The sequence below is a fragment of the Actinomadura livida genome (assembly GCF_014648675.1).
GTDB classification, from domain to species: domain Bacteria; phylum Actinomycetota; class Actinomycetes; order Streptosporangiales; family Streptosporangiaceae; genus Spirillospora; species Spirillospora livida.
In genome coordinates this window covers 36,963-90,696 of sequence record NZ_BMRO01000022.1, presented here as the reverse complement: position 1 = coordinate 90,696, position 53,734 = coordinate 36,963, and the positions used below count along the sequence as shown (strand labels likewise).

The window sequence follows — 53,734 nt, the reverse complement described above, 5'->3', positions numbered from 1 at the left end:
TCCCCTCGTCGTCCCCGGGTCTTTTACCTTTCCCCGGGGTGCCGGGAGGCCCCTGCCGGCAGGGGCTGTGGGCCAGTCGACCGGTGATCGGGAAGACATCGGGTCCTTACGCTGTTGGTGGTGTCTTGGAAGGTCTTTGAGCAGGCAAGACGGTGTTTTGTCCGCGATTTGCGTTCCTTGAGAACGTTGATACCTTCTATCCGAATCACGCAGCGCACCCCATGCGTTGCCACCGGCCGCCCATGTCGCGGCCGAGGATCGCGGAGCGGATCCCGCACGCGATGCGCGCCAGACGATGCGCGCCCCCTCACCGAGATCAGTCGCTGAGATAAATCCGAACAGTCAGCACCGCGCCCGCGGTGCGAGGCCGAGTCCGTCCGGTCGAATCCGACCGGCACGGAGCCGGGGACCCAGGTTCCAGGGGTGAATCGGCGCGTCCGACGAGTCGCGCCGTAGGGCTACTTCCATGCCCGAATCCGTCAGCTAACCCGGTAGGCGTCATGGAAGACAAGGAGATTCCCTGCATGACCGGTCGTTTCAATCGACTTTCCATGGACCACATCACCGCCGAGGACAAGGCGGTCGGCGCCGCCGTAGGCGCGGTGCTCGCGGGGGCCGTCGGGCTCGCGCTCATCAACCCCCTCGCCGGCGACGCGTCGGCGGAGACCACGGCCCAGGCGGCCGCCAAGAACGGCTCCGTCGCGGCGAGCGTCTCCAACCAGTCGAACCAGTCGAACCAGTCGAGCGGCTCCACCGCCCTCTCGGCCGCCGAGGCGCGCAAGATGGGGTACAAGGTCCCGCCGCGCGACGTGGACCCGTCCGAGGTCATCAAGCTGGCCGAGAAGCAGGTCGGCATCTCGGAGGGCCGGGGCGGCCAGACCAAGTACCACGACTGGTTCGTGTCGACCCCGCACGCCAAGGCCACCGCCAAGCGTGACGGCGGGTTCTCGGTCAAGGCCTACAACGGCGCGCAGTGGTGCAACATGTTCGTGTCGTGGCTCGGCGCCCAGACCGGTGTGAAGAACATGGGCTGGGACGCCTACACGGTCCAGCACGCCTCCTGGTTCAAGAAGACCGGGCGCTGGGGCCAGAAGGCCAAGCCGGGCTCCGTCGTGTTCTTCGACTGGGACCGCGGTTCCAGCATCGGTGCCATCGACCACGTCGGGATCGTCGTCAAGGACAACGGCAACGGCACCGTCAGCACCGTCGAGGGCAACACCAACAACAAGGTGGAGAAGAAGGTCCGCAGCAAGTCCCTGATCGTGGGTTACGGATACCCCGACTACAAGGCCTGATCCACCGCACGGCCACGTCCGTGCTCCACGCGGTTGCGCGTCGATCGGAAGGCGCCCGGCAGTCCTGCCGGGCGCCTTCTGGCGTTCCCGGGCCGGGTGCCCCATCCCTCCGCGGAAGTCGGGTAATGCCAACCATTGACAGCCTTTGATCGCTCTTGGACCTCAGCGCGGCGTTCCTGGAAAGGAATCCGTGCACGCGCGTCCGACCGGCGCCTGGAAGGGAGCGTCCACGAGCGGGAAGGCCGGGGTCGGGCGCCTTCGCCGGAGGTCCGGGGGCTCCCGGAGCCGAAGCCGCGGGGGGATGTCAGTGCGCCCGGATCTGAGTGTGGTCGTGATCGCCTACAACGACGCGCGGAGGCTGCCGCGCGCGGTCGCGTCGGCGCTGGGGCAGTCGCTGGGCGGTGTCGAGACGGTCATCGTCGACGACGCGAGCACCGACGGCACGGCGGAGGTCGCCGACCGGATCGCCGCCGCGCACCCCGGTCGCGTCCGGGCGGTGCACCTGCCGTCCAACTCCGGCGGCTGCGGCCGGCCGCGCAACGCGGGCGTCGAGGCGTCCACCGGCCGGTACGTGATGTTCCTCGACAGCGACGACCTGCTGGACCGGCACGCCTGCCTGAACCTGCTCGGCGCCGCCGAGGACACCGGCGCCGACCTGGTGTCCGGGCGGTGCGACCGGATCTTCCTGGACCTGCCGGAGGGGGCGCGGGAACGCGTCCGGCCCTGGTATCCGTGGCTTTACCGGCGCAGAGCCGTGTTCGGGTCGCTGGAGGAGAACCCCCGCCTCCTCTACGACACCCTGTCGACCAACAAGGCGTACCGCAGGTCCTTCCTGGAGGAGCACGGTCTCCGGTTCGTCGAGGACCTGCACTACGAGGACCTGCTGTTCACCGCCGAGGCCTACCTGGCGGCGCGCGGGACGGCGCTGATCCCGCACCGCGTCTACAACTGGCTGGTCAGTGAGCGGACGCCGGCGCCCTCCATCTCCAACAGGCGCGCGGACCTGGCGAACTTCGCCGACCGCCTGGAGATCCACCGGCGCATCGACATGCTGTTCGCGCTGCGCGGCGCCCACGAGCTGGGACGGGCCAAGGACGTCAAGTTCATCAACCACGACCTGGTGCTCTACATGCGGGAGATGCGCGGCCGCGACCTCGGCTACCAGGAGCGCTTCCTGGAGCTCGCGGCCGCCTACCTGGCGGAGCTCGATCCCCGCGTGTTCGAGGAGGCCAACACGCTGCCCGCCATCGCCGCGTACCTGGTGCGCGAGGGGGACCACGCCGGGGCGCTAGCGGCCGCGGAGTACGCCCCCGGGAAGCGGCCCGAGCTGCGCGCGCGGCTCGTGGAGCGGGACGGGCGCGTCTTCTGGGGCGCGGGCCGGCCCCGCGGCGCCCTCGGCCGCCGCGTCCTGGACGTCACGGACTTCGGCTTCCATCTGCGCCCCCTGAAGGATCTTCGGCCGGCCAACACGGTGACCGAGCTGGAGATGCGGGGAGGCCGCGTCCGCATGGCCGGGCACGTGCTGAACCCGCTGGGCCGGATCGGCCCGGCCGGACTGTCCGGCACGCTGGAGTTCTGCGACCGGCGGCGGAGATCCCGGAGGGCGCGGATCCGGGCGAGGCTGCGGCACGAGGGCGACCGGATCGGCTGGGAGGCCGAGTTCGACCCCGTCGCGGCGATCCGGCCGACCGGGCTCATCGACCCGGTCTGGGACGTCCGGCTCCGCCTCAAGGTGGACGGCGAGGACGTGGTCACCCGGCTGGGCGAAGGCCGAGGGTCGCCCAAGCTGGACGGGGTCGTGGTGCCCGTCCGGCCCCGGCTGACGCGGCTCGCCGGGGGCCGGCTCCGCTCGTACGTCACGGGCGGCGGACACCTGGCGTTCGCGCTGGAGGCGGAGAGCCCGTGGGTGCGGCTGGCCGCCGCGGCCGCGCGCCGCGTCCCGGTGGTCCGGGCCGGCCGGCGGGCCTGGCGGCGTCTGCGGCGGCTGGACAGGAGCGCCCGCCGGACGCTGACCTCGCGCAAGACCAAGGTCGCGGTGTTCAACCGGGTGCTGAGCCGGCTGCCGGTCCGGACGGGCATGGCGGTGTTCGAGAGCCAACTCGGCAAGCAGTACTCGGACAACCCGAAGTACGTCTACCGGGAGCTGCGCCGCTCGGGCCTCCCGGTCAGGGCCGTGTGGTCGTACGCGTCGTCCCCCGATGGATTCCCGCGCGACGCCGAGCTCGTCAAGCGCGGGTCCTGGGCCTACTACCTGGCGCTCGCGCGGGCCGAGTTCTGGATCGACAACCAGGGCTATCCGGACGGTCTCCGCAAGCGGCCGGAGACCACCTACATCCAGACCTGGCACGGGTCGGCGTTCAAGCTGATGGGCCTCGACCAGCCACGGCTCAAGGGCGGTGCCGCCGCGGAGCGGGAGCGGCTGCGGCGGATGGTCGATCGCTACGACTGCTTCCTCGTCCGGTCCGGGCACGACGAGGAGACGTTGTGCGGGGGCCTCGGCGTCCGCGCGGAGCTCCTGCCGGTCGGCTACCCGCGCAACGATCCCCTGGTCAACGGCGTGGAGGAAGATTCCGAGCTGGCCGCCGAGGTCGCCGCCCTCCGGGACTCGCTCGGGCTGGCCGACGCCCGCCGCGCCGTCCTGTACGCGCCGACGTTCATGACGGGCCCGAAGGGCCGCCCGGTCCGGCTGCTGAAGCCGCCCCTCGACCCCGAGGTGTTCGCGCGGGAACTGGGGGACGAGTTCGTCCTGCTCGTCCGCCCCCACTACCTGTGCCAGGCCAGCCTCCCGCCCGGCTCGCACACGGTGATGCGGGACGTGGGAAGCGTGCCCGACGTCACCCCGCTGCTGCTGCTCGCCGACGCGCTGATCACCGACCACTCCTCGATCATGTTCGACTTCGCGCTCCTGGACCGCCCGATCGTGCTGCACCTGCCGGACGGCCGGGACCGCGTCACCGGCTACTTCGACCTGGAGCGGCACGCCCCGGGGCCGATCACCCGCACCGGGGCCGAGCTCGTCGCGGCGCTCGCCGGGCTGGACCGGGCGGCGGCCGTCCACGCCGCCCGGCGCCGCGCCTTCGCGGCGCGCTTCGGCGAGCACGACCGGGGCACCGCCGCCCGGGCGGTCGTGGACCGCTACTTCCGGGCCGCAGAACCGCAACGCCACAGGGGGAAGAGGAATGGCCGCACCGCGTGACGTCTTCATCGTGTGCAACAACGTCGACGAGATGGGCGGCCTGCAGCGCTGGGCGCACCACATGGCGCGGCTGCTGGCCGGGCGCGGCGACCGCGTCACCCTCGTCGCGATCACGAGCGGGCCGGAGCGCCACCACCACGGCAGGGACGGCTCGTACGCCGTCGAGGTGCTGCACAGGGAGTGGCGGTCGCCCGCGATGGCGTGGCGCCCCCGGCGGCGCCGCGAGCGCCTGAACCTGCTCGCGCACGGCCGGGATCTGCGGCGGACGGCGGCGCAGCGGCGAGGCGCCGCCCGGCTGTCGGAGCTGTTCGCCGCCGCGCGGCCGGGATCGGTCGTCATCGCGGCGCAGGTGTGGGCGATGGAGTGGGTGCGGCGAGCCGACACGGCGGGGCTGCGCGTGGTGGGCATGAGCCACGAGTCGTTCTGGGCCACCCGCAAGTCGTCCCGGTACCGGCGGGTCAAGGAGAACTACGCCGGTGTGGACCGCTTCCTGGTGCTCACCGAGGAGGACGCCGACGCCTGGGCCAGGGACGGGATGACGAACGTGGACTACATCCCGAACGCGCTGCACATCGTCCCTAGCGTCCACCCCACGCTCGACCTCCCGGTCGTGGCCTGCGTGGGCCGCCTCTCATACGAGAAGGGCGTGGACCTGATGCTGGAGGTGTGGGAGCGGCTCGCCCCCCGCCACCCGCGCTGGCGGCTGCACATCTATGGCGGCGGGCCGGACGAGGAGGCCCTGCGCGAGCGGGTGCGGACGGCCGGGCTGTCGGGCTCGGTGGAGTTCCGCGGCGTGGTCGACGACGTGGAGGAGGCCCTCGTGGAGGCGTCGGTCTTCGCGCTGCCGTCGCGGGCCGAAGGTTTCCCGATGTCGGTGCTGGAGGCCATGGCGTACGGGCTGCCGACGGTCGCCTTCGACTGCGCGCCGGGCGTCCGGGCCCTGCTCGGGGACGAGCGGGGCGGCGTGCTCGTCAACGCGGGCGACACCGCCGCGTTCGCGCGGGAGCTGGAGCGCCTCATCGAGGACCCGGCGCTGCGCCGCGCACTCGGTGCGGAGGCCCGCGCGTCGGGCGCTCGCTTCGATCCGAGTGCGGTCCTCGCCAGATGGGACCGGCTCTTCGATCTCCTCCACCGCGATCTGCCGTCCGTCCCAGTGGAGCGGGCCGTGGGCAGGCGGCCCGTGCGGGCGCCGTCGCACGCCTCCGGACCGGTGGCGGAGCGCGCGGCCGCGCCCGCGCTGGGGGGCGATTCTTTCTAACAACTGTTTGGTAGAGTGCGCGGCGTGACAGAGAACGACTCCCCGGCGGACCGGGCGTTCCGCGCCGAGGTCCGCGACTGGCTCGAGGCCAACCTGTCGGGAGAGTTCGCCCACGCCCGCGGGCTCGGCGGCCCCGGCCGCGAGCACGAGGCGTTCGAGGAGCGGCTCGCCTGGGAGCGGCACATGGCCGCCGCCGGCTGGACGTGCGTGGGCTGGCCCGAGGAGTACGGCGGGCGCGGCGCCACCGTCGAGCAGCAGGTCATCTTCCACGAGGAGTACGCGCTCGCGGACGGCCCCGCCCGGGTCAACCACATCGGCGAGAACCTCCTCGGCCCCACGATCATCGCGTTCGGCACCGACGAGCAGCGCGCCCGCTTCCTCCCGCCGATCGTCGCGGTCGAGGAGCTCTGGTGCCAGGGGTACTCCGAGCCGGGCGCCGGCTCCGACCTCGCCAACGTGCAGACCCGCGCGGAACTGCGCGGCGGCCACTGGGCGGTCGACGGCCAGAAGGTCTGGACGTCGCTGGCCCTCGAATCGGACTGGTGCTTCGTCGTCTGCCGCACCGAGCCCGGGTCGGCCCGGCACCGCGGGCTGTCCTACCTGCTCGTCCCGATGAAGCAGGACGGCGTCGACATCCGCCCGATCGTCCAGCTCACCGGGACCTCCGAGTTCAACGAGGTCTTCTTCGACGGCGCCCGCACCGACGCCGGGAACATCGTGGGCGCGCCCGGCGACGGCTGGAAGATCGCGATGGCGACGCTCGGGTTCGAGCGGGGCGTCGCGACGCTCGGCCAGCAGGTCGGGTTCCGCCGCGAGTTCGAGGGCGTCGCCGAACTCGCCCGCCGCACCGGCGCCATCGACGACCCGCTGCTGCGCGACCGGCTGACCAGGTCGTACATGGGCCTGGAGATCATGCGCCTGAACGCGGTGCGGACGATGGCGGGCATCGCCGCCGGGGCGCCCGGGCCCGAGTCGTCCATCTCCAAGCTCGTCTGGAGCACCTGGCACCGGGAACTGGGGGAGCTGGCGATGGACGTCCTCGGCGCCGCCGGCCTCGTCGCCGACGGCGCGCCCTACGACCTGAACGACTGGCAGCGGCTGTTCCTGTTCTCCCGCTCCGACACGATCTACGCCGGGTCGAACGAGATCCAGCGCAACATCATCGCCGAGCGCGTCCTCGGCCTGCCCCGTGAACCGGCCGCGAGCAGAGAGGCACGCCGATGACGCCCCCCTACGTACCCGGGCACGGCCTCCTCGACGGCCGCGCCGTCGTGATCACCGCGGCGGCGGGCGCCGGGATCGGCGGCGCGACCGCGCGCCGCTGCCTGGAGGAGGGCGCCCGCGTCCTGATCTCCGACGCGCACGAGCGGCGGCTCGCCGCGTCCGCGCAGGAGCTGGAGAAGGAGTTCGGCGCGGGCCGGGTCGCGGCCCTGCCCTGCGACGTGACGTCGGAGGAGCAGGTCCAGGCCCTCTACGACCTCGCCGTGGAGCGCTTCGGCCGCATCGACGTCGCGGTCAACAACGCCGGCCTCGGCGGGACGGCCGAGCTGGTCGACATGGCCGACGAGCAGTGGAGCCGCGTCCTCGACATCACGCTCAACGGCACCATGCGCTGCACCCGCGCCGCCCTGCGGATCATGCGGGACCAGGGCTCCGGCGTCGTCGTCAACAACGCGTCGGTGATCGGCTGGCGGGCGCAGAAGGGGCAGTCCCACTACGCCGCCGCCAAGGCCGGGGTCATGGCCCTCACCCGCTGCTCCGCGCTGGAGGCCGCCGAGTTCGGCGTCCGGGTCAACGCCGTCTCCCCGTCGCTCGCCATGCACCCGCACCTGGTGAAGGTGACCTCGGAGGAACTGCTGGACGAACTGACCCGCCGCGAGGCCTTCGGCCGCTACGCGGAACCATGGGAGGTGGCCAACGTTATCGTCTTCCTGGCCAGCGACTACTCCTCGTACATGACGGGCGAGGTCGTCTCCGTCTCATCCCAGCACGCATAGGAACACGCATGAGTCCACGACGGCGCGACGCCGAGGGCACCGCCGCCGCCCGCGCGGAACGGCGGGCCGAGCTGCTCGCCACCGCCGCCGAGGTGTTCGCCTCCCAGGGCTACTCCGCCACCACCGTCCGGAAGGTGGCCGACGCCGCGGGCATCCTCGGCGGCAGCCTCTACTACCACTTCGACTCCAAGGAGGCGATGGCCGACGAGATCCTGTCGACCTTCCTGGACGAGATGTGGGCCGCCTACGAGCGCGTCCTGGCGGCGGGGCTCAGCGCACGCGACACCCTGGAGGGCATCGTCGCCGAGTCGTTCCGCTCGATAGACCGGCACCGGCCCGCCGTCGTCATCTACCAGAACGAGTCCAAGCACCTCGCGACGAGCGAGCGGTTCCAGTACCTGAACGAGTCGCGCCGCCGGTTCCAGGAGATGTGGCTCTCCCTGCTGGAGCAGGGCGTGCGGGAGGGCGCGTTCCGCGCCGACCTCGACCCGGGCCTCGTCTACCGGTTCATCCGCGACACAGTCTGGGTCGCCGCCAACTGGTACCAGCCGGGCGGGCGGCTGTCCGCCGACGACATCGCCAAGCAGTACCTCGCCATGTTCCTCGAAGGCATCCAGGCGAGCCCACCCACGAGCCAGGAACCACGCACGAGCTAGCCCCACGAAGGAGACCCCCCCATGGCCGAGGCATACATCGTCGACGCGGTCCGCGCTCCGGTCGGGCGGCGCGGCGGCGGCCTGTCCGGCGCGCACCCCGCCGACCTCGGCGCGCACGTGCTGTCCGCGCTGATGGACCGCACGAAGGCCGACCCCGCCGCGGTCGAGGACGTCGTGTTCGGCTGCGTCGACACCGTCGGACCCCAGGCCGGCGACATCGCCCGCACCTGCTGGCTCGCCGCCGGACTGCCCGAGGAGGTCCCCGGCGTCACCGTCGACCGGCAGTGCGGCTCGTCGCAGCAGGCCGTCCACTTCGCCGCGCAGGCCGTCCTCTCCGGGACGTCCGACCTGGTCGTCGCGGGCGGCGTGCAGAACATGTCGCAGATCCCCATCGCGTACGCGATGACCGCCGCCGAGCCGCTCGGCTTCACCCAGGGCCCCTTCGCCGGGTCCAAGGGCTGGGCCAGCCGCTACGGCGACCGCGAGGTCTCGCAGTTCAACGGCGCCGAGATGATCGCCCGCGACTGGGACCTCTCCCGCGAGGAGATGGAGCGGTTCGCCTACGAGTCGCACCAGCGCGCCATCCGCGCCATCGACGAAGGACGGTTCGAGCGCGAGATCGTCCCCTACGAGGGCGTCACCACCGACGAGGGACCGCGCCGCGACACCACCCTGGAGAAGATGGCCGGCCTGAAGACCCTCGTGGACGGCGGACGGCTCACCGCCGCCGTCTCCTCCCAGATCTCCGACGGCGCCGCCGCGCTGCTCATCGCCTCCGAACAGGCCGTCAAGGACCACGGGCTCACCCCCCGCGCCCGCATCCACCACATCTCCGCCCGCGGCGAGGACCCGATCCGGATGCTGTCCGCCCCGATCCCCGCCACCGCGCACGCCCTCAAGAAGACCGGCATGACGATCGGCGACATCGACGCCGTCGAGATCAACGAGGCGTTCGCGCCGGTCGTCCTCGCCTGGCTGAAGGAGACCGGCGCCGACCCGGCCACGACCAACCCCAACGGCGGCGCCATCGCCCTCGGCCACCCCCTCGGCGCCACCGGCGCCCGCCTCATGACGACCCTCCTCCACGAACTGGAGCGCACCGGCGGCCGCTACGGCCTCCAGACCATGTGCGAAGGCGGCGGCCAGGCCAACGTCACCGTCATCGAACGCCTCTGACCCCCGACAGACCCGGAGTCCGCCCGTGGACGTGTTCGAACCGGCCCGGCTAGGGCCGCTCACCTTGCGCAACCGCGTGATCAAGGCTGCGACCTTCGAGGGGATGACGCCCGACGCGGTGGTCAGCGACGACCTGATCGAGTACCACCGGCGGCCCGCGGCCGGGGGAGTGGGCATGACGACCGTCGCGTACTGCGCGGTCGCCCCCGAGGGGCGCACGGAGGGCGGGCAGATCTGGATGCGGCCCGAGGCAGTGCCGGGCCTGCGGCGGCTCACCGACGCCGTCCACGCCGAGGGCGCCGCCGCGTCGGCGCAGATCGGGCACGCCGGACCCGTCGCGGACGCCAGCTCGACCCGGCTCCCCGCGATCTCCGCCGGGCGGTTCTTCAACCCGCTCGGCATGCGGTTCACCAAGGTGGCCACGGCCGAGGACGTCGACCGCATCACCCGGGCGCACGCCGAGGCCGCCCGCCTGGCGATCGAGGCCGGCTTCGACGCGGTCGAGATCCACTTCGGGCACAACTACCTCGCCAGCTCGTTCCTCAGCCCCCGGCTCAACAGGCGCAAGGACGCCTACGGCGGGCCGATCGAGAATCGCGCGAAGGTCCCGCTCGGCATCGCCCGCGCCGTCCGGGACGAGGTCGGCGACCGCATCGCGATCACCGCGAAGCTCAACATGCGCGACGGCGTCCGCGGCGGCCTGGAGATCGACGACAGCCTGTACGTGGCGCGCCGCCTCCAGGAGGACGGCACCGTCGACGCGCTGACGCTGACCGCGGGCAGCTCGCTGCTCAACCCGATGTACCTGTTCCGCGGCGAGATGCCCATCCCCGAGTTCGCCGCCAGCTACAAGCTGCCGATGCGGATCGGCATGCGGATGTTCGGCAAGAGGTTCCTGCGCGTCTACCCCTACCAGGACACCTACCTGCTCGAACACGCGCGCAGGTTCCGCGCCGAACTGGACCTGCCGCTCGTCCTGCTCGGGGGGATCACCGACCGCGCGACCATGGACAAGGCCATGGCCGAGGGGTTCCAGTTCGTCGCCATGGCCCGCGCGCTCCTCCGCGAACCCGACCTGGTGAACCGCATCGCGGCGGACCCCTCCACTCCGTCCCTGTGCATCCACTGCAACCGCTGCGTCCCCACGATTTACAAGGGCACCCACTGCCCCGTCATCCCGGCCTGACGGCCAGATCAGGCCGGGAATTCGGCATTGAAGGCGGCATAACAGGACGCGGCCGACGATGATCGTCGCTTTCTCCTTTCCCGGGCCGCGGTTACCCTCCCCCTGTGCACCAGATCGCAGAATCCGGGCAATTTTCGGGGGCGGGGACGGTGATCATGGCAAATGCCGACATTGTCGGCGGATCGGGGCCGCGGCTAGCCTCGGGAGCATGCCCGGACCCGTGCAGTCGATCGAGCGGGCCGCCGCGATCCTGCGCCTGCTCGCCGCCGGTTCGGGCCGGCTCGGCGCCGGGGAGGTCGCCAGGTCGCTCGGGCTCGCCCGCGGCACCGCGCACGGTCTCCTGCGCACCCTGGAGCGCGTCGGCTTCGTCGAGCAGGACGGCGGCTCCGGCAAGTACCGGCTCGGCGCCGCGCTGCTGCACCTCGGCGCCGGGTACCTGGACGTCAACGAGCTGCGGTCGCGCGCCATCAACTGGGCCGACGCCCTCGCGTCCCGCAGCGGCGAGGCCGTCCGCATCGGGACCTTCCTCGACGGCAAGGTCCTCGTCGTCCACCACGTGTTCCGCCCCGACGACACGCCCCAGGCCATGGACGTCGGCTCACTGCTCCCGCTGCACGCCACCGCGCTCGGCAAGGCGCTCATCGCCCACGACGCCAACGCGGCGGCGTCCGTCCGCGACACCGTCCTGGAGCCGTACTGCCGCGGCACGATCACCGACCCGAAGGAGCTCGCACGGGTCGCGGCCCGCGTCCGGGAGAACGGGTGGGCCGCCGAGGCCGGGGAGCTGTCGGTCGGCGAGGCCGGCGTCGCGGCGCCGATCCGCGGGCACGGGGGCCTGGTCGTCGGCGCGATCGGGATCTCCGGCCCGGTCGAGCGGATCTGCGACACCCGCCGCGTCCCGGAGCCGAGGCTCGTGGCGTTCGTGTGCGACGCCGCCCGGGCGGTCTCCCGGGACCTCGGCGGCGCGCGCCGCTGACGCCCGGCCGGCGGCCCCCGGCGCCGCCCGCCGCGGGGGAGGAGGCCGGCCGTGGCCGAGCGCTTCGTGATGTCGATCGACCAGGGCACGACCTCGACCCGGTGCATCCTGTTCGACCACGGCGGCCGGCTGGTGGCGGTCGCGCAGCGCGAGCACCGGCAGCACTTCCCGCGGCCCGGCTGGGTCGAGCACGACCCCATGGAGATCTGGCGCAACCTGGAGCGCGTCGCGCCCGAGGCGCTCGCGCAGGCCGGGGCGTCCGCGGACCAGATCGCGGCCGTCGGGATCGCCAACCAGCGCGAGACGACCGTCCTGTGGGACCGGATGACCGGCGACCCGATCGGCCGCGCCATCGTCTGGCAGGACATGCGGACCGGCGCGCTGGTGGACGAGCTGGCCCGCGCCCCCGGCGCCGCGGCGGTCACCGAGCGCAGCGGGCTGCCGCTGGCCACCTACTTCTCGGCGCCGCGCGTCCGCTGGATGCTCGACCACACGCCCGGTCTGCGGGAGCGGGCGGAGCGCGGCGAGGTGCTGTTCGGCACGATGGAGAGCTGGCTGATCTGGAACCTCAGCGGCGGCGCCGACGGCGGCGTCCACGTCACCGACGTGACCAACGCCAGCCGCACGCTGCTGATGAACCTGCGCACGCTGTCCTGGGACGACGGGCTGCTCGACTTCTTCGGCGTCCCGAAGGCGATGCTCCCGGAGATCAGGTCGTCCACCGAGACCTACGGCACGGCCCGCCGCGTGTTCCCCGGCGTCCGCGTCGGCGCGGCCCTGGGCGACCAGCAGGCCGCGCTGTTCGGGCAGACGTGCTTCTCCCCGGGCGAGACCAAGTGCACCTACGGGACGGGCGCGTTCCTGCTGATGAACACCGGGACCGCGCCGGTGCGGTCGGACAACGGGCTGCTCACCACCGTCGGTTACAAGATCGGCGACGAGCCCGCCGTGTACGCCCTGGAGGGCTCGATCGCCATCACCGGCGCGCTGGTGCAGTGGTTCCGGGACGGGCTCGGGCTGATCACCACCGCGCCGGAGATCGAGACGCTCGCCCGGTCGGTCGACGACAACGGCGGCTGCTACATCGTCCCCGCGTTCTCGGGGCTGTTCGCCCCGCACTGGCGCAGCGAGGCCCGCGGCATCATCGTCGGCCTGACCTCCTACATCACCAAGGGGCACCTGGCGCGGGCCGTGCTGGAGGCGACCGGCTGGCAGACGCGCGAGGTCGTGGACGCCATGAACGCCGACTCCGGGCTGGCGCTGAAGGAGCTGAAGGCCGACGGCGGCATGACGTCCGACAACCTCGTCATGCAGATGGTCGCCGACGTGCTGAACGTGCCGGTCGCCCGCCCGATGGTCGTCGAGACGGTGTCGCTCGGCGCCGCCTACGCCGCCGGGCTCGCCGTCGGCTACTGGGCCGGGCTAGAAGGGCTGCGCCGCAACTGGCACCGCGCGGCCCGGTGGGTCCCGGCCATGGAGCCGGGCCGCCGCGACGCCGAGTACGAGAACTGGAAGCGCGCCGTGGAGCGCACCTTCGGCTGGATCCGCGCCGGCGAGGACCCCGCCGCCCTGCCGTGATCGGACCCCGCCGGGCAGGAACGCCGGGGGCGCTAGATCCTGTTCCGGTCGATGAGCTGCTTGACGATCACGTTGCGCTGGATCTCGTTGGTCCCCTCACCCACGATCATGAGCGGGGCGTCGCGGAAGTAGCGCTCGATGTCGAACTCGGTGGAGTAGCCGGCGGCGCCGTGGATGCGGACCGCGTTCAGCGCGATCTGCATGGCCGCCTCGGACGCGTAGAGCTTGGCCATGCCCGCCTCCATGTCGCAGCGCACGCCCGTGTCGAGGCGCGCGGCGGCGTCGAGGGTGAGCAGCCGCGCGGCGCGCAGCTGGGTGGCCATGTCGGCGAGGTAGTTGCCGATGGACTGGTGCTGCCAGATCGGCTTGCCGAACGCCTCGCGCTCCTGGGCGTAGCGCAGGGAGTCATCCAGGGCGGCGCGTCCGACGCCCAGCGCGCGTGCGGCCACCTGGATCCGGCCCACCTCCAGGCCGCGCATCATCTGCGCGAACCCGCGCCCCTCCTCGCCGCCGAGCACCGCGCCGAGCGGCGCCTCGTAGCCGTCGAACGACAGCTCGCAGCTCTCCACGCCCTTGTAGCCGAGCTTGGGCAGGTCGCGGGAGACGGCCAGCCCGGGGCCCTTCTCGGCCAGCAGGATGCTGATGCCGCGGTGCCGCGGCGACGCGTCCGGGTCGGTCTTGCACATCAGCGCGATCAGGCCCGACATCCGCGCGTTGGTGATCCACATCTTGGCGCCGTCGACGACGTACCGGTCGCCGCGGCGCCGCGCGGTCGTGGTCATCGCCTGCAGGTCCGAGCCGCCGGACGGCTCGGTCAGCGCCATCGTGGCGCGCAGCTCGCCGGTCGCCATCCGGGGCAGGTAGCGGGCCTTCTGCTCCTCGGTGCCGAATACGGCGAGCAGGTGCGAGACGACCGTGTGCCCGCCGAACGCCCCGGCGAGGGTCATCCAGCCGCGTGCCAGCTCCTCGGTGACCAGCGCGTAGCACACCTTGGACACCCCGACGTCGCCGTACGGCTCGGGCACGGCGAGCCCGTACACGCCGAGCTCCTTCATGCGGTCGATGAGGTTGGCGGGGTAGGTTCCCGCGTGCTCCAGCTCCCGGGCGACCGGGCGGACCTCCTTGTCGACGAAGTCCGCGACCACCTCCACGATGGCGCGCTCCTCGTCGCTTAGCGTGAACACTGCTGCCGGTCTCCTCCCGCACGTGCCCGTCCCGGGCATTTCATATATTTGATTTGCGCGCCCGGGATGTCAACATGATGTGACGACACAGGTGCGGGGGAGACGATGACAGTGGCACCCTCCGGCGGGCGGGCCCTCGGCCGGCGCCGCCAGCTGAGCGACGAGGTCGCCGCCTACGTGCGCGAGCTCATCATGTCGGGCCAGGTCGGGCACGGGGAGTTCCTGCGCCTCGAACGGATCGCCGACGACCTCGGGATCAGCGTCACGCCCGTCCGGGAGGCCCTGCTGTCGCTGCGCGGCGAGGGGTTCGTCACGCTGGAGCCGCGGCGGGGCTTCATGCCCGCCCCGCTGACCCGGCAGGACGTCCAGGACCTGTTCGAGGCGCAGGCGTACTTCGCCGGCGAACTCGCCGCCCGCGCCGCCGAGAAGATCACCGAGGCGGAGCTGGAGTCGCTCGCCCGGACGCAGGCGCTGCTGGAGCGGGCGTCCGAGACCAGGGACTCCGACGCCATCGAGGCGGCGAACCACCAGTTCCACCGGGTGGTCAACCTGTGCGCGGACTCGCCCAAGACGGCCTGGCTGCTGCGGCTCGTGGTTCGGTACGCGCCGCGCCGCTTCTACTCCAGCATCCAGGGCTGGCCCCAGGCCTCGGTGGACGACCACCACCTCGTCCTGGCCGCGCTGCGGGCCGGGGACGCCGGTGCCGCACGGCACGCGATGCGCGCCCACATCCGGCACGCGGGCACGCTGCTGGTCGTCCACCTGGAGGGCCAGGGCTTCTGGGAGGACGGGCGCGAATAGGACGGGCGCGAATAGGGGCGGACCCGCTCTTCCGGCCGCCCGCAGCGCCCAATATCGTATAAAAAATTGAATTCGGCCGGGAGGAATGCGCACGTGAGCAGGCTGCAGCAGACGCACGGGCTGTCGGACGAGCAACGGGAGATCATCGCGACCGTCCGCGCGTTCACCGAGAAGGAGATCATCCCGGTCGCCGCCGAGCTGGAGCGCGCCGACGAGTACCCGCAGGCGATCGTGGACGGCATGACGGGCCTCGGCCTGTTCGGCCTCATGATCGACGAGGAGCACGGCGGCCTCGGCGAGTCGCTGCTGACCTACGCGCTGGTGGTCGAGGAACTGGCCCGCGGCTGGATGAGCGTGTCCGGCATCATCAACACCCACTTCATCGTCGCCTGGATGATCGCCCAGCACGGGACCCCGGAGCAGAAGGCGCACTACCTGCCGAAGATGGCGGCCGGGGAGATCCGCGGCGCGTTCTCGATGTCGGAGCCCGGCTGCGGCTCCGACGTCTCGGCCATCACCACCCGCGCCGTCCCGGACGGCGACCACCACGTCATCGACGGCCAGAAGATGTGGCTGACGAACGGCGCGTCCGCCAACCTCGTCGCCACCCTCGTCAAGACCGACCCGGACGCCGGCCACCGCGGCATGACGACCTTCCTCGTGGACAAGACCCCCGGTTTCGGCGAGGTCGCGCCCGGCCTCACCGTCCCGGGCAAGATCGGGAAGCTGGGCTACAAGGGCGTCGACACGACCGAGCTGCTCTTCGACGGCTTCCGGATCCCGTCCGCGCAGATCCTCGGCGGGACGCCCGGCCGCGGTTTCTACCACATGATGGACGGCGTCGAGGTCGGCCGCGTGAACGTCGCCGCGCGGGCCTGCGGCGTCGCGCGGCGCGCCTACGAGCTGGCCGTCGGGTACGCGCGGCAGCGCGAGACGTTCGGCAGGCCGATCGCCGAGCACCAGGCGGTGCTGTTCCGCATCGCGGAGATGGGCACGAAGGTCGAGGCGGCGCACCAGATGACGGTGATGGCGGCGCGCCGCAAGGACGCCGGCGAGCGCAACGACCTGGAGGCGGGCATGGCCAAGTACCTCGCCTGCGAGTACTGCAAGGAGGTCGTGGAGGACGCGTTCCGCATCCACGGCGGCTACGCCTACTCCACCGAGTACGAGATCGAGCGCCTCTACCGCGAGGCGCCGATGCTGCTGATCGGCGAGGGCACCGCCGACATCCAGAAGATGATCATCGGTCGGCGGCTGCTGGAGGACGGGAGCTGACCAGCGCGGCCTGCTGGGCGGCGATCGCCTCCGCTGCCTGCCGCACGATGGAGCCGATCAGCTCACCGCAGGTCGGCAGGTCGTCGATGACGCCGACGACCTGGCCGGACGCCATCACGCCGAGGTCGGGGCGGCCGTCCACCATGGCGGCCTTCAGCAGCATCGGCGTGTTGGCGGCCATGAGGACCTGCGACCACGACAGGTCCTTGCCGTGCTTCATCGCCCTGCCGTCGGCGATCATCTCCCGCCACGACATGCCGGACAGCTTCTTGAACCGGGCGCCGTTGCGCAGCGCCCGGACGAGCCCGCCGATCCGGCCGGAGCCCTCCAGGGTGTCGACCAGCTCGCTGCGCAGCACCCGGTGCGGCATGCCGTCCACCTGGCGGGTCACCACGGTCTCGCCGGTCCGGAGGTACACCTGCTTGACCGCGTCCGGGACCGAGCTGTCGGACGTCAGCAGGAACCGGGTGCCCATCGCGACGCCCGCCGCGCCATAGGCGAGCGCCGCGGCGAGGCCGCGCCCGTCGAAGAAGCCGCCGGCGGCGATCACCGGGATGTCCACCGCGTCCACGACCTGCGGCAGCAGCAGCGTCGTCGCGACCGGGCCGGTGTGCCCGCCGCCCTCGCCGCCCTGCACGAGGACGGCGTCGGCGCCCCAGCCCGCGACCTTCTCCGCGTGCCGCCGCGCGCCGACCGACGGGATCACCACCAGCCCGGCGTCCTTCAGCTTGGCGATCAGCTCCCGCTTCGGCGCGAGCGCGAACGACGCGACCGTGACGCCCTCCTTGATCAGGAGGTCGATGCGGTCGCCCGCGTCGCCGGCGTCGGCGCGCAGGTTGACGCCGAACGGCGCGTCCGTGCGCTCCTTGACCTCCCGGATCGCGCCGGCGAGCTGGTCGAGCGTCATCGTCGCCGACGCCAGGATCCCGAGGCCGCCCGCGTTCGCGACGGCGGTGACCAGCCGCGGCCCGGCCACCCACCCCATCCCCGTCTGGACGACCGGGTGCCGGACGCCGGTCAGCCGCGTCAGCGCCGTGTCGAGCACCTGCTCGCTCATGCCGGGACTTCCCTCTCCCGCAGGCCCTTGGGATCGAGGACCTCGCGCATGACCCGCAGTTCCTCGTCGTCCGGGAGCCGCGTCTCGGGCACCTCGTCCGGGACGACCAGCTCGAAGCCCGTGGCGGCCACCACGTCCTCGACGCGCACGCCCGGGTGCACCGAGCGGAGCCGCATCCGCCGGTCCGGGGTGCCGAAGTCGAGCACCGCGAGGTTGCTGACCACGGCGCGGATCTCGTGGGCGCCCCGGTCCCAGCCGACCCCGCTGACCATGTCGACCTTCTCGGTGAACACGCGGGTGGAGTGCTTCGGCACCCAGTAGCTCGTCGTGTTCAGCAGCGTGTTGCCGGGGCCGCCGCGCACGCCGAGGAGCTGCCGTGCCGGGCGCTCCCAGTCGCCGATGCACGAGATGTTGGTGTTGCCGTGCGCGTCGATCTGGCTCGGGCCCATCACCACGTGGCGCCGCCCGTTCAGGACGAGCCACAGGTGGTCGCGGAACGGCAGCCAGCCCTCCGCCGTCGCCGCCGGCCTGCCGAGCGGGACGGGCTCGGCGCTCAGCGCGGGGCCGCCGTCGGTGGTCAGCAGATCGGGCTCGAACGTCGCCCGCGCCAGCCGCGATCCCAGCATCGGCACGAACCCCGCGACGGCCGCCGCGACGATCTCGCCGTCGCCGCGGAAGAGGTCGGCGCAGGCGGCCGCGCACACCTCGGCGCGCGTGATCGAGGTCAGGGTGCTCATCGGGACTCCTCCTGCCAGGCCCGGACGGCGTCCTGGTAGGCGGCCTCGTCGCCTGACAGGAAGCGGTCCTGGAACGCGGCCCACTTGTCCGGGTCCGCCGCCGATTGCGCGTAGAGCTTCTGGAACGCCTCGTCGCGCCCGAAGTCGGGCGCGCAGTCGGTGAAGTGCGCCCCGTTCGGCGTCTCCACCACGCCCGCCACGTGCGCCCGGCTGATCAGCAGCGACTGCAGCGGACCCTCCTTGGCGAAGTCGGCGGTGTCGACCAGGCGCTCGCACGACACGTACGTCCGGTCGGCGGCCTTGGCGAACAGGTCGTCCATGTAAGGGTCGGGGCCGAGGTACTGGGCGTTGCCTCGGGAGTCGGCGCGGTTCATGTGGACGAGCGCCACGTCCATGGTCAGGGCCGGGACGGCGACGAGTTCCCGGCCGTCCTCGTACGGCGACCGGACCGTCTTCAGCTCCGGGTTGACCCGCATCACGTCCGAGCCGAGCCCGGCGGGGGTCGGCAGGAACGGGAGCCGGTGCGCCGCCGCGTACAGCCCGAACATGAACATGCCCTCGTCGTACTCGGTCAGCTCGATCGAGCCGGTCTGCCGCGCGTTGCGGAAGTGCGGTTCCAGGGGGACCGAGTCCATGGTCACGAAGGCGGTGACCAGGCGCCGCACCTTGCCCGCCGCGCACAGCAGGCCCACGTCCGGCCCCCCGTAGGAGACCACGGTGAGGTCGGTGACGGGGGTGCGGAGGATCGCCCGGACGAGCGCCATCGGCTTGCGCCGCGAGCCCCAGCCGCCGATCCCGAGGGTCATGCCGCTCTCCAGCGACGCGGCGACCTCCTCGGGGGAGAGCACCTTGGAAGTCGTCCCGCCGTTGCTCATTTCGCCCCCCTGGCGACGAAGGCGTCGCGATGCTCGTCCCCGGCGCCGATGAGGTTCAGCTCGAACGTGAAGCCCTGCTCGTAGCGGTAGCTGCGCTTGACGTCGATCGGATCTATCCCGTTCAGCGACTCCTTGGCGCGCCGGATGACGTACCGGTCCTTCGCGGCGATGCCCGCGGCGACCTCCATGGCCTTGCCGCGCAGCTCGCCGGGCGGGACGACCTCCAGGACCGAGCCGTGGCGGTGCAGCTCGGCGGCCGTGACGTTGCGGCACGTGTAGACCATCGCGCGCATCAGGTGCTGCGGGACGAGCCGCGCCAGATGGGTGGCGGCGCCGAGCGCGCCCCGGTCCACCTCCGGAAGGCCGAAGTAGGCGTCCTCGGAGGCGACCACGATGTCGGCGTTGCCCACGAGGCCGACCCCGCCGCCGAGGCAGAAGCCGTGCACGGCGGCCACCACCGGCACCTCGCAGTCGTAGACGGCGGCGAACGCCGCGTAGCAGCCGCGGTTGGCCCCCACCAGGGCGGCGTGGCCCTCGGTGCTCTGCATCTCCTTGATGTCGACGCCCGCGTTGAAGCCCCGGCCCTCGGCGCGGAGCACGACGGCGCCGACCGCGGGGTCGCGGCCGGCCGCGAGCAGCGCGTCGGCCAGCTCGTACCAGCCGGCGACGGTCAGCGCGTTGACCGGCGGCGCGTCCACGACGATCTCGGCGACCCCGTCAAGGGTCGTGGTGGAGACTCCCATGCGCTACCTTTCCACCAAACATTTGTTAGAACAGAAGGTAGCAGAGGCGCACGGAGGAGGCGGGGGATGTCCCTGACGCTCGATCTGGCCGGCAAGACCGCCGTGGTGACCGGTGGCGTGCGCGGGGTCGGGGCCGGCATCTCGCGCGCCTTCCTGGAGGCGGGCGCCGACGTCGTCGCCGTCGCGCGGCGCGAGCCGGAGTCGCTGCCCGAGGCGGGCGGCCGGACGGCGCGGTTCGTCTCGCTCGACGCCCGCGACCCGGACGCCGCGCAGGCGTTCGCCGACGGCCTCGACCGCGTCGACGTGCTGGTCAACAACGCGGGCGGCGCCCCGTTCCTGCCGCTCGCCGAGGGGCCCCTGCGCACCCACCTCAAGATCATCGAACTCAACCTCGGCTCGGCGCTGATCATGTCGAGAGTGCTGCAGCCCCGGATGCTGGAGACGGGCGGCGGCTCGATCGTCAACATCGGCAGCGTGAGCGGCGTGCGCCCCTCGCCCGGTACCTCCGCCTACGGCGCCGCCAAGGCCGGCCTGCACAGCCTCACGCGGTCCCTGGCCGTCGAGTGGGCGCCGCACGTCCGGGTCAACACGCTCGTCCTCGGCATGGTCCGGACCGAGACCGCGCACCTGCACTACGGCGACGAGGAGGGGATCGCGGCGATCGGGCGCACCGTCCCCCTGGGCCGCCTCGGCACCCCTGACGAGGTCGGCGTCGCGTGCGTGTACCTCGCCTCGGACCTGGCCGCCTACGTCACCGGCACGGAGATGCTGATGCACGGCGGGGGAGAGCGGCCCGCCTTCCTGGATGCCGCCACCGTGAACAAGGGCCCGAACGAGAAGGAGTCGCGATGATCTGCAAGGACCGGGTGGTCGCCGTCACCGGAGCCGGGCGCGGGCTCGGCCGCGCGCACGCCCTGGAGTTCGCCCGGCAGGGCGCGCTCGTCGTCGTCAACGACCTGGGCGTCGCGCGGGACGGCACCGGCGACGCCGCGGAGGGGCCCGCGCAGGACGTCGTCCGGGAGATCGAGGCGCTCGGCGGGCGGGCCGTGGCCAGCACCGACGACATCGCCACCGACGCCGGCGCCGCCGCGCTGGTCGAGACGGCGACCGGCGCCTTCGGGCGGCTGGACACGCTCGTCAACAACGCCGGGTTCCTCCGGGACCGCATGCTGATCAACCTCGGCGAGGACGAGTGGGACGCCGTCATGCGCGTCCACCTCAAGGGCCACTTCCTGCCGCTCAAGCACGCCGGCCGGTACTGGCGCGCCGAGAGCAAGGCCGGCCGCCCGGTGGACGCGCGGGTGATCAACACGTCCTCGGGCGCCGGGCTGCTCGGCAGCGTCGGGCAGGGCAACTACTCCGCCGCCAAGGCCGGGATCGTCGGGCTCACGCTCGTCGCGTCCGCCGAACTCGGCCGGTACGGGGTCACGGTCAACGCGATCGCGCCCGCCGCCCGCACCCGGATGACCGAGGAGGTCTTCGCGCAGACGATGGCGGCCCCCGCCGAGGGCGAGTTCGACGCCATGGCACCGGAGAACGTCTCCCCGCTCGTGGTGTGGCTCGGCTCCGCCGGGTCGCGGGACGTGACCGGCCGGGTCTTCGAGGCCGAGGGCGGCAGGATCTGCGTGATGGACGCCTTCCGGCACGGCCCGGCGGCCGACAAGGGCGCGCGGTGGGACCCCGCCGAGGTCGGCGGCGTCGTCAAGGACCTGCTGGCGAAGGCGCCCGCCCCCGAACCCGTCTACGGCGCGGGCTGAGCGCCGGGCGGGGCGGCGGAATGGCGTCCGGGGGAGCGGCGTTCTAACCGGTGCCACCGGAAAACGGATCGCCCTCCGCGGGGCGTTCCGGCTACGGTGCGAGGGTTCGTGGGGTGAGCGGAGCCGACGGCCTGGGACCCTATCCTTGTCGATGCCTATGGGGACGCCTGTGACACCGCCGCTCGCCGATCTGCGCGCGCGCCTGCCGGAGCTGATGCTGCGCGACCAGCACCGGCTGCGCCGCCGGGTCGAGGGCGTGCGGAAGATGCGCGACGCCGGGCGGCAGGCCCGGGTCGCCGCGGAGATCACCGCCGACGTCGAGGCCGCCGAGCGGCGGGTCGAGCGGCGGCGGCTAGCCGTACCCGCGATCACCTACCCCGAGCAGCTGCCGGTCTCGCGGAAGAAGGACGACATCCTCGCCGCGATCCGCGACCACCAGGTCGTGATCGTCGCGGGGGAGACCGGCTCCGGCAAGACCACCCAGATCCCCAAGATCTGCCTGGAGCTGGGCCGGGGCGTGCTCGGCTCGATCGGGCACACGCAGCCGCGCCGGCTGGCCGCCCGCACCGTCGCCGACCGCATCGCCGAGGAGCTCGGCACCGAGCTCGGCGACGCCGTCGGCTACAAGGTGCGCTTCACGGACCGCTCCAGCGACGACACGCTCGTCAAGCTGATGACGGACGGCATCCTCCTCGCCGAGATCCAGACCGACCGGCTGCTCCGGCAGTACGACACGCTCATCATCGACGAGGCGCACGAGCGCAGCCTGAACATCGACTTCCTGCTCGGCTACCTCAAGGAGATCCTGCCGAGGCGCCCCGACCTCAAGGTCGTCATCACCTCGGCGACGATCGACCCGGAGCGGTTCTCCGAGCACTTCGGCGGAGCGCCGATCGTGGAGGTGTCCGGGCGCACGTACCCGGTGGAGGTCCGGTACCGGCCGGTCACCGACCCGGACGACCCGTCCGCCGACCCGGACCGCGACCAGATCCAGGCGATCGTGGACGCCGTGGACGAGCTCGGCCGCGAGGGCCCGGGCGACGTGCTGGTGTTCCTCAGCGGCGAGCGGGAGATCCGCGACACCGCCGACGCGCTGACCAAGCACTTCACCCGCAGGAAGACCGCCACCGACGTCCTGCCCCTGTACGCGCGGCTCTCCGCGGCCGAACAGCACCGGGTGTTCCAGCCGCACGGCGGGCGGCGGGTGGTCCTCGCCACGAACGTCGCCGAGACGTCGCTGACCGTCCCGGGCATCAGGTACGTCGTCGACCCGGGCACCGCCCGCATCTCCCGCTACAGCCACCGCCTGAAGGTGCAGCGGCTCCCGATCGAGCCGGTCTCGCAGGCGTCGGCGAACCAGCGCAAGGGACGCTGCGGGCGCGTGGCCGAGGGCGTGTGCATCCGGCTCTACTCCGAGGAGGACTTCGAGTCCCGGCCGGAGTTCACCGACCCGGAGATCCTGCGCACGAACCTCGCGTCGGTCATCCTGCAGATGACCGCGCTCGGCCTCGGCGACATCGCCGCGTTCCCGTTCGTGGAGCCGCCGGACCGCCGCAACGTCAAGGCCGGCGTCGACCTGCTCCACGAGCTGGGCGCGATCGACCCGGCCGAGAAGGACCCGCGCAAGCGCCTCACCCCGCTCGGCCGCCGCCTCGCCCAGCTGCCCATCGACCCGCGGCTGGCCCGCATGGTGCTGGAGGCCGACCGGAACGGCTGCGTCCGCGAGGTGCTGGTCATCGCGGCGGCGCTGTCGATCCAGGACCCGCGGGAACGCCCCGCCGAGCACCAGCAGGCCGCCGACGAGGGGCACCGCCGGTTCGCCGACCCGACGTCGGACTTCCTCGCGTACCTGAACCTGTGGAACTACCTGCGCGAGCGGCAGAAGGAGCTGTCGGGCAGCGCGTTCCGCCGCATGTGCAAGAACGAGTTCCTGCACTTCCTGCGCATCCGCGAATGGCAGGACCTGCACGGGCAGCTCAAACAGGTCGCCAAGTCCCTCGGCGTCACGGTCAACACGGCCGACGCCCCGCCCGACCGCATCCACATCTCGCTGCTCGCGGGGCTCCTGTCGCACATCGGGCTCGCCGACACCGACAAGAAGGACGCCAGGAAGGACGCCCGCAAGGACGGGCGGCGGCGCGGCCAGGAGTACCTCGGCGCCCGCGGCGCGAAGTTCGCCGTGTTCCCCGGGTCGTCGCTGTTCAAGAAGCCGCCGCGCTGGGTGATGTCGGCGGAGCTGGTGGAGACGTCCCGGCTCTGGGGCCGCGTGAACGCCAGGATCGAGCCGGAGTGGATCGAGCCGCTCGCGCAGCACCTGGTGAAGCGCAACCACAGCGAGCCGCACTGGTCGAAGAAGCAGGCCGCGGTCATGGCGAGCGAGAAGGTCACCCTCTACGGGGTGCCGATCGTCGCCGACCGCCGGGTCAACTACGGGAGCATCGACCCCGCGCTGTCCCGCGAGCTGTTCATCCGGCACGCCCTCGTCGAAGGCGACTGGGAGACCCACCACCGGTTCTTCCACGACAACCGCGCGCTGCTGGACGAGGTCGAGGAGCTGGAGCACCGCGCCCGGCGCCGCGACATCCTCGTCGACGACGAGACCCTGTTCGACTTCTACGACGAGCGCGTCCCCGAGGACGTCGTGTCCGGGCGGCACTTCGACGCCTGGTGGAAGAAGGCCCGCCACTCGGACCCCGACCTGCTCGGCTTCGAGAAGTCGATGCTCGTGAACGAGGCCGCGGGCGACGTCAGCGAGGCCGACTACCCGGACGTGTGGAAGCAGGGGCCGCTGCGCCTGCGGCTGACCTACCAGTTCGAGCCGGGCGCCGACGCCGACGGCGTGACGGCGCACATCCCCGTCCAGGTGCTGAACCAGGTCCGACCGGACGGCTTCGACTGGCAGGTCCCGGGGCTGCGCGCCGAGCTGGTCACCGAGCTGATCCGGTCGCTGCCCAAGCAGCTGCGCGTCAACTTCGTCCCGGCGCCCGACTACGCCCGCAAGATCCTCGACCGCGTCGCCCCGCGCACCGAGCCGCTCCTGGACGCCCTCGAACGCGAGCTGACCGCGATGACGAGCGTGCCCGTCGCGCGGGAGGCGTGGGACACGTCCCGGCTCCCCGCCCACCTGCGCATCACGTTCCGCGTCGTGGACGACGCTCCCGGCGGGCGCGGCCGCACCCTCGGCGAGAGCACCGACCTGGACGAGCTGAAACGCCGCCTCGCGGGCAAGGTGCGGGGAACGCTGTCGAAGGCGGCGTCCACCGTCGAGCGGTCCGGCCTCACCGACTGGACCATCGGCGAGCTGCCCCGCACCTACGAGCGCAGCCAGGCGGGCTACGACGTCAAGGCGTACCCCGCGCTGACCGACGAGGGCGACAGCGTCGCCGTCCGGATGTACGAGACCGAGGCGGAGCAGCGCCGCGCGATGTGGCTCGGCACGCGGAGGCTGATCCTGCTGAACGCGCCGTCACCGGTGAAGCTCATCCAGGGCAGCCTCACCAACAAGGGCAAGCTCGCCCTCAGCCACAACCCGCACGGCTCCGTCGCGGCCCTCTTCGACGACTGCGTCACCGCCGCGGCCGACCGGCTCATCGCCGAGGCCGGCGGGCCCGCGTGGGACGGGGACGCCTTCCGCGCACTGTACGACCGGGTCCGCGCCGACCTGCACGACGCGACCGCGCAGATCGTCGGCCTGGTCGAGCGCATCCTGGCCGAGGCGCACGAGGTCGACCGCCGGCTGCGCGGCACGACGAGCCTGACCCTCGTCCCGGCGCTGACCGACATCCGCGGCGCCCTCACCGCGCTCATCCATCCGGGGTTCGTCACGGCGACCGGATGGGGACGGCTGCCCGATCTGCCCCGTTACCTGCGCGCCCTGCAGATCAGGCTCGACAAGCTCCCCGAGAACCCCGGGCGCGACCGGATGCTCGCGCAGCAGGTCGGCGTCCTGGCGCAGGAGTACGAGCAGGCGCTTCGCCGCCTGCACCCGGCCCGCCGGGACGAGGAGCCCGCCCGGCAGATCCGCTGGATGCTGGAGGAACTGCGGGTCAGCCTCTTCGCCCAGCAGCTCGGTACGCGCTTCCCGGTCTCCGACAAGCGCATCCGCAAGGCCATGGCCCAGCTCTGACCCGGGGGTGCGGCGGCACCGATTCCCGGATACGAATGGGATCATGGAATTGAGAGACTTCTACCCGCCGGTCGAGCCGTACGACTCGGGGCTGCTCGACGTCGGCGGCGGGAACCGGATCCACTGGGAGCTCTGCGGCGACCCGGACGGCAAGCCGGCGGTGTTCCTGCACGGCGGCCCCGGCGGGGGCCTGCTGCCCGACCACCGCCGGTTCTTCGACCCGTCCGCCTACCGGATCGTGCTGTTCGACCAGCGCAACTGCGGCCGGAGCCTCCCGCACGCGGGTGACCCGAGGGTGCCGCTGGAGCACAACACCACGCCGCATCTGGTGGCGGACATGGAGAAGCTGCGCGAGCACCTGTCCATCGACCGGTGGCTCGTGTTCGGCGGAAGCTGGGGCAGCACCCTCGCGCTCGCCTACGCGCAGGCGCATCCCGGCCGCGTGTCGGAGATGGTGCTCCGCGGCGTCTACCTCGTCCGCCCGTCCGACGAGGCGTGGGCGTTCACCCCGGCCGGCGCGGCGCATCTGTTCCCCGCTGAGTGGGCGGCCTTCCGGGACGCGATCCCGCCCGCGGAGCGGGACGACCTGCTCGCCGCGTACGGCCGCCGCATCGGCGACCCGGATCCGGCCGTCCACGTCCCGGCGGCGAGGGCGTGGGTGGGCTGGGAACTCACCGCGAACACCCTCCTGCCCGTCCCGCCGCCGGACCTGGACGAGACCCTCGTCGTGGCGTTCGCCCGCATCACGCACCACTACATCGCGGCCGGCGGCTTCCTCCCGGACGAGGGCCTCCTCGCGGGCGTCGACCGCATCCGGCACATCCCCGCGGTGATCGTGAACGGCCGCTACGACATGAAGACACCACCGGACCAGGCGTGGGACCTGCACCAGGCGTGGCCCGAGGCGGACTTCCACATCGTCGAGGACGCCGGGCACGGCGCCGCCGAACCCGGTATTCGCGACCGGCTCATCGAAGCCACCGACCGCTTCGCCGGGCGGTGACGGCACGGCCGCGGCGACCTGCCGCCCCGGGCCGGGTACCGCGTGGTCGCCCCCACATGTACCACCCAAGTCACTGCAGCAACTCGGATCAGGTCGTAAGGTTCATTCCATGCCTAAGAGCGAAGAGCGCGACAATAGCGGCCGCGAGGGGCTGGCCGCGGCTCCCCAGGGGGGCGCGGTCTCCGGAGGCTCGGGGAACGGGGGGTCCGCCGAGACGGCGGTGGCCCGGGTGGGCGACCCGGTCACGGTGTGGCCGTGCGCCAACTGCGGGAGGCCCGTCCCGCAGCCCGTGGGCGCCGTCCGCGCCGTGCGCTACTGCCAGGACAACGACGGCGCCTGCGCGAGCGAGGCGCGCGACCGCCGGGAGCGCGGCCGGGACGCGCCGGGCCTCACCGGGCAGGTCGCCTCGGCGTGGGAGATGGTCGAGCGGCTGGAGAAGGCCGCCGACCTGCTCGCGGACTCGCTGACGTCCGAGCTGAGCGTCGCCGGCGTCGAGCGGCGCGTCGCCGAGGTGCGCGCCGAGGCCGCCCGCGAGCTCGCCGTCGCGCAGAGCGAGCGCGACGCGTCGCAGCGCCGCGCCGAGGAGGCGTGGCAGGAGGCGTCCGCGGCGCGGCAGCGCGCCGGTGCGGCCGAGGAGCAGGCCGCGCGCCTGCGCGAGGAGGCCAAGGTCGCCACCGCCAAGCGCGACGCGGCGCAGCAGGCGTGGGAGGAGGCGCACCAGATCGCGCAGCAGTCGATGACCGCGAAGCTGGCCGCCGAGAGCGAGCGCGACCGCGTCGCGGCCCGCGAGACCGAGCTGCTCGCCGCGCTGGAGAACGCCCGCGCCGAGCTCGTCGCGCTGCACGCCAGGCTGTCCGAGGCCGAGGGCGCCGCCGAGTCCCAGCGCGTCGAGGCCGCCGTCGCCAAGCAGGGCGCCGAGGACCTCCGCAACGCCATGCGCGACACCGAGGCGCAGCGGCAGCGCGCCATGCAGGCCGCGAGCAAGGCCGAGGCCGAGCGCACCGCCGCGCAGCGCGCCCAGTCCGAGGCCGAGGCGGAGGTCGTCCGCGCCCGGGCGCGCGCCGAGGAGGCCGCCAAGGAGCGCGACGCCGCCCAGGCGCAGGCCAAGGCCGCGACCGCGGAGCGGGACGAGCTCACCGCCAAGGTCAACGACCAGGCGGTCCAGCTGCGGCAGCTCGCGCAGTCGGTGGCCGAGCAGCAGGCCGCGCTCACCGCCCTCGCCGAGGAGCGCGACGCCGCCCGCGCCGAGGCCGACCGCGCCCGCCGGCAGATCGACCAGTTCACGCACAGCACGCTGTCGTCCACCGCCGTCCCGCCGGGAGGCCGGATGGCCGGCGGCGGCACCCCGGCACCCCCGGCGGGCCACCCGTACGCGGCGGGCATGCCGCCAGGCCCGCCCCCGGCCGGCGGTCCCGTGCCGAGCGGGGCGCCGGCGCCGAACGGGTCCCCGCTGGGGGCGCCCGTCCCGGTGAACCCCCCGCGGCAGCCCCAGGGACGGGTGAACGGCGCCGACCGGGAGGACCCCCTGTTCACCGGGCCCTGACCGGTGCTCAGCCGTATCTGATCGCCAGGAACAGCGCCAGCGCCGCCGCTCCCCAGATCATCGCGACGTGCCCGCGCTCGCGCGCCACGACCTGCCGCAGGCCGGTGATCCGCTGGCGGCTGAGCCGCAGGTCGGACACGGCGCGCCGGGCGCGCTCCCAGTGCACGCCCATGTAGATCGCCAGGGCCGCGACGCCGAGTAGAAGCAGCATGTTTCCGCTCATCAGACCCGCCTCCGTTTTCGCGGAAGCTCAGATTGAACAGCGGATCCGGCTGCCGCGTCCGTGTCGGGCGACACATTCCCTGGAATCCATGCGGAACCGGCCTGCCCGGACGGCTCCTCGCCAGGTGCCGGCCGGCCGCCGGTCAGCCGCCGAACCGCTCCGGGTCGATCTCGATCCAGATCTGCTCGGCGCGGCCGAGCAGGCGCCCGTCCGCCCCGTACAGGGCCGTCGCGGCGTGCATCTTGCGGCCCTCGCGGCTGCGCGCGAACCCCAGCACGACGCATTCCTCCCCGGCCTCGGGCACGTCCATCACCTGCCCGGTCATCGTGCCGAGGACGGCTGGACGCTCCGCGACGTCGAACGACCAGCCGCCGGGGCAGTCCAGCGCGGCCCAGACCAGCTCCCGCTCGGGCACCCGCTCCGGCACCCACGGCGCCGCGACCGTGCCCTCGGCGACCGGCCCCGGCTCCAGCCGCAGCCCGTCGCCCGGTTCCCGCTCCGGCCCGCACACGAAGCAGCCGGGGAACGGGTGGTACTCCGCCGCCCGGTACTTCTCCGCGGCCTCCACGGCCCGCTCGAACGGGACGGGCGCGATCGGCGGGACCACGATCGCCCCGGCGAGCGCCTCGGCGATCAGCCGGTCCCCGTGCCAGAGCCGCGCGCTGTGCCCGCGCTCGTCGTCGACCGTGACGGCCAGCTCGGTGTCCAGCGGCGGCGGCTGCCGGAGCGTCACCGTCACCGTGTCGAACGGCACCCTCCCCGCGAGGCGCCCCGCAACGTATCCGCCGTTCCCCGAACCGTCCGGCCCGTGGAACCGCCCGTCAATGATCACTTGCGTTCCCCCCGTGCAAAACCCGCGCCCCGAACAAACGGCACGATCCTAATGAACCGCCCCGACATCCCCCCGTGCCACCCCCGCGTGAAGCAGTGGAGGGAGAACTATACGGCCCGCGACGGCTGCGGGCGGCCGGGACGGGTGGTGAAGAACACCGACAGGGAGCCCATGAGGCGCGCGCGGACGGTCTCCTCGTCGACGGGACCGCCCTCGGGGACGGGGGTGCGGTCGAGGGCCCGGTCGATGAGGACGTCGATGTTGCGGTCGGCGACGAGGACGGAGCACGTGTCGCAGGCGTACCACGGGTAGAGCATGTTGAGGACGGCCACGGCGGTGTCGTCGTCCGACAGGTGCGTGGTGTCGAGCTCGACCTCGAACATGTCGGTGTCCTCGGGGTCGAGCGTGGGGTAGTAGAGCCAGCTCGGCCCGTCCGCGCCGCAGAAGTCGCAGCCCGGGTCCCGCGGGGCGGGTTCGCCGACGGCGAGTTCCAGCTCGTGGTCCCACGGCTCCACCCGCCGGTTGTGGCGGTAGCCCACGCCGTCGAGCGAACCCTCGCGGTTGTGCGTGACGTCGTGCACCTCGCCGCCGCAGCGAGCGCACATGAAGCCGATGTCCTCCATGTCCCTCCCTATCGCTGAGGCACCGGCTCTCACAGTATCCGTCCGGTGGCCTCCGTCGTACCCGGCCGTGCGATCTCCGCCGCAACGAAGATCCTTCTTGCCCGTCAGCCCGCCGGGACGCGGTGGCGGGCCAGGTGGGCGAGGACGGACTGGTTGGCCTCCCAGCCGTCCGGGAACTTGACCGGGACGCCGAGATGGACCGGTTCGGCCGAGGGGTGCGCGTCTAGCAGTTCGGGGATCCCCGCCCGCGCCACGACGACGCACGCGTGCCTGTGCCTGGACGTCAGGACGCAGAGGCGCCCCGACTCCAGGTGGAACGCGGTGGCGTCGCGGCGCCCCGAAAGCGGATGCAGGACGATGGTCATGTCGTACTCGCGGCCCTGGAGCCGGTTGGCGGTGTCGACCGTGATGCCGTCGCCGTGCGGGCCGAGGGCGGCGCGGATCGCGGCGACCTGGTCCCGGTGGGCCGCGCCGATCGCGATCCTGCCCGCGCCGGCGGGGTGCGAGCCGTGTTCGGAGTGGGCGACGGGCCCGCGCTGGAGCGCCCGGACGGCCAGCGCCGCCGTCGCGCGGACGGCCTCGGCGTCGGTGCGCAGCGTGTGCCGGGCGGGCAGCTCGTAGAGGCTCCACCCGGTCGCCGCGGCCTCTTCGAGGGCCCGGTCGTAGGTGGTGCCCATGCCGCGGGTGCCGAACTCCAGCCGCCGGTCGCCCGGCTCCGTCCCGGCGCGGAACCCGGTGAAGGGGTAGAACGCCTCCGACACCACCGGGGCGGCCGACGCGGGCAGCCGCCACGACACCGGAAGCCGGTGGACGGGCAGGTCCGGGTTGTGCGCCAGCAGGACCGACACGGCGCTGCGCATCGGATCCCACGCGAGGCCCGCCCAGCGCTCCACCTCGACGGTGGAGAACGGGTCGAGCTGGCCGGGGTCGCCCACGAAGAGCGCCCGCTCGAACCGGCCGGCGATGCGCAGCAGCATGTCGGAGCGCATCTGGTACGCCTCGTCCACGATCGCCCACGGCCACGACCCGTCCGAGAGCGTCGCCCATTTCGCCGCGGTCGCGATCACGACGGGGTGCTCGGCGAGGTCGTCGGCCTTCTGCGCGACCCGCACCGCCGGGTGCGCCAGCACGCGCTCGGACGGCACGTACCCCGACGCCGACAGGCGGCCGAGCGGCACGTCCGGATAGTTGCCCGCGATGCGTTCGATCAGGTCGTCGACCTGCTCGTTGGTCTGCGCCACGATCATGAGCCGCTCGCCCGCCTCGACCAGGTGCGCGGCGGCGCGGACGACCAGCGTGGACTTCCCGGCGCCCGGCGGGGAGTCCACGACCACGCCGCGGTGCCCGCCGGCGAGATCGGCCAGGACGGCGTCGACCACCCGCGCCGCGGCCTCCCCGGGGTCTGCGGAGGGGGGCTCCGGATCGTCCGCCGTCACCCGCACCAGGCGGGGGCCCGCGTGTTCGGTCACGACCATTCCTCTTCGGCGTCCTCGTGGGTCGGCACGTACTCCTCGGGCGGCCCGCCGTGCGTCCACGGCGTCTCCTCCCGGTCGGGGAACTTCGCCATGCCGAACGAGCCGTCCGTCAGCGACGTGAAGCACACCCGGTCGCCGGCCTCGGGGACGACGCCCGGCTCGGGCGTGAGCTTGCGGCCCATCCCGCCGGTCAGCTCCAGCAGCACGGCGCCGCCGCCGATCTCCACGATCCGGCCCTTCAGCGCCGGCCGCGCCGCGCTGCACACGGTCGTCCCGGCGTCCAGGCGCACCGGGTCGGCCGTCGCGACCCGCAGGTGCGGGCGGAGCTTGGGCCGCTTGCCCGTCTCGTCCAGCCGCGCCGGGTCGCACTCGGTGACGACGCCGCCGAACGCCTGGCCCGCGAGCCGGTGCTCGGCCATGACGAGGGGGTCGTCGAACGCCCGCTGCGCGTCGTAGGCGTCCTGGGCCCGTTCGAGGTCGTGCAGCCGCCGCGCCGCCCGGACCGGCGAGTCGCGGCGCGCCTGCGGGTACGCCTCCCCGAACGTCTGGTGGTAGTAGGTGAACGCGTCCCGGTCGCGCTCCCACCGCTTCGGCACGCTCGCGCCCTCCGGCAGCCCGCGCAGCACCTCGACGGCCCGCCACATCAGGTCCCACGTGGGGGTGAGCTGACCGGCGAGCGCGGCCCGCAGCCGCGCCTCGGCGCGCGCGCCGCCGCCCGAAGCGTCGTAGGCGGCGATCGCCGGGGCGAGGACCTCGTTGTCGAACGTCGGGTCGGTCGCCGGGCCCGCGGGCGGCCACGCGACCGGGTCCTCCGCGCGCGCCGCCGCGGCGGGGCCGTCGAGCCCGTCGGGCGGGTCGATCCAGCCCATCAGCGCGGCGAGGTTGCCGTCCTCCAGCGAGCTCTGCCCGGTCGCCCAGTGCAGCCGCAGCAGCTCGGTCATGGCGCCCAGCAGCGACGAGCCGGGATGGTCGTACCGGTCGGCGAACCACGTCAGCCACCGGCCGAGCACCGGCACCGCCGGGTCCACCGCGTACGGGCCCTCCGTGCTGCGGAACCGCGTCGACCGCCCCAGCATCCGCAGGAACGCCACGCCGCCCCGGTTCGGCACCAGCAGCTGCGGCGCGTCCCCGTAGCGGATCCGCTCCTCGCCCTCCTTGCCGGGCGGCAGCTCCTCCACTTCGCCGCGGCTCGTCTCGATATGGTTCAGCACCAGCTTGGCGAGGTCGGCCGCGAACGCGAACCGCAGATCCCGGTTGCGCGGCTGCGGCACCACCAGCAGCGCCGGATCGTCCGGCGCGCTCCCGGCCAGCACCGCCAGCGGCGCCGCCGCCTCCCCGGCCAGCCGCAGCGGCACCAGCACCAGCGGCGCCTCCGCCACATGGCAGTGCCGCACCGTCGCGAGCGGCCGCGCGACACCCGCGGCCGCGGCCTCCAGCCGCGCGAGCGAGGACAGCGCGCTCATGCCGGCCCCCCTGCGCGCCTCATCGAGGCATCACGCGACCCCTTCCAGGGCTTCGGCGCGGAGGCGGGCCGCGGTGCGCAGCTGCTCGGCCGTCTCCGCCAGGTCGTCGGACGGGGCGAGCGAGCCGTCCGCCAGCGCCAGCGCCGTACCGATCGTGTCGACGCCGCCGAGGTCGTCGCGGACGGACCGGCCGAGCGCCCCGGTCGACCCGCACGCGCGCGCCTCGTCCCTGCAGAAGAACGCCATCTCGCAGCCCGACATGCACTCGGGCGCGTACCGGGCCTCGACCGCGCGGACCGACTCGGCGAGCCGCTCCCCGGGCTCGAACGTCAGGTCGCCGGGCAGCTCCGCCAGGATGTCGTCGATGCGGGTGAGGCGCGCGAGCTGCCGTTCCAGGACGGCGAGCTGCGGCCGCACGTCCAGCGGCGTCGCCGTCGGGCGGTTGGAGAAGTTCTCCGGGCAGACGAGGAACACCTCGTGCGACACCCGCCCGGGGTCGTGGCCCAGCTCGGCCACCATCCGCCGCAGCGCCAGCACGTACACCGCCGACTGCCGCGCCGCCGCCGCGACCTGCTCGGGCTCGGCCTGCCCGTCCACGACCGCGAACGACTTGATCTCGATGACGTGCAGCCGGCCCGCGAGCTGGAAGGCGATGACGTCCGGCTCCAGGTAGGCGAACCGCCCGGCGATCTCCAGCCGCAGCAGCGGGTGGTCGAACAGCGTGCCCTCGCCCGTCTCCAGCGCGCGGGCGACCAGCCGCCGCGTCCGCGAGTGGCGCAGCTCCCGGCCCTCGTTGCCCGCGACGACCTCCAGGTCGTCGTAGGCGACCTCGGGGACGTCCAGGCCGAGCCGCTCGCGCAGCAGCGTCAGCAGCTCCGCGCACCCGTCGGCCTTCACCTGCGCCTCGAACGCGTTCCCGCGCGTGATCGCGAACTGCGACTGGCCGAACGGGGCGGGGAAGCCCAGCTCCCGCGCCACCAGGTCCTTGTCGACCCCGGCGGCGTCCATCACGCCGCGGCGGGCGCATCCCGGGTTGGACGTCAGCGCGGCGATCGTCCGGGCGTCGTGGTTGCGCGGGGCGGCGGCGCCGCGCAGCCCGTCCAGGTCGGGTGCGGTCTCGGTCATCGCTCCGTCTCTCCATTGCCGGCGGGGCGCCGCCCGGCGTCCCGCAGGGCCCGCAGGCGGCTGCCGAACAGCAGTTCCGCGTCGTCGAGCTGCGCCCGCGCGCGCCCGGCGGCGGACGCGCGCCGCCGCCGGTCCGGCTCGCGGTGCACCTCCAGCTCGGCCCGGGCGGCCTCGGCGAGCACGGCCGGATCGACGGTACCGACCGTACCGGTGACCGCGCCGGGAATGTTGGACGCGAAACGCCACAGCAGCCGCTGCGCGCCGGGGGACGGCGTCCCCCGGCCCGCGTGCTCGGCCAGCCGGACGGCGGACGTCAGGAAGTCGGTGCGCGGGCTCAGCGGGCCGACGATCCGCTGCTCCAGCGGCCAGGTGCTCACGGTGAGCAGCCCGCGCGCCGGAGCGAGCAGATCGGCGGTCAGCGCGGCGCACAGGTAGTAGGGGCGCGCGTAGGGCGCGGTGCGGAACGAGCGCTCCTCGTCGCGGCGCAGGCTGGTGAGCCGGCTCGCCGGGACGCCGCCGGGGAAGAACGCCGCGTACACCGACCCGATCAGCTTGGGCGCGGCCGGAGCGCCGAGCAGCGTCAGCGCCTGGTGCACCTGCTCCCGGACGGGCAGCAGCCCGCGCGGACCACCGTCGCGGTCCCGGTCCGCGCGGTCGCCCGCGCCGGCGTCCGCGCCGCCTTCGCCGAGGACGGCGTCGTCCCATGCCTGTTCCGCCCTGCGCAGTTCGGCGCGCAGTTCCCTCGCGTTCGAGCGGTCGCCCGCCGCCACGGCCCGCCGGACGGCGGCGCGCAGCTCGCTGATGCGCGTCTCCAGCTCGTCGGGGGTCGGGACGCCGGGGGACCGGAACATGCGGCAGACAGTACCGGAGCTTCCAGACAGTTCCCGTGTTTTCCAGTCTTTGTGGCTCTTCGTCCGAGTTCAACGGGGTGCTCCCCGTGTCGTCACCCCCGGCCGGGCGGGAAGCTCGCACGGTAGGTGGCGGCCATGTCCTCGTCCCCGTGCCCCTGCTCGATGGCGCGGCGGAACCGCTCGCCCGCGGCGTCGTTGACGTCCATCCGGATCCCGGCGGCCTCGGCGGCATCGTGGATCAGCCGGGTGTTCTTCTCCGCGTTGCGGACGGCGAAGCTCGGCTCGAAGTCGCCCGCGAGGATGGCCTTCATCTTGGCCTGGAGGTAGGCGTTGTCGAGCGGCCCGCCGGTGAAGACCTCGCCGAGCAGCGCGGGGTCGAGGCCGAGGCCCTCGGCGAGCGCGACCGACTCGGCGACGACGGAGGTCAGCGAGATCGCATAGCTCACCGCGGCGAGCTTGAGGCGGGTGCCCGCGCCGCCCGCGCCGTCCTCGGCCAGCCAGAGCGTCTTCGCGCCGACGCTGCCGAACACCGGATCGAGGATGCTCCGGGCGTCCTGCGGGCCGGCCGCGAGGACCAGGAGCTTCCCCTGCTCGGCGGGCTGCTTCGTCCCCTGGACGGGCGCGTCCACGAACATGAGCCCCTGCTCGGCGGCGAAGGCGGCGAGCGACGGCACGGACTCGACGCCGACCGTGCCCATCTGCGCCCAGACCTGGCCCCGCCGCAGCGACGGTGCCGCCTCCTTCATGACCGACATGGCCGTGTCGGCGCCGTCCAGGATGGTGATGACCACCTCGGCGTCCGCGACGGCCTCGGCGGGGGAGCCGGCCACGGTCGCGCCGTTGGCCGCGAGCGGCTCCGCGCGTGACCGGGTGCGGTTCCACACCGTGACCTGATGACCGTCCCTGAGCAGGGTGCGGGCCATCGCCGCGCCCATGATCCCGGTACCGAGCATCGCGACCGCTGTCATGCTTCCACTCCTCCGAGTTTCAACTGCCTTGTATGCGCCGTCCGCCACGGGGCGACGGCGATGTCCTTCCTACCCGGCGGCGGGCAGGCCCTGCGGGATCAGCCGAAGGCGGGGCTGTCGCCCGGCGTGTCGGCGTACACGTCGGTGTAGGGCGCCGCGAACGCGTCCAGGGTGCGGTCCAGCTGCGCCGACCACCAGGTCACCAAGGCGGCGGAACCACGCTCGCCCGCTTCGTCCTCGCCGGCACCGTCCTCGCCCAGGTACCGGTGGCGCAGCGGCGCGACGTCGCAGAGCCGCTCCCACCATTCGCGGTGCACGGCCGACTGGATCTGCCCGGCGTCCAGCGGGAACGCCGAGCGGTGCCCCCGCACGAACGCCTGGACGCGGTCGAGGTCGAGCCCGCGCTCGTCCCCGCACGCGAACAGCCGCGCCGCCGCCCGCACGACCTCACCGGCGACCGGGCCGGTCGTCAGCCCGTCCCAGCCGAGGACGGCGGTGACGTTGCCCGACCCGCCGTACCGCAGGTGCGCGGAGTCGAACGAGCCGTGCAGGTGCCCGACCGTCGTCACCTCGATCTCGGGCGGCTGGTGGCCGGCGAACTCGGTGAGCAGCTCCCGCCGCTCCCGCAGCCGGCGGGCCGTCAGCGCGTCGAAGTCGGTCCCGCCGTCGCCGGGGACGTCGCCGAGCATGGCGTCGACGGCTGCGGCCGCGTCCGCGGCGCGCGGCGTCGGCACCAGCAGGCTCTGCTGGACCGGCGGCGTCAGCCCGTCGAGCGCCGCGTGCAGCCTCCCGAGCAGCTCACCGACGGCCTCGCACTGGCCGAACGTCAGCTCCAGCCCGCCGCGCCCGCGGCCGCCCACCCACGGGTACAGGACGTAGCCGCGCCCGCCGGCGGTGACCAGCGTCCGCCCGCCGCGCGCCGGTACCGGAGCGAGCACCGGAAGGCCGGCCTCGTCGAGCGCGGTGGTCACGGCGTGCTGGAACCGCATGCGGCGCCGGTCGGGCTCGGTGTACTCCCTGAGGAAGAACGCGCCGTCCGCCGTGTCGACGCGCCAGCACCGGCGGCCGGGCCCGGCGGCCACCTGGCCCGTGCCCGCCGGCGCGCCGACCTCCCAGCGCTTCAGCAGCCGCGGCGGCACGGCTCCGGTGTCGGCCCGCGGGGCTTCGGCCCCGGGGGTGTCGGCACTCTGTGACGTCGGCACCTCGGCACCTCGGCTGCGTCGGACGGGCGGGTCGAATGGATGTTCTACGGCGACGCTACACGCCCGTCCCGCCCCGCGAAAGGGAACCGCCCGGGCTCAGGCGCGTTCGAGGACGACCACGGGGATGTCCCGGGTCGTCTTCTCCTGGTACTCGTCGTACGCGGGCCAGACGGCCGTCATCTTCCGCCACAGCGCGGGCTTCTCGTCGGGCGTCGCCGTGCGGGCCCGCGCGGCGAACTTGTCGCCCTTCACCTGGACCTTCACCTCGGGGTTCGCCTGGAGGTTCGCGTACCAGAGCGGATGGTCGTCCGCGCCGCCCTTCGAGGCCACGACCAGGTAAGCGTCGCCCTCGGGCTGGTAGATGAGCGGTGTCGTGTACTCCTTCCCGGTGCGGCGCCCGGTCGTGGTGAGCAGCAGGGTGACCGTCCCCTGCCAGTCGTGCCCCACCTCGCCGTCCGTCTCCTGGTAGCGCTCGACGTGCTCCTTGCCGAACAGCATGGTCTTCTCCCTTGTCCAGCGTCCGCAGCGGCCGCGCGGATGGCGCGGCCGTCTTCTTAACCTCCGAACCCTGTGGGGCCTTCCCAGGGGAACCCCCCTGATTCATGGCGATCACTACCCTGGGCGCGTGACCGACGCGGCTGAGGTGGCGCGACGATGCGCCGAGACGATGTACGCCAAGGACAAGGTGGCCCAGGACCTTGCCATGCAGATCACCGAGATCTCGCCCGGGCGGGCCCGGCTGCGGATGACCATCGGCGACACGATGGTGAACGGGCACGGCATCGCCCACGGCGGATACGTGTTCCTTCTCGCCGACTCCGCGTTCGCCTACGCCTGCAACAGCCATGACGCCGTGACGGTCGCGGCGTCCGCCGACGTCGTCTTCGTCGCGCCCGCCCGCACCGGCGACGTCCTGGAGGCGGCCGCGGTGGAACGCACCCGCTACGGCCGCAGCGGCATCTACGACGTGACGGTGCGCCGGGCCTCCGACGGGGAGGTCATCGCCGAGTTCCGCGGCGGAAGCCGGAGCCGCGACCAGCGCGTCCTGGACGACCCCGCGCCCTAGCCCGCCGGGTCAGAGGTCGCGGAGGATCCGGGTGAGCAGGGCCTCGGTGTCGTCGGGGCGCGCGGCGGTGATGCAGAGGTTGTTCATGGCGCGCATATAGGTGTCGACGTCCGTGGGCTTGTCGAGGTAGAGCGCGCTGGTGAGCTGCTCCAGGTAGACGACGTCGGACAGCCCCGGCTCGGCGAACCGCAGGATGGTGAAGGGGCCGCCGGCTGCGGCGTGGCCGCCCGCGCCGAACGGCACGATCTGCAGCGTGACGTTCGGCAGCTCGGACACCTCGATCAGGTGCTCGATCTGCCGCCGCATCACCTCGCGGCCGCCGAGGGGGCGGCGCACGACCGCCTCGTCCACGACGGCCCACAGCGTCGGGGCGCCGGGCGAGGTGAACCGCTCCTGCCGGATCGTGCGGAGCTGGACGCGGCGCTCGACCTCGTCCTCGGCGGCGTCGGAGAAGCCGAGCCGGACGACGGCGCGCGCGTAGTCCTCGGTCTGGAGCAGCCCGGGGACGAACTGCAGCTCGTAGGTGCGCAGCAGCGAGGCCGCTTCCTCCAGGCCGAGGTACACCTCGAACCAGCTGGGCAGCACGTCGCCGTAGCGGTGCCACCATCCCGGCGTGTTGGCCTCCCTGGCCAGCTCCAGGAGGGGTGCGCGCTCGGCGGGGTCGGAGACGCCGTAAAGGGTGAGCAGGTCGGCGACGTCGCGCTCCTTGAACCCGACGCGCCCGAGCTCCATCCTGCTTATCTTGGAGTGCGATCCGCGGATCTCGTAGCCCGCCTCCTCGGTGGAGATCCCGCGCTCCTCCCGCAGCCGGCGCAGCTGCGCGCCGAGCAGAATGCGCAGGACGGTGGGGCCGCCCCGCCGGGGGTAATCGATCAGCCGTCCGGCCGGATCACCTTCGGACGGCGGTGTAGGGGCAGCTGAATCCTGGGCCAAGGGGTCACCAGCCAGTCGACGGGTCTGCTCGGAGGCGAACGGCACCGCCCTATGTTAGAGGATCCGAACGGGTTTTTGGGAAGTATGAAAAGCGTGACCGCTTCGGCTCCTCCGCCGCAGCGGTGAATGCGTGCCCGCGCGGGGGCGCAAGGCCGGTGACCTGTGCTGTCGGTGGCCGAATCGCTGCGGAACGTGTCATCGCGGTGCCGGCCGAGATGGCTGGATGGTCATTTTCGGGCACCCGGGGGCGGCGTTGGTCCATGAATTGCCCGGGGTTCCGGCGCACGGCGGCCGACCGATTCATTCGGCTCCATTCGAGCGGTCTCGTGTGACGGGCGGATGACGGGGATCTTCCATTCCGGTGAGTTTCTGGGAGACTCCGCGGCGGCGTCCGTGACGAAGCTCTCGTCGGAGGCGGGTGTGGTCCGGGACGCCCGCGGCGTTGAAGGGATCAGAGAGGCGATCACCATCGCCGCTCCGCACAGGCGACCACCACACGCGTATCCGGGAGAACGAAATGAACGCGACCCGTGAACGGCCGGAGATCCGGTTCCTGACCTCCGGGGATGTGTCGGCGCACGAGCGCGCGGAGGCGGAACGCGCCGTCCGGACCGCACTGGCGGACGCCGAGGGGGCCACGTCCGTCCAGGTCACCCTGAGCGTGGTGGCCGACGCGTCCCTGCCGCGCCCGGCGCTGGCCCAGGCCGTCGTCGACCTGAACGGCCGCCGCGTCCGCGCCCAGGCCGCCGCCCCGCGCATCGACGAGGCCATCGACATGCTCCGCGAACGCCTGGCGATCCGCGCGTCCTCATCACAGGTGAGCTGACTCCCGGCCGAACACGAAGCCCAAACGGAGGGGCCCCGCAGGGACGCCGCCGTTCCCATCCCCGCCACCCGCCGCGCACAACCCCCGACCACAAGCCGGCGCAGGCTTCACCCCAAGCCCATCGTGGCCAGAACCCGCATCAGGCCCGAAAGCTCGACTGCCGCACCGGCCCTTGCCCACACCACCCGGCCCTTGCCCACACCACCCGGCCCTTGCCCACACCGCCCGGCCCTTGCCTGTGCGGCGCGGTCTTGCTGGGCCGCCCGGCTCTCGCTGCGCGGCTTTTGCCTGTGCCGCCCGGCTCTTGCCCGCACCGCCCCCTGTGCGGCGGGGTCTTGCTGGGCCGCCCGGCTCTCGCCTGTGCCTCCTGGCCGTTACCTGTGCCGTCCGCCTTGCCTGTGCTGCCCGGCCATTGCGCGTGCTGTTCGGCCTTGCCTGTGGCGTCCGATCTTGCTTGCGCCCTCCACATCGCCAGTCCCGGCGGGACGCCTCGCCCGTGTCGCCAATGAATTGCTGGATTGGGCGATCCCGCCGCACAGCAGGCGCCGCGACGGTCTCACTCCGGGCTCTTTCCGGCCTCCCGGGACGGCCTGGGGTTTCCGTCCAGGGAATTCTTCCCCGGCACACGTCAGGGGCGGCCCGCGATTTCCGTGGTCTCCGGCTACAGGGACGACCGGTACGTCTCCAGTCGTTCGGCGAGTTCCTTGGGTTGACTGAGAGCGAGAAGGTGCCCGCCGGGCATGTCGTCCACCGGGATGCCCAGCCGCTCCTGCACCACACGCCGCTGGAAGTCGAGCGGGAAGAAACGGTCGTCTCGTCCCTGCAAGAAGACCGTCGGGGTCCTGGGCCACTCCTTGAGCGGCCACGGTTCTGCGAACGGCGTCGCCGATTGCGGGGGTTCCTCCTGGGAGAACGCTTCGGCCGTCACATCCGGTGGAACGTCGTGGAAGAAGGTGTCCTTGGCGTCAAACCCGGCTGAGATGGCCCGCCCCTCCTGGGCGGCGTAGTCGGCCATGGCTTGGGCCTGGCCGGTGTTCGCCCACCACTCACCGCCTGACTCGCCAGACACCGGAACCATGGCGTTGAGCATGACGAGCAGGTCCACCGGCCTCCGGTCGCAGACGAGCGGCGCCGTGAGGCCGCCCATGGACTGCGCCACCAGGATGAGGTCCGTTCGGTCGCCGATCGCCTCCATCACCGTGTCGGCATACGCCTGGAGACCGGCCGACTCGTCGCTGGCCGGAAGATCAACGGCCACGACGTCATGACCCCGCGCCCGCAGCTCGGGCACAAGCCTGTGCCAATACCATGCCTGCCCCCCGGCTCCGGGTATGAGGACGTACGTCGCCATGGTCACCTTCCTATGCGCGCGTCGGGACGCCTGTGAATTCCCCGAGACGTCTGCTCCTAATTTAGGAGCAACTCGTACAATACTAGTATGGCCGGTCGCAGAAAGTACGGTGACCTGTGCGGCATCGCGCGGGCGCTCGACGTCGTGGGGGAGCGGTGGGCGCTGCTGATGGTCCGCGAACTGCTCTTCGGCCCGAAGAGGTTCGCCGTCCTGCACCGCGGCCTCGCCGGGATGAGCCCGAACGTCCTATCGCAGCGCCTGCGCGACCTCGAGGAAGCCGGAGTGGTCCGGCACCGCGAGCTCGGACCGCCGGTGAGCGCCCGCGTCTACGAACTGACCCCTCGCGGACGGGACCTCGAACCGGTCCTCCTCGCGCTCGCAAGGTGGGGCGCCCACGGCCCGCTCGACCCCTCCTGCACCGCCGAACTGAGCGTTGACGCGATGATGCTCGCGCTCAAGACGACATTCGACGACGCCGCAGCACCAAACATGCGCACCCGCCTGGCTCTCCGCCTCGAAGACACCGTCTTCGCGGCCGAGATCGAGTCCCGCCGACTCCGCATCACCCGCACCGATACACCCCCGGACACGGACGCAACCCTGACCACCGCTGTCGCAACGTTCAGATCCCTAGTCTTTAGCGGCCGTCCACTGACAGATGCCCTGGAGTCCGGCGACGTACAGCTAGAGGGCGACCAAGCCTTGGCCGAGCGCTTCCTAGCCTGCTTCCCCAGCCCCTAATGAGTCGGCTGGGCTGGCCGTTGGGCTCCGCTGTCTACAACAGCCCGAGGGTGATGTCGTCCAGTCCTCAGAGAGCCGGCTCGGCTGGCACGGTGGGGCCTACCGGCGTGCCGCTGGACGGCCCCGACCCCGAGTGCGTCCAGGGGCACGGCGAGAAGTGCTCGCGGGCCGTCCCGAGGACCGCGCGGGGCGCTGTCTATGGCAGCCCGTGGACGATGCTGGCCAGCCCCGCCGCCAGGGCGGCGAGGGCCCCGTTCCGAGTTCCTTACAGGTCGTCACTGTGCGGCGGCGTAGGCGGCGGCCAGACGTTCCATGACGCCGGGACCTTCCCGGTCAGGGGCTGGCTCGCCGAGATGGATGGTTCGCAGCTCGGCCATGAACTCCTCCCATAGGTCGGGCCCGCCGGCCGCAAGCAGCTCAGCGCGTACGCGTAGCCGCTTGGTGGTCGGCCGATGCTGCAGTCCCCACTCGCCGAACTGTGCGAACACCGGCACCAGCCGAATCGACGCCTCGGTCAAGCTGTAGGCGGCACGACGTCCGGGCCCCGCGTCCTCCCGGGTCAACAGCCCGGCGGCGACCAGCCGCTTCAGTCGGTCGGACAGGATGTTGGACGCGATCCCCTCCTCCGATCCGGCCAGTAGTTCCCTGAAGTGGCGCCGGTTGCCGAACATCACGTCCCGCAGCACGAGCAGGCTCCAACTGTCACCGAACGCCTCCACCGCGGCATTGATCGGACACCCCGAACGCGCCGGTTTCACCAAAGCCACCTCACCTCCGACTGGTTGCAATCTACTACCGGCCTTCTCCGTCGTCGGAGCCGACCGCTTGCAACCCGCAATCAGCCTCGGCGGAACCACGACTTCGTTGCAGCAGGCGCCTTGTTGCATGAGCGGTCCACCGACCCCACCCGCACCTGGTGACAGCGCCCCCGGAGCCCCGCCGATGAACGCACCTGCGCGTTCAGGACCGCGTCCTCTCCTCCAGGTCGGTCATTCGACAGGGCTTGGGTCGTGCCGGAGTGGATAACCTGGCTCCCCAGGATGAGCGGGATGCGAGAACGACGGACGCAGGACTGTGCGTTGCATTGGTGCGTCACTCGTGGAGTCGCAGGACGACACGGTTTGTGAAGCCTCCTCGTTCGGCTGCCTTCGCTGAGCGCCTTTCTTCCAGCTCGTCGGGCGTCATGCCGTGGAGGGCTCCGAGGGCGTGAATGACTTCGAGTAGGTCGGAAAGCTCTGCAGGGTCCCCGCTCACCGTGTACTCACCTGCCTCCTCGTAGAGCTTCGTGCGCAACAGCGAGGCGTACTCGCCGGGGTTCGCAACGCGGGTTTCCGGCACACGCCCAGCGGCTTGGACGATCTCGGGAATGCGATCCCGGACCAGCTTTTCGGTACGTCCGCCGCCCTCTCCGACCGGATGAACCACCGCGCCGTTCCGCCGGTCCAGGGACTGGATCCACTTCACCGCCACCGCCGCTGTCTGAACCAGTTCGGTCCGGAGAGCAGCGGGCTCGGATTCGGCCAGGGCCTCGAAGAACTCTTCCGTGAGGATGTGCCGCCAGGTCAGCTCACCCCGTGACCACGCCTCGGTGCACTGCCGCTTGGCCTCCTCTGCGCGCTCGGTGAACTCCGGTCCGCTTCCATGGGGAAAGTCCTGGACACCCCACATCCGGTCTTGGGCCTCGCGTTCGGTCGCGATGTCCCGTAGGACTTTCCCGAGTGAACCCGGCACGTCATCGTTCTCCATGCAGCCCGACGCTACTGCGGCGCCACCGACTCCGACGGAAGTATCGCCTCAGCTGCGTGCGAAGGCTTGAAGGCACTGCTTGGCCATCTCCCCATCTGCGAGCGTTCGGGGGTGGGGCGGTCCGTCCTCGTCGTGCTCGCGGTGCTGCCAGGACGCCCCGGCGGGCTCCAATGCGGCGGGCGCCGTCCGGCCCAGAGGCCCGTCGGTGGTCGGCGGCTCGACCGGCTGGTCCAGGGGGCGGCGTGCCCCAGCGTCAAGTGGGTGTGGCGTGCTCGGGTTCGCAGCTGAGGACCTCGTGCAGGACGGGCGGTAGTTCGTCCCAGAGCCACTCGTTCAAGGTCCCTCGGAAGTTCGCCGGCTGCCGGATGCGTAGGCGGTCGGGTGCCATCCGGGCGAGGCGTATCGGGACGGGCCCGTCGTCCCACATCGGGTCGCGGTTCCCCCAGTAGTGGGAGAAGTCGGCACTCGTCAGCATCAGCTCGGTGGGCAGGATGTGTTCACCCGGGTGCCGGCCCAACGGAAGCAGCCGCTGTGCGGTCGTGCGGAGGACGTTGAGCGCGGCGAGGTCGTGCGGGCAGGCGACGTCGGCGACCTCGAGTTCGGGCAGGCCGAATCGGCACAGGCCGCTGGTGGTGAGCCGGACGCAGGCACAGCCGTCGATGGCGTCCTCCTCGGCCGGGCAGCGGCCGGAGTTCCGGAAGGGCGGCAGTGCGGCGCCGATCCAGTTGTCGGCGAGGACGAACTCGTCGAACCGTCCGAAGGGCACGACGGGCAGCACCTGGTTCAGGGTGAGGTCCACCGGAACGCCGCAGAGGGATTCGGCGATCGCCCTGGCGGCCGCGCGTGCGAGGTGGGGGCCCGAGGGAAGGTCCCCGACGGGCAGGACGGACGTGACCCCTACGTGCCGTGTGGCCTTCCGGACCCGCTCGGTGTCGTCCTCGTCGGCGGCCGTGACATCGCTCAGATCCCACGGCGAGTCCGCAGCCCGATGGGTGGCGATGATGAGCCGGGGTGTCCCGAGGCACATCGACACCGCGGCCGCGAACGGGGCGGGAAGCAACTGCCGGATCGTCGCCGCGACGTCGCCGGGGTCCTCGTCGGCGGCGACGACGAAGCCGGCGGTCGTCTCTTCGGGAACCGTGATGGTGATGGGCATGGCGGTCTCCTCGGGTCCTCGGACGGGGTCACTGCCGTCCATCTTCGAGGAGGCGGCGGGGGAGAACGAAGAGAATGCGAACCTGTGGATAAAGGGAAGCAAGTAGTCGCGGATGTCTTATTTGCGGCGATTAGAAGGCGCAGGGGACGGACTTGATCCCGTTGATGAAACTGGTGCGCTGCCGGACCGGGGCGTCCGTGGCGTGAAGGCCCGGAAGGCGCTTGTACAGCTCGCGGAGCAGGACCGTCACTTCACGTCGGGCAAGGTGGGCTCCGAGGCAGAAATGAGGTCCGGGCGCACCGAAACCGACATGCGGATTGGGGGAGCGGGTGATGTCGAACGTATGAGGGTCCTTGAACACCCTCTCGTCCCGGTTGGCCGAGTTGTAGTACAGGATCACCCGGTCTCCAGTTCGGTATAGGTGGCCTTCCAGTGCGTAGTCGCGGGCCAGGGTACGGCGCATCCACGTCACAGGAGTGGCGTAGCGGACGACCTCCTCGACCGCGCCCGGTAGCCGCTGCTCAAGGTCTGCGAGGAGGATGTCCCGCTGGCCTGGATGGTCGGTGAGGAGGACGAGGGCATGCGACAGCGCATTGCGTGTGGTCTCATTCCCCGCGACTACGAGGAGCGTGAAGAAGCGGCCCAGTTCGCGTTCGTCCAGGGCCTCACCGTCCACGTTCGCATGTGTCAGCGCGGTGACGAGGTCGTCCGCCGGCTTATCGCGGCGCACACGGCTCAGTTCGGCCATGAGCTCGTGCAGATAGGAGAACTTCTCGGCGAGCAGGGTGGCCCGGTCCTTGCCGTCCGGGCCGACATGGTCCGGGTCGCCGACGCCGAGGATCAGGTCCGTGGCGTCGATGACGTCGTCGTACGCCGACTCCGGGATGCCCATCATGGAGCAGATAATCTGCAGTGGCATCGGCATGGAGACGTGCCGGACGAAGTCGCACGGTCCCCGCTCGGCCAACTCGTCCACGATGCGTCGCGCCAGGACGGCCACATCGCCCGCGACCCGTTCGACCAGGCGGGGAGTGAAGGAGCGGGAGACGATGCGCCGGAGCCTGGCATGGCGGGGATCGTCGAGACTGATCATCGAACCGACGTAGTCGGCCACGGGCGGCGGGTCGGCGAGGCTGACGGCGGTGGGCTGGGAACTGAAGACCTCGGGCTTCCGGCTCGCCTCGGCGACCTGCCCGTACCGGGTCAGAGCGTAAAAGCCGGATTCATCTGACAAGGGGCAGTAGACGGGGCCCTCCGCGGCCCGGAGCGCGGCGAACATTACGTCCCGCTCCGCGTAGGGCTGCGCCCAGAAATCCAGACTGGCCAGGTTCTTCTCTACAAGGGAGGGCATACGCGGTGCCGCCTTCCATCCGGGTTACCGCAGTCAGGCTAACCCGATGACCGGCACCGCGCGATCAATAGCGGGCGGGTGCGGAAACCCGCCCGCTATGCGCCGGTGCCGATTTAACGGCACGCCCCGGAAAGGGAACCGCGAACCGGCACCTTTCAGCGGGCGGACTGCTCCACATAGTGACGCTCGTTCGGGCCCACGTACACCTGCCGGGGGCGGCCGATTTTGGTGGACGAGTCGTTGAGCATCTCGCGCCACTGGGCGATCCAGCCGGGCAGCCGGCCGAGGGCGAACAGGACGGTGAACATGTTGGTCGGGAAGCCCATCGCCTTGTAGATGACGCCGGTGTAGAAATCAACGTTCGGGTAGAGCTTCCGCTCGACGAAGTAGTCGTCGCTCAGCGCGACCTCTTCGAGGCGCATGGCGAGGTCGAGCAGCGGGTCGGACATGCCGAGGGCGTCGAGGACCTTGCTCGTCGCCTTCTTCACGACGGCGGCGCGCGGGTCGTAGTTGCGGTAGACGCGGTGCCCGAAGCCCATCAGCTTGACGCCGGGCTCCTTGTTCTTGACGCGCCGCACGAACGCGTCGATGTCGTCGCCGTTCTGGTGGATGCCTTCCAGCATCTCCAGGACCGCCTGGTTGGCGCCCCCGTGCAGCGGGCCGAACAGGGCGTCGACCCCAGCCGACACCGACGAGAACAGGTTCGCCTGGCTGGATCCCACGAGACGCACGGTCGAGGTCGAACAGTTCTGCTCGTGGTCGGCGTGCAGGATGAAGAGCATGTCGAGCACGCGTATGATCTCAGGGTCGATCTCGTAGGGCTGCGTGGGCAGCCCGAACGTCATGCGCAGGAAGTTCTCCACGTACCCGAGGGAGTTGTCCGGGTAGAGCAGCGGCTGGCCGTTGGACGTCTTGTACGCGTACGCCGCGATGGTGGGCAGCTTGGCTATGAGCCGGATGCTGGACTTGTCGACCTGCTCGGGCTCGAAGGGGTCGAGGCTGTCCTGGTAGAACGTCGACAAGGCGCTGACCGCGGACGACAGGACCGCCATGGGGTGCGCCTTGCGCGGGAAGGCGGAGAAGAACGCGCGGAACTTCTCGTCCAGCAGCGTGTGGTTGCGGACGCTGTCGGTGAAGTTGTCCAGCTGGTCGGACGTTGGCAGCTCGCCATAGATCAGCAGGTACGCGACCTCAAGGAAGGACGATTTCTCCGCCAGCTCCTCGATGGGGTAACCCCTGTACCGGAGGATGCCCGCCTCACCGTCGATGTAGGTGATCGCCGACGTGGTGGACGCCGTGTTGGTGAAACCGGGGTCGAGCGTGACGTGACCTGTCTCCTTGAGGAGCCGGCCGACGCCCAGGCCCGAAGGACCCTCCGTCGCCTCGGTCACCTCCAGTGGCATCCGGCCGCCCGCGTGGCTGAGCTCGAAATCCGACATGCTCGTCACTCCCAACTGCGTCCACACCTGCGGAGACGTCCGCTCGTCCCGTCGTTCATCGTATCCACGTGATCACATGGGCCAATCGTTGCCCTCTGCGTAGTTCGCGGGCCGGCGCTCAGTGCCGAGCTCACACGACCCCGGTCGGATGCCGACGAGTCCTAGGCCGCTTCAACTGCGGCGTTCGTCGAGCGTGAGAAGAATCTCAACGCACTGGCGCGTGCCCCTGCGGAGGAGGCTCCCGCAGCGTCGGCAACTCGGCGGTGATCTCGACGAGCGTCCGCTCCTGCACCCCGATCAGCTGCTCCACATCGGCGGGTGGCCACTCCTCGCCGTAGTGCGCGTCCAGCAACGTCGACAGTGCGACGAGGATCTGCTCCGGCGTGGGGCGTTCCCCAGGATCCTTCAGGAGGCAGCGCGTCACGAGCCCGCGCATGGGATCGGGCAAGCGCGTGAGGTCCGGTTCGCCGTACACGATGCGGCTACGGACCTTGTGGTCGGTTCCGAACGGCGCCGCCCCGGTCGCCGCGAACACAAGCGTCGATCCCAGGGAGAACACGTCGCTCTCCGGATGTACAGGGTCTCCCAGGGCCTGCTCTGGCGACATGTAGGCCGGGGTACCCAAGATCTCCGTTCGCGAGAGGGGCAGCGCGTCCAGCGGGCGCGCGATGCCGAAGTCGATGACCCTCGGTCCGTCCGAGGCGAGCAGAACGTTGGACGGCTTGAGATCCTGGTGGACGATCTCCGATCGATGGATCGCGATCAGTGCCTCGGCCAGGCCGGCCCCCAGCCGGCAGGCGGCCTGTTCGCGCAGCGGACCCTTCTGCTGGACGACCTTGGACAGGCTCACACCGCGGATGTACTGCGTCGCCAGCCACGGTTGCTCCGCGTCCGGGTCGGCGTCCACGACGGGCGCCGTGTAGAAGCCGCTGACCGACTGCGCAAGGGTCGCCTCACGGCGGAACTTCTTCCTCCACCTGGGGTCGTCCACTAACTCCGGCCGGATCACCTTCACGGCGACGAGCCGTCTGCTCGGCGACGCTCCGAGGAACACCTCGCCCATCCCGCCGGAACCGAGCCGGGAGACCACACGGTACGGGCCGATCATCTCTGGGAGGTCTGACTGTATGGGCAACGGATTCCGATCGTGGTGGGGGGCCGCTCAATCGTGCCACGGTCCGGCCGCGGTTCCGGTGAGCGCCTCACGTCCAGGGAAGCGCGCTCCGTTCGGCCCAATAGCGCTCCGGCGGAACACCCAGCCCAGACAGGATCTCGCGTTCATCCCCATCCAGGACGACCTCCGTCGCAGCCAGATTCGATGCGAGCTGCGCCGTACTGACCGCGCCGATGAGGACGGTGTCCGCCCACACTCGGCTCAATGCGGCTGCAAGGGCGAGGGCGTCCGGCTGAACCCCCTTTCTGGAGGCGATCGCTCGCACAGCCCCGGGTGGGCGCACGGCCAGTCTTCCGTTGGCAAGCACTTCCTTGAGCAACACGAGCAGCCCCTCATCGTGTGCATCACGCAGGGCGTACTCGGCAGAGGGCTCCAGTACGTTCCACGTCGACTGGACTGCGCTGAACAGCCGTTGCCCGTCCACTTGTAGCTCCAACGCCCGGCGGATCGTGTCCCTCTGCCGCGGGCCAGAGGTTGAGAACCCCACGCGGACACCCTCGGCCGCCGCTTCAGCAAGGGCCTCCTGCAGCCGGACGTCCCGAAACAACGGACTATCCTCGGTCAGCGAATGCACCTGGTAGACGGACAGATAGCCATCGAGAAACCCACGCGTCTCCTCATACTGCACGCGGTAACGCTCAAGGACATGCTCCTTGACCTCGTGCACGGGCGCGTCTGTCTTCCAATCCCCTACGTAGGTGTAACCCCACTTGCTCGATACCGTGACGTCCTCCGGCGCACGTTCAGCGAGCCAGCCACCGAGGAACTCCTCCGCTCTCCCATACGACCGCGCCGCGTCGACCCACCGGATGCCCGCCGTGTACGCGGCGTCGAGGACATTCCACGTGGCCTCACGCATGGCCTCGACACTGCGATCGTGCGGTAGGTCGTTAGCCCTGCCGACGTTGATGTAAGCCGGCCGCCCCAGCGCGGCAAGCCCGAGCCCAAGTCGCTGTATCGCGTTCACCCTCTCAGCCTGGCACCGGTCCACACCATGTTCCATCCGCGACCCCTGATTGCCCGAATGGTCTGATATCGGAGAGGTCGCCGCCGACTTATCCACAGAGCGCCGTTGCGCTGTTCTCGCCGCCGCGCCTCCATGAGGCTGGGTCGCATCAACATCACGAGAAAGGCGCGGCAATGCCTGTGGAGATCAACCGCGGCCATTACGGGGCCCACCAGTTCGCCGGCCACCTCGGGCTCACCCGGTGGCAACTGCGCGTCGGCCTGGAGCACGGCATCCTTCCCGGACCCGATCTCGACGGGGAACGATGGTCCGCGAGGCTCGTCGAACAGGTCGAGGGACGCGGCCACCAGGTCATCGCCATGTTCGGCGACGACCCGCCCGTCGGCTCCGCCCGGGCGGCCGCCAGGCTGGCGGCACGGGTGGGCCTCGACGTCGAACGACGCGACGTCGAGGTGCTGGTGGCCCAGGGCGACCTCAACGTCATCAGCAGCTTCCGCGGGCACCCGGTCTACCTCCTGCGCGATCTGGACCGCCTCGACCCGGCCGCCGTCCGATCGGTCGTCGCCGCACGGAAGGGTCCGCTGACCGACACGGTCGACTCCGGCGGCGCGGCGACGATCCTCGACTGGCCCCGCAGGACGTTCGACCGGATCGCCGGTGAACGCGTACTCGCCACAGACCGGCTGGGCCGCTACGCGCTCTCCGACATCCAGGCGCTGGGCGCGGACGAACCCCTCGCCCGGCAGGTCGCCGAGGAGAAACGCGACCTCGCCCTGACCAAGATGCTCCGCTCCGAGGACAGGATTCAGGAGGTCGTCCGCGGCTGGCTGAACCGCTGCGCCGCCTACCTGGACCACGAAACCGACCGGCCCCCCGAAATCGCCCCCGTGAGCCGAGCCATCCGGGCCCTCACAACAGTCCGAGCGGAAATAGCCAAGCAACAGGGCTCCCCGTCCTAAGCCCCATGGCGACCCCGTACCACCACCCCGGCCAATGCCCAGCCGGCCATCACACTCACCGGCCAACATGCCTTCACACGTCCCCAGACACTCCATCTGAGGAAAAGCCGTTGGGGTGTTAGCTCTTTAGCGGGTTGCTTGGTTTGGTTTGGGAGCGACGAGGAGAGGAGCGGCGCTTGGAGGGGGGCTTTTGAAGCGTTTTCTGGTGGGCCACGATTGAGAAGAGCCGGTCGCGGGCCTCGGTTCGGGACAGCGCCGGGAGGCGCTGGGGGAGGTGCAGCGCCGACGGGGCGTCGACCATGCCGTCGTCATCGACGGTGACCCGGTCGCCCGCCCAGTCGCCGATGAGGATGACGGAGACCCCGCCGGGGTGGCGGTCGAGGAGCGCCTTGATCCTCTCGCTCTCTCCTTCGGGGTTCGCCACAAGGAGGAGGCGTCGCGCCTGCTGCACGTCCGTGTTCTCGCGGATGGCGAGTTCGGTCTCGAGGTAGGCCAGGGCGGCATCGAGATTGCCCGGAATGAAGAGGGCCGCGGTGTCGTCGTCGAGGAGTTCGTCTTCGGCCAGACCGAACAGGGCGGTGGTGTCCGGACGAGGGATCACGACGAGGGAGTTCTCGCCGTGCTCGTCCAGGGCCGCGACGGCCAGGATCCGCGCGGCCGGTGCCGCGCCCGAGCCGGTCAGGGCCAGAACCGGAGCGGCGAAAGGGTCGAGTGCGGGTCGATAACCGAGATGGGCCTGCACCGGCTCCGTGGGCTCGGTGATCGAATACGGGAGTCGTCCCGCGGCTGCGTAGAGGCGATGACGAAAGGGGTAGCAGAGCGCGGCCACGAGGGGGAGGAGCAGCCCGAGGAGCAGGACCGGCTGCACCGAGGGCGGTGGCGTTTCGAGGTCGTCGGCCTGGCTCAATGTGGGGGTCGGCTCCGGTGTCGGTGTGCGAGTCGGCGTTGCGGACGGTTCGGAGGGTTTGGACGGTTCGGAGGGTTTGGACGGTTCGGAGGGTTTGGACGAACGTGTTGGAGTCGGCTTCGAGGGTGCGAGACCCGGTGCCCCGACCTTTGGGCGTGGCACTGGTGGAGCTGTTGTGCGCGGAGTCGGGTGCGTGCTGGACCAGCGGCGGAACAGTTCGTCGAGCCACCGCGGTGACGGGGACCGGCGCCGAGTCCTGTGCGGCCCGTCGTACCGGTCGCCTCGTCGGTGGAACTCCCCATCGCGCCCTGTTCTTCTGTGCGACCTCTCATGCATCGCGATCCACGCCTGCCTGCACTCGTGCCTCGTCTGACGGTCGCTGGTGCGCATGGCGTCACGGCAGACCGGCGGTATCGACCTGCGCGATTCGGGTTCCGGGTGGGCGACCGCGTCCGCGGATGCGGCTGCGCCGATGGAGATGGCGCCGGCCAGCGCGGTACAACCCAGCACTCCGCCGATGCAGCAGAGCAAGCCGCGGATCGTGGCGGCAAGGCCGGGAAGTGCCAGAAAACGGTTCATCTTCGCCCCGGGGGATCGCGTCGGTCACCGTGCGAATGCCGATCGTAGTCACTTTGGCTACGGAGCGTTGAGAATCGCTCACAGTCGATCCCACGATCATCCGTGCCGATTCCGTTGCCGCTCGATGCGATTTATGCGGCAAATCGTGCAAATTCGGATACCGTGACCCCGCACGGCGCGGCGCCTGTGCTGTGGGGAAGAAGGAGGCGCATCTCCGCGGGATGCCCAGTAGCCCGTGGTTTGCGGGGACGGCGCGGGCGGTGCGCTGCCAGGTTTCCCGGTTTTCGTGCCTGCTTCGATACAGCTCTGAGGCGGCCACCCGCGGGTGGCGACCTAGTGTTATAAGTCTCACTCCATGTCACCGGTGAAACTGAGAATCTCCACTTCTCATCTCCGGTCTCTTGTCCCGAATTCACTACAGCTTTGGGACTTCTTCCCAGATGCGACTAGTTACCTCAAGGTCGCCTCGAAACGACCGCCCGTAAGCGGATTGCATAATTAGCCGGCCGCCTACGAGGTCTTTAAGGCCATGGGGTGGGCGACCCCTCCCGCCCACCGCGCACTGCGGCGGCTTCTACGGGCCGGGCATGCTGCAGCTGCGGGTGGAACCGACCAGACATCGACCTCATGGACTGGACCCTCTCCCATCCGTACGGTCGGCGACCCGCTCAACCGAAAGAGGCCGTATCCGAGGGCGGGCGCTTGCGGTAGCCAGCCGTGTCGAAGGCGGTGGCCGACCGCCGCTGCTGCCCTGCTATGCCACTGGCCCAGACCCCACTGACGCAGCGGGCGCCCGCCGCGCTGAACCCGGACGCGGTGTAAGGACGCAGGTTGCACGCTTGGTCATGCGGCTCCGGAATGGTTACCGCGACGCCACGACGATGCAGGTGAGCGCGGCGCGCTGGGGGGAGTAAGCCCGTCGACACGGGCCCGGTCCGACCAGGCCCGGACGCCCTCGCTCGGTCCCCGCGTAGCGCAGGCGGCTGGCCACCCGGCCCGGCCATCCCGGTCCGGGCCCCGGCCCGGCCATCCCGGTCCGGTCGCCCCGGTCCGGTCGCCCCGGTCCGGTCGCCCCGGTCCGGTCGCCCCGGTCCGGTCGCCCCGGTCCGGTCGCCCCGGTCCGGTCGCCCCGGTCCGGTCGCCCCGGTCCGGTCGCCCCGGCCGGTCGGCCCGGCCGGGGTCGCATGCTTCAGCCGAAGAGGAAGGCCGCGCTGGAGTTGGTCTGCAGTCTGGGCAGGGTGTGCGTCCTAGTGCTGTCGAGTGGGGGGAGGTGGGGAGGGACGTCGGGTGGGGCCGGCCTGGTCGGGAGGCGTTGGTCTGTGGGTGGGTTAGGTGGCGCGGTGCGGCAGGGGGAGGAG

Annotated in this window: 46 protein-coding genes and 1 riboswitch; of the genes, 21 read left to right on the top strand and 25 right to left on the bottom strand. The window is 71.8% G+C overall.

Annotated features, from left to right (window positions below):
• The first annotated feature begins 369 nt into the window (after positions 1 to 369).
• A riboswitch (cyclic di-AMP (ydaO/yuaA leader) is annotated at positions 370 to 513 on the top strand.
• Positions 514 to 524: 11 nt separating this feature from the next.
• The 10 genes from IEZ03_RS34755 to glpK all read left to right on the top strand — a co-directional run bounded on the left by IEZ03_RS34755 (position 525) and on the right by glpK (position 13,318).
• Positions 525 to 1,295 carry a CHAP domain-containing protein gene (locus IEZ03_RS34755; RefSeq protein ID WP_229808767.1) on the top strand — a complete coding sequence of 257 codons (771 nt, stop codon included), beginning with the start codon at positions 525 to 527 and terminating at the stop codon, positions 1,293 to 1,295.
• Between the two features lie 307 nt (positions 1,296 to 1,602).
• On the top strand, positions 1,603 to 4,491 hold the full coding sequence (locus tag IEZ03_RS34750) for a bifunctional glycosyltransferase/CDP-glycerol:glycerophosphate glycerophosphotransferase (protein ID WP_221480757.1): 2,889 nt from the start codon (positions 1,603 to 1,605) through the stop codon (positions 4,489 to 4,491).
• Entirely contained in the window at positions 4,475 to 5,749 is a 1,275-nt protein-coding gene (locus IEZ03_RS34745; protein ID WP_184885367.1) for a glycosyltransferase, read from the top strand. The genes IEZ03_RS34750 and IEZ03_RS34745 overlap by 17 nt, the downstream gene beginning before the upstream one ends.
• A 24-nt stretch (positions 5,750 to 5,773) precedes the next feature.
• Complete coding sequence (locus tag IEZ03_RS34740) at positions 5,774 to 6,973, top strand: acyl-CoA dehydrogenase family protein (protein WP_132046148.1); 1,200 nt, start codon at positions 5,774 to 5,776, stop codon at positions 6,971 to 6,973.
• Complete coding sequence (locus tag IEZ03_RS34735; protein ID WP_184885365.1) at positions 6,970 to 7,746, top strand: SDR family oxidoreductase; 777 nt, start codon at positions 6,970 to 6,972, stop codon at positions 7,744 to 7,746. Before IEZ03_RS34740 ends, IEZ03_RS34735 begins: the two co-directional genes overlap by 4 nt.
• 8 nt (positions 7,747 to 7,754) lie before the next feature.
• Positions 7,755 to 8,402: a TetR/AcrR family transcriptional regulator gene (locus tag IEZ03_RS34730; RefSeq protein ID WP_184885363.1), complete on the top strand. Its 648-nt coding sequence runs from the start codon at positions 7,755 to 7,757 to the stop codon at positions 8,400 to 8,402.
• Between the two features lie 21 nt (positions 8,403 to 8,423).
• Entirely contained in the window at positions 8,424 to 9,578 is a 1,155-nt protein-coding gene (locus IEZ03_RS34725) for an acetyl-CoA C-acetyltransferase (protein WP_184885361.1), read from the top strand.
• A gap of 25 nt (positions 9,579 to 9,603) precedes the next feature.
• Positions 9,604 to 10,764: an NADH:flavin oxidoreductase gene (locus tag IEZ03_RS34720; RefSeq protein ID WP_184885359.1), complete on the top strand. Its 1,161-nt coding sequence runs from the start codon at positions 9,604 to 9,606 to the stop codon at positions 10,762 to 10,764.
• Between the two features lie 208 nt (positions 10,765 to 10,972).
• A complete protein-coding gene (locus IEZ03_RS34715) occupies positions 10,973 to 11,740 on the top strand; it encodes an IclR family transcriptional regulator (RefSeq protein ID WP_184885357.1) in 768 nt (255 codons plus the stop codon).
• A gap of 51 nt (positions 11,741 to 11,791) precedes the next feature.
• On the top strand, positions 11,792 to 13,318 hold the full coding sequence (gene glpK / locus IEZ03_RS34710) for a glycerol kinase GlpK (protein ID WP_184885355.1): 1,527 nt from the start codon (positions 11,792 to 11,794) through the stop codon (positions 13,316 to 13,318).
• A 32-nt stretch (positions 13,319 to 13,350) separates the two neighbouring features.
• Here glpK and IEZ03_RS34705 read toward each other — a convergent pair whose 3' ends face one another.
• Positions 13,351 to 14,502: an acyl-CoA dehydrogenase family protein gene (locus IEZ03_RS34705; RefSeq protein ID WP_184885352.1), complete on the bottom strand. Its 1,152-nt coding sequence runs from the start codon at positions 14,500 to 14,502 to the stop codon at positions 13,351 to 13,353.
• Positions 14,503 to 14,607: 105 nt separating this feature from the next.
• Here IEZ03_RS34705 and IEZ03_RS34700 point away from each other — a divergent pair, with 105 nt between their 5' ends.
• Positions 14,608 to 15,303, top strand: a complete 696-nt coding sequence (locus tag IEZ03_RS34700) for a GntR family transcriptional regulator (RefSeq protein WP_184885350.1) — start codon at positions 14,608 to 14,610, stop codon at positions 15,301 to 15,303.
• A 93-nt stretch (positions 15,304 to 15,396) separates the two neighbouring features.
• Positions 15,397 to 16,578 carry an acyl-CoA dehydrogenase family protein gene (locus tag IEZ03_RS34695; protein ID WP_184885348.1) on the top strand — a complete coding sequence of 394 codons (1,182 nt, stop codon included), beginning with the start codon at positions 15,397 to 15,399 and terminating at the stop codon, positions 16,576 to 16,578.
• Here the strand turns inward: IEZ03_RS34695 and IEZ03_RS34690 are convergent.
• From IEZ03_RS34690 to IEZ03_RS34675, 4 genes are read right to left on the bottom strand one after another with little or no spacing between them, the layout of a single operon-like run.
• Positions 16,544 to 17,635, bottom strand: coding sequence for an NAD(P)H-dependent flavin oxidoreductase (locus tag IEZ03_RS34690; protein ID WP_184885346.1), 1,092 nt, complete (start codon positions 17,633 to 17,635; stop codon positions 16,544 to 16,546). The two genes, IEZ03_RS34695 and IEZ03_RS34690, sit on opposite strands and share 35 nt — an antisense overlap.
• Positions 17,632 to 18,372 (bottom strand): CoA-transferase subunit beta, encoded by a 741-nt coding sequence (locus IEZ03_RS34685; RefSeq protein ID WP_184885338.1) that lies wholly within the window; start codon positions 18,370 to 18,372, stop codon positions 17,632 to 17,634. The genes IEZ03_RS34690 and IEZ03_RS34685 overlap by 4 nt, the downstream gene beginning before the upstream one ends.
• On the bottom strand, positions 18,369 to 19,247 hold the full coding sequence (locus IEZ03_RS34680) for a CoA transferase subunit A (RefSeq protein WP_184885337.1): 879 nt from the start codon (positions 19,245 to 19,247) through the stop codon (positions 18,369 to 18,371). The genes IEZ03_RS34685 and IEZ03_RS34680 overlap by 4 nt, the downstream gene beginning before the upstream one ends.
• Positions 19,244 to 19,990 (bottom strand): enoyl-CoA hydratase family protein, encoded by a 747-nt coding sequence (locus IEZ03_RS34675; protein ID WP_184885335.1) that lies wholly within the window; start codon positions 19,988 to 19,990, stop codon positions 19,244 to 19,246. The genes IEZ03_RS34680 and IEZ03_RS34675 overlap by 4 nt, the downstream gene beginning before the upstream one ends.
• A 66-nt stretch (positions 19,991 to 20,056) precedes the next feature.
• On the opposite strand from IEZ03_RS34675, the gene IEZ03_RS34670 reads away from it, so the two are divergent.
• From IEZ03_RS34670 to IEZ03_RS34650, 5 genes are all read left to right on the top strand, one after another.
• Positions 20,057 to 20,842, top strand: coding sequence for an SDR family oxidoreductase (locus tag IEZ03_RS34670; protein WP_184885333.1), 786 nt, complete (start codon positions 20,057 to 20,059; stop codon positions 20,840 to 20,842).
• Positions 20,839 to 21,747, top strand: coding sequence for an SDR family oxidoreductase (locus IEZ03_RS34665; RefSeq protein WP_184885331.1), 909 nt, complete (start codon positions 20,839 to 20,841; stop codon positions 21,745 to 21,747). The genes IEZ03_RS34670 and IEZ03_RS34665 overlap by 4 nt, the downstream gene beginning before the upstream one ends.
• Positions 21,748 to 21,904: 157 nt before the next feature.
• Positions 21,905 to 25,873: an ATP-dependent RNA helicase HrpA gene (gene hrpA / locus IEZ03_RS34660; RefSeq protein ID WP_184885329.1), complete on the top strand. Its 3,969-nt coding sequence runs from the start codon at positions 21,905 to 21,907 to the stop codon at positions 25,871 to 25,873.
• A 49-nt stretch (positions 25,874 to 25,922) separates the two neighbouring features.
• Positions 25,923 to 26,876 (top strand): prolyl aminopeptidase, encoded by a 954-nt coding sequence (gene pip, locus IEZ03_RS34655; RefSeq protein WP_221481444.1) that lies wholly within the window; start codon positions 25,923 to 25,925, stop codon positions 26,874 to 26,876.
• Between the two features lie 109 nt (positions 26,877 to 26,985).
• Complete coding sequence (locus IEZ03_RS34650; RefSeq protein ID WP_229808766.1) at positions 26,986 to 28,419, top strand: coiled-coil domain-containing protein; 1,434 nt, start codon at positions 26,986 to 26,988, stop codon at positions 28,417 to 28,419.
• Positions 28,420 to 28,426: 7 nt separating this feature from the next.
• Here the strand turns inward: IEZ03_RS34650 and IEZ03_RS34645 are convergent, their stop codons facing one another.
• The 10 genes from IEZ03_RS34645 to IEZ03_RS34600 form a co-directional block, all read right to left on the bottom strand.
• Positions 28,427 to 28,642 (bottom strand): hypothetical protein, encoded by a 216-nt coding sequence (locus IEZ03_RS34645; RefSeq protein WP_184885325.1) that lies wholly within the window; start codon positions 28,640 to 28,642, stop codon positions 28,427 to 28,429.
• Between the two features lie 142 nt (positions 28,643 to 28,784).
• Complete coding sequence (locus IEZ03_RS34640) at positions 28,785 to 29,474, bottom strand: hypothetical protein (protein WP_184885323.1); 690 nt, start codon at positions 29,472 to 29,474, stop codon at positions 28,785 to 28,787.
• 107 nt (positions 29,475 to 29,581) lie between these two features.
• Positions 29,582 to 30,097, bottom strand: coding sequence for a hypothetical protein (locus IEZ03_RS34635; protein ID WP_132046129.1), 516 nt, complete (start codon positions 30,095 to 30,097; stop codon positions 29,582 to 29,584).
• A 104-nt stretch (positions 30,098 to 30,201) separates the two neighbouring features.
• Entirely contained in the window at positions 30,202 to 31,566 is a 1,365-nt protein-coding gene (locus tag IEZ03_RS34630) for an AAA family ATPase (protein ID WP_229808765.1), read from the bottom strand.
• Entirely contained in the window at positions 31,563 to 33,035 is a 1,473-nt protein-coding gene (locus tag IEZ03_RS34625; protein WP_184885320.1) for a hypothetical protein, read from the bottom strand. The genes IEZ03_RS34630 and IEZ03_RS34625 overlap by 4 nt, the downstream gene beginning before the upstream one ends.
• 30 nt (positions 33,036 to 33,065) lie before the next feature.
• The gene (locus IEZ03_RS34620) at positions 33,066 to 34,160 is read right to left on the bottom strand and encodes a hypothetical protein (RefSeq protein WP_184885318.1); all 1,095 of its coding nucleotides are present in this window, start codon (positions 34,158 to 34,160) and stop codon (positions 33,066 to 33,068) included.
• Positions 34,157 to 35,011, bottom strand: a complete 855-nt coding sequence (locus IEZ03_RS34615; RefSeq protein ID WP_184885316.1) for a hypothetical protein — start codon at positions 35,009 to 35,011, stop codon at positions 34,157 to 34,159. Before IEZ03_RS34615 ends, IEZ03_RS34620 begins: the two co-directional genes overlap by 4 nt.
• 92 nt (positions 35,012 to 35,103) lie before the next feature.
• Positions 35,104 to 35,979, bottom strand: a complete 876-nt coding sequence (locus IEZ03_RS34610; RefSeq protein ID WP_184885314.1) for an NAD(P)-dependent oxidoreductase — start codon at positions 35,977 to 35,979, stop codon at positions 35,104 to 35,106.
• Positions 35,980 to 36,077: 98 nt separating this feature from the next.
• Entirely contained in the window at positions 36,078 to 37,181 is a 1,104-nt protein-coding gene (locus tag IEZ03_RS34605; RefSeq protein WP_229808764.1) for a phosphotransferase enzyme family protein, read from the bottom strand.
• 96 nt (positions 37,182 to 37,277) lie between these two features.
• Positions 37,278 to 37,679, bottom strand: coding sequence for a nitroreductase family deazaflavin-dependent oxidoreductase (locus IEZ03_RS34600; protein WP_184885312.1), 402 nt, complete (start codon positions 37,677 to 37,679; stop codon positions 37,278 to 37,280).
• A gap of 169 nt (positions 37,680 to 37,848) precedes the next feature.
• Here IEZ03_RS34600 and paaI point away from each other — a divergent pair, with 169 nt between their 5' ends.
• Positions 37,849 to 38,247, top strand: a complete 399-nt coding sequence (paaI, locus tag IEZ03_RS34595) for a hydroxyphenylacetyl-CoA thioesterase PaaI (RefSeq protein WP_184890689.1) — start codon at positions 37,849 to 37,851, stop codon at positions 38,245 to 38,247.
• Between the two features lie 9 nt (positions 38,248 to 38,256).
• On the opposite strand, the gene IEZ03_RS34590 is transcribed toward paaI, so the two are convergent.
• Positions 38,257 to 39,123, bottom strand: a complete 867-nt coding sequence (locus IEZ03_RS34590; RefSeq protein ID WP_184890688.1) for a Sco1979 family transcriptional regulator — start codon at positions 39,121 to 39,123, stop codon at positions 38,257 to 38,259.
• A 574-nt stretch (positions 39,124 to 39,697) separates the two neighbouring features.
• Here IEZ03_RS34590 and IEZ03_RS34585 point away from each other — a divergent pair.
• A complete protein-coding gene (locus IEZ03_RS34585) occupies positions 39,698 to 40,006 on the top strand; it encodes a hypothetical protein (protein WP_184885310.1) in 309 nt (102 codons plus the stop codon).
• Positions 40,007 to 40,667: 661 nt separating this feature from the next.
• Here IEZ03_RS34585 and IEZ03_RS34580 read toward each other — a convergent pair.
• Positions 40,668 to 41,357 carry an alpha/beta fold hydrolase gene (locus IEZ03_RS34580; RefSeq protein WP_184885308.1) on the bottom strand — a complete coding sequence of 230 codons (690 nt, stop codon included), beginning with the start codon at positions 41,355 to 41,357 and terminating at the stop codon, positions 40,668 to 40,670.
• Positions 41,358 to 41,444: 87 nt separating this feature from the next.
• On the opposite strand from IEZ03_RS34580, the gene IEZ03_RS34575 reads away from it, so the two are divergent.
• Positions 41,445 to 42,098, top strand: a complete 654-nt coding sequence (locus IEZ03_RS34575; RefSeq protein ID WP_184885306.1) for a winged helix-turn-helix transcriptional regulator — start codon at positions 41,445 to 41,447, stop codon at positions 42,096 to 42,098.
• Positions 42,099 to 42,373: 275 nt separating this feature from the next.
• On the opposite strand, the gene IEZ03_RS34570 is transcribed toward IEZ03_RS34575, so the two are convergent.
• From IEZ03_RS34570 to IEZ03_RS34540, 7 genes are all read right to left on the bottom strand, one after another.
• Complete coding sequence (locus IEZ03_RS34570) at positions 42,374 to 42,865, bottom strand: winged helix-turn-helix transcriptional regulator (protein WP_229808763.1); 492 nt, start codon at positions 42,863 to 42,865, stop codon at positions 42,374 to 42,376.
• Between the two features lie 325 nt (positions 42,866 to 43,190).
• Positions 43,191 to 43,844 (bottom strand): nucleoside triphosphate pyrophosphohydrolase, encoded by a 654-nt coding sequence (locus tag IEZ03_RS38350; protein ID WP_229808762.1) that lies wholly within the window; start codon positions 43,842 to 43,844, stop codon positions 43,191 to 43,193.
• A 253-nt stretch (positions 43,845 to 44,097) separates the two neighbouring features.
• Positions 44,098 to 45,000: a hypothetical protein gene (locus IEZ03_RS34560; RefSeq protein WP_184885302.1), complete on the bottom strand. Its 903-nt coding sequence runs from the start codon at positions 44,998 to 45,000 to the stop codon at positions 44,098 to 44,100.
• 130 nt (positions 45,001 to 45,130) lie between these two features.
• Positions 45,131 to 46,351 carry a cytochrome P450 gene (locus IEZ03_RS34555; RefSeq protein WP_184885300.1) on the bottom strand — a complete coding sequence of 407 codons (1,221 nt, stop codon included), beginning with the start codon at positions 46,349 to 46,351 and terminating at the stop codon, positions 45,131 to 45,133.
• A 155-nt stretch (positions 46,352 to 46,506) separates the two neighbouring features.
• On the bottom strand, positions 46,507 to 47,790 hold the full coding sequence (locus IEZ03_RS34550; RefSeq protein ID WP_184885298.1) for a citrate synthase: 1,284 nt from the start codon (positions 47,788 to 47,790) through the stop codon (positions 46,507 to 46,509).
• Between the two features lie 205 nt (positions 47,791 to 47,995).
• The gene (locus tag IEZ03_RS34545; RefSeq protein ID WP_268248587.1) at positions 47,996 to 48,898 is read right to left on the bottom strand and encodes a serine/threonine-protein kinase; all 903 of its coding nucleotides are present in this window, start codon (positions 48,896 to 48,898) and stop codon (positions 47,996 to 47,998) included.
• A 94-nt stretch (positions 48,899 to 48,992) separates the two neighbouring features.
• Positions 48,993 to 49,931 carry an aldo/keto reductase gene (locus IEZ03_RS34540; protein WP_229808761.1) on the bottom strand — a complete coding sequence of 313 codons (939 nt, stop codon included), beginning with the start codon at positions 49,929 to 49,931 and terminating at the stop codon, positions 48,993 to 48,995.
• Positions 49,932 to 50,104: 173 nt separating this feature from the next.
• Between IEZ03_RS34540 and IEZ03_RS34535 the strand changes: the two genes are divergently transcribed.
• On the top strand, positions 50,105 to 50,890 hold the full coding sequence (locus IEZ03_RS34535) for a hypothetical protein (protein WP_184885285.1): 786 nt from the start codon (positions 50,105 to 50,107) through the stop codon (positions 50,888 to 50,890).
• Positions 50,891 to 51,008: 118 nt separating this feature from the next.
• Here IEZ03_RS34535 and IEZ03_RS34530 read toward each other — a convergent pair whose 3' ends face one another.
• Complete coding sequence (locus tag IEZ03_RS34530; RefSeq protein ID WP_184885283.1) at positions 51,009 to 51,797, bottom strand: hypothetical protein; 789 nt, start codon at positions 51,795 to 51,797, stop codon at positions 51,009 to 51,011.
• Between the last annotated feature and the right edge of the window lie 1,937 nt (positions 51,798 to 53,734).

What these genes read in the sequence shown, in the direction of transcription:
- IEZ03_RS34665 (WP_184885331.1), top strand. Translation starts at nt 20,839, where the DNA reads ATGATCTGCAAGGACCGGGTGGTCGCCGTCACCGGAGCCGGGCGCGGG.
- IEZ03_RS34545 (WP_268248587.1), bottom strand. Translation starts at nt 48,898, where the DNA reads ATGATCGGCCCGTACCGTGTGGTCTCCCGGCTCGGTTCCGGCGGGATG.
- IEZ03_RS34550 (WP_184885298.1), bottom strand. Translation starts at nt 47,790, where the DNA reads ATGTCGGATTTCGAGCTCAGCCACGCGGGCGGCCGGATGCCACTGGAG.
- IEZ03_RS34725 (WP_184885361.1), top strand. Translation starts at nt 8,424, where the DNA reads ATGGCCGAGGCATACATCGTCGACGCGGTCCGCGCTCCGGTCGGGCGG.
- IEZ03_RS34610 (WP_184885314.1), bottom strand. Translation starts at nt 35,979, where the DNA reads ATGACAGCGGTCGCGATGCTCGGTACCGGGATCATGGGCGCGGCGATG.
- hrpA (WP_184885329.1), top strand. Translation starts at nt 21,905, where the DNA reads ATGGGGACGCCTGTGACACCGCCGCTCGCCGATCTGCGCGCGCGCCTG.
- IEZ03_RS34690 (WP_184885346.1), bottom strand. Translation starts at nt 17,635, where the DNA reads ATGAGCGAGCAGGTGCTCGACACGGCGCTGACGCGGCTGACCGGCGTC.
- IEZ03_RS34625 (WP_184885320.1), bottom strand. Translation starts at nt 33,035, where the DNA reads ATGAGCGCGCTGTCCTCGCTCGCGCGGCTGGAGGCCGCGGCCGCGGGT.
- IEZ03_RS34650 (WP_229808766.1), top strand. Translation starts at nt 26,986, where the DNA reads ATGCCTAAGAGCGAAGAGCGCGACAATAGCGGCCGCGAGGGGCTGGCC.
- IEZ03_RS34735 (WP_184885365.1), top strand. Translation starts at nt 6,970, where the DNA reads ATGACGCCCCCCTACGTACCCGGGCACGGCCTCCTCGACGGCCGCGCC.
- IEZ03_RS34620 (WP_184885318.1), bottom strand. Translation starts at nt 34,160, where the DNA reads ATGACCGAGACCGCACCCGACCTGGACGGGCTGCGCGGCGCCGCCGCC.
- IEZ03_RS34700 (WP_184885350.1), top strand. Translation starts at nt 14,608, where the DNA reads ATGACAGTGGCACCCTCCGGCGGGCGGGCCCTCGGCCGGCGCCGCCAG.
- IEZ03_RS34635 (WP_132046129.1), bottom strand. Translation starts at nt 30,097, where the DNA reads ATGGAGGACATCGGCTTCATGTGCGCTCGCTGCGGCGGCGAGGTGCAC.
- IEZ03_RS34585 (WP_184885310.1), top strand. Translation starts at nt 39,698, where the DNA reads ATGAACGCGACCCGTGAACGGCCGGAGATCCGGTTCCTGACCTCCGGG.
- IEZ03_RS34600 (WP_184885312.1), bottom strand. Translation starts at nt 37,679, where the DNA reads ATGCTGTTCGGCAAGGAGCACGTCGAGCGCTACCAGGAGACGGACGGC.
- IEZ03_RS34745 (WP_184885367.1), top strand. Translation starts at nt 4,475, where the DNA reads ATGGCCGCACCGCGTGACGTCTTCATCGTGTGCAACAACGTCGACGAG.
- IEZ03_RS34645 (WP_184885325.1), bottom strand. Translation starts at nt 28,642, where the DNA reads ATGAGCGGAAACATGCTGCTTCTACTCGGCGTCGCGGCCCTGGCGATC.
- IEZ03_RS34555 (WP_184885300.1), bottom strand. Translation starts at nt 46,351, where the DNA reads ATGCCCTCCCTTGTAGAGAAGAACCTGGCCAGTCTGGATTTCTGGGCG.
- IEZ03_RS38350 (WP_229808762.1), bottom strand. Translation starts at nt 43,844, where the DNA reads ATGGAGAACGATGACGTGCCGGGTTCACTCGGGAAAGTCCTACGGGAC.
- IEZ03_RS34670 (WP_184885333.1), top strand. Translation starts at nt 20,057, where the DNA reads ATGTCCCTGACGCTCGATCTGGCCGGCAAGACCGCCGTGGTGACCGGT.
- IEZ03_RS34680 (WP_184885337.1), bottom strand. Translation starts at nt 19,247, where the DNA reads ATGAGCAACGGCGGGACGACTTCCAAGGTGCTCTCCCCCGAGGAGGTC.
- IEZ03_RS34755 (WP_229808767.1), top strand. Translation starts at nt 525, where the DNA reads ATGACCGGTCGTTTCAATCGACTTTCCATGGACCACATCACCGCCGAG.
- IEZ03_RS34730 (WP_184885363.1), top strand. Translation starts at nt 7,755, where the DNA reads ATGAGTCCACGACGGCGCGACGCCGAGGGCACCGCCGCCGCCCGCGCG.
- IEZ03_RS34675 (WP_184885335.1), bottom strand. Translation starts at nt 19,990, where the DNA reads ATGGGAGTCTCCACCACGACCCTTGACGGGGTCGCCGAGATCGTCGTG.
- IEZ03_RS34615 (WP_184885316.1), bottom strand. Translation starts at nt 35,011, where the DNA reads ATGTTCCGGTCCCCCGGCGTCCCGACCCCCGACGAGCTGGAGACGCGC.
- IEZ03_RS34685 (WP_184885338.1), bottom strand. Translation starts at nt 18,372, where the DNA reads ATGAGCACCCTGACCTCGATCACGCGCGCCGAGGTGTGCGCGGCCGCC.
- IEZ03_RS34535 (WP_184885285.1), top strand. Translation starts at nt 50,105, where the DNA reads ATGCCTGTGGAGATCAACCGCGGCCATTACGGGGCCCACCAGTTCGCC.
- IEZ03_RS34575 (WP_184885306.1), top strand. Translation starts at nt 41,445, where the DNA reads ATGGCCGGTCGCAGAAAGTACGGTGACCTGTGCGGCATCGCGCGGGCG.
- IEZ03_RS34580 (WP_184885308.1), bottom strand. Translation starts at nt 41,357, where the DNA reads ATGGCGACGTACGTCCTCATACCCGGAGCCGGGGGGCAGGCATGGTAT.
- paaI (WP_184890689.1), top strand. Translation starts at nt 37,849, where the DNA reads ATGTACGCCAAGGACAAGGTGGCCCAGGACCTTGCCATGCAGATCACC.
- IEZ03_RS34560 (WP_184885302.1), bottom strand. Translation starts at nt 45,000, where the DNA reads ATGCCCATCACCATCACGGTTCCCGAAGAGACGACCGCCGGCTTCGTC.
- IEZ03_RS34715 (WP_184885357.1), top strand. Translation starts at nt 10,973, where the DNA reads ATGCCCGGACCCGTGCAGTCGATCGAGCGGGCCGCCGCGATCCTGCGC.